Annotated in this window: 44 protein-coding genes and 1 pseudogene; 39 read left to right on the top strand and 6 right to left on the bottom strand. The window is 43.4% G+C overall.

What is annotated here, in order from left to right:
• The first annotated feature begins 505 nt into the window (after nt 1–505).
• From E0E20_RS12600 to E0E20_RS12515, 17 genes are all read left to right on the top strand, one after another.
• On the top strand, nt 506–2,266 hold the full coding sequence (locus E0E20_RS12600) for a helicase (RefSeq protein WP_442911488.1): 1,761 nt from the start codon (nt 506–508) through the stop codon (nt 2,264–2,266).
• A gap of 51 nt (nt 2,267–2,317) precedes the next feature.
• Nucleotides 2,318–3,694: a nucleotidyltransferase gene (locus E0E20_RS12595; RefSeq protein WP_130838542.1), complete on the top strand. Its 1,377-nt coding sequence runs from the start codon at nt 2,318–2,320 to the stop codon at nt 3,692–3,694.
• Nucleotides 3,695–3,844: 150 nt separating this feature from the next.
• Nucleotides 3,845–4,054, top strand: coding sequence for a helix-turn-helix domain-containing protein (locus E0E20_RS12590; RefSeq protein WP_130838541.1), 210 nt, complete (start codon nt 3,845–3,847; stop codon nt 4,052–4,054).
• A gap of 23 nt (nt 4,055–4,077) precedes the next feature.
• Entirely contained in the window at nt 4,078–5,655 is a 1,578-nt protein-coding gene (locus tag E0E20_RS12585) for a site-specific DNA-methyltransferase (RefSeq protein ID WP_130838540.1), read from the top strand.
• Between the two features lie 4 nt (nt 5,656–5,659).
• Nucleotides 5,660–8,317 (top strand): DEAD/DEAH box helicase, encoded by a 2,658-nt coding sequence (locus E0E20_RS12580; RefSeq protein ID WP_130838539.1) that lies wholly within the window; start codon nt 5,660–5,662, stop codon nt 8,315–8,317.
• Between the two features lie 24 nt (nt 8,318–8,341).
• Nucleotides 8,342–10,807 carry a Spaf_1101 family AAA-like ATPase gene (locus E0E20_RS12575; protein WP_242622792.1) on the top strand — a complete coding sequence of 822 codons (2,466 nt, stop codon included), beginning with the start codon at nt 8,342–8,344 and terminating at the stop codon, nt 10,805–10,807.
• 12 nt (nt 10,808–10,819) lie between these two features.
• Nucleotides 10,820–11,791, top strand: a complete 972-nt coding sequence (locus tag E0E20_RS12570) for an HNH endonuclease (protein WP_242622790.1) — start codon at nt 10,820–10,822, stop codon at nt 11,789–11,791.
• A gap of 388 nt (nt 11,792–12,179) precedes the next feature.
• Nucleotides 12,180–12,674, top strand: coding sequence for an AAA family ATPase (locus tag E0E20_RS12560; RefSeq protein ID WP_130838536.1), 495 nt, complete (start codon nt 12,180–12,182; stop codon nt 12,672–12,674).
• Nucleotides 12,675–12,709: 35 nt separating this feature from the next.
• The gene (locus tag E0E20_RS12555; RefSeq protein ID WP_130838535.1) at nt 12,710–13,057 is read left to right on the top strand and encodes an inorganic pyrophosphatase; all 348 of its coding nucleotides are present in this window, start codon (nt 12,710–12,712) and stop codon (nt 13,055–13,057) included.
• 24 nt (nt 13,058–13,081) lie between these two features.
• Entirely contained in the window at nt 13,082–13,609 is a 528-nt protein-coding gene (locus tag E0E20_RS12550; protein WP_130838534.1) for a histidine phosphatase family protein, read from the top strand.
• Between the two features lie 78 nt (nt 13,610–13,687).
• Nucleotides 13,688–14,119, top strand: a complete 432-nt coding sequence (locus E0E20_RS12545) for a GNAT family N-acetyltransferase (protein ID WP_165444104.1) — start codon at nt 13,688–13,690, stop codon at nt 14,117–14,119.
• Nucleotides 14,120–14,148: 29 nt separating this feature from the next.
• Complete coding sequence (locus E0E20_RS12540) at nt 14,149–14,799, top strand: CatA-like O-acetyltransferase, family 3 (RefSeq protein ID WP_130838532.1); 651 nt, start codon at nt 14,149–14,151, stop codon at nt 14,797–14,799.
• Nucleotides 14,800–14,831: 32 nt separating this feature from the next.
• Nucleotides 14,832–15,062 carry a tautomerase PptA gene (gene pptA / locus E0E20_RS12535; protein ID WP_130838531.1) on the top strand — a complete coding sequence of 77 codons (231 nt, stop codon included), beginning with the start codon at nt 14,832–14,834 and terminating at the stop codon, nt 15,060–15,062.
• Nucleotides 15,063–15,072: 10 nt separating this feature from the next.
• Complete coding sequence (locus E0E20_RS12530; protein WP_130838530.1) at nt 15,073–15,507, top strand: cytidine deaminase family protein; 435 nt, start codon at nt 15,073–15,075, stop codon at nt 15,505–15,507.
• 31 nt (nt 15,508–15,538) lie between these two features.
• Complete coding sequence (locus E0E20_RS12525; RefSeq protein WP_130838529.1) at nt 15,539–16,309, top strand: class I SAM-dependent methyltransferase; 771 nt, start codon at nt 15,539–15,541, stop codon at nt 16,307–16,309.
• A 22-nt stretch (nt 16,310–16,331) separates the two neighbouring features.
• On the top strand, nt 16,332–16,877 hold the full coding sequence (locus tag E0E20_RS12520) for a flavodoxin family protein (protein ID WP_130838528.1): 546 nt from the start codon (nt 16,332–16,334) through the stop codon (nt 16,875–16,877).
• A 184-nt stretch (nt 16,878–17,061) separates the two neighbouring features.
• On the top strand, nt 17,062–17,604 hold the full coding sequence (locus E0E20_RS12515; protein WP_130838527.1) for a GNAT family N-acetyltransferase: 543 nt from the start codon (nt 17,062–17,064) through the stop codon (nt 17,602–17,604).
• Nucleotides 17,605–17,673: 69 nt separating this feature from the next.
• Here E0E20_RS12515 and E0E20_RS12510 read toward each other — a convergent pair whose 3' ends face one another.
• The 4 genes from E0E20_RS12510 to E0E20_RS12495 form a co-directional block, all read right to left on the bottom strand.
• Entirely contained in the window at nt 17,674–19,119 is a 1,446-nt protein-coding gene (locus tag E0E20_RS12510; RefSeq protein ID WP_130838526.1) for a relaxase/mobilization nuclease domain-containing protein, read from the bottom strand.
• Nucleotides 19,068–19,412 (bottom strand): plasmid mobilization protein, encoded by a 345-nt coding sequence (locus E0E20_RS12505; protein ID WP_130838525.1) that lies wholly within the window; start codon nt 19,410–19,412, stop codon nt 19,068–19,070. Before E0E20_RS12505 ends, E0E20_RS12510 begins: the two co-directional genes overlap by 52 nt.
• A 437-nt stretch (nt 19,413–19,849) precedes the next feature.
• A complete protein-coding gene (locus E0E20_RS12500) occupies nt 19,850–20,704 on the bottom strand; it encodes a nucleotidyl transferase AbiEii/AbiGii toxin family protein (RefSeq protein ID WP_130838524.1) in 855 nt (284 codons plus the stop codon).
• Between the two features lie 16 nt (nt 20,705–20,720).
• Nucleotides 20,721–21,338, bottom strand: a complete 618-nt coding sequence (locus E0E20_RS12495; RefSeq protein WP_130838523.1) for a type IV toxin-antitoxin system AbiEi family antitoxin domain-containing protein — start codon at nt 21,336–21,338, stop codon at nt 20,721–20,723.
• A 172-nt stretch (nt 21,339–21,510) separates the two neighbouring features.
• Here E0E20_RS12495 and E0E20_RS12490 point away from each other — a divergent pair, with 172 nt between their 5' ends.
• The 11 genes and pseudogenes from E0E20_RS12490 (at nt 21,511) to E0E20_RS12435 (ending at nt 27,673) form a co-directional block, all read left to right on the top strand.
• Nucleotides 21,511–21,948, top strand: a complete 438-nt coding sequence (locus E0E20_RS12490) for a sigma-70 family RNA polymerase sigma factor (protein ID WP_130838522.1) — start codon at nt 21,511–21,513, stop codon at nt 21,946–21,948.
• The gene (locus E0E20_RS12485) at nt 21,929–22,177 is read left to right on the top strand and encodes a hypothetical protein (RefSeq protein ID WP_092874604.1); all 249 of its coding nucleotides are present in this window, start codon (nt 21,929–21,931) and stop codon (nt 22,175–22,177) included. Before E0E20_RS12490 ends, E0E20_RS12485 begins: the two co-directional genes overlap by 20 nt.
• A 563-nt stretch (nt 22,178–22,740) precedes the next feature.
• A complete protein-coding gene (locus E0E20_RS12480; protein WP_242622789.1) occupies nt 22,741–23,019 on the top strand; it encodes a DUF6462 family protein in 279 nt (92 codons plus the stop codon).
• A gap of 99 nt (nt 23,020–23,118) precedes the next feature.
• Nucleotides 23,119–23,283: a CopG family transcriptional regulator gene (locus E0E20_RS12475; protein WP_242622791.1), complete on the top strand. Its 165-nt coding sequence runs from the start codon at nt 23,119–23,121 to the stop codon at nt 23,281–23,283.
• Between the two features lie 39 nt (nt 23,284–23,322).
• Nucleotides 23,323–24,555 carry a site-specific integrase gene (locus tag E0E20_RS12470; protein WP_130838521.1) on the top strand — a complete coding sequence of 411 codons (1,233 nt, stop codon included), beginning with the start codon at nt 23,323–23,325 and terminating at the stop codon, nt 24,553–24,555.
• Nucleotides 24,556–24,730: 175 nt separating this feature from the next.
• Nucleotides 24,731–25,210 (top strand): annotated as a pseudogene (locus tag E0E20_RS12465) (lysine--tRNA ligase); the annotation flags it as partial.
• A 258-nt stretch (nt 25,211–25,468) separates the two neighbouring features.
• Entirely contained in the window at nt 25,469–25,756 is a 288-nt protein-coding gene (locus E0E20_RS12460) for a DUF6462 family protein (protein ID WP_130838520.1), read from the top strand.
• The gene (locus tag E0E20_RS12455; protein ID WP_207302879.1) at nt 25,753–26,043 is read left to right on the top strand and encodes a DUF6462 family protein; all 291 of its coding nucleotides are present in this window, start codon (nt 25,753–25,755) and stop codon (nt 26,041–26,043) included. Before E0E20_RS12460 ends, E0E20_RS12455 begins: the two co-directional genes overlap by 4 nt.
• 35 nt (nt 26,044–26,078) lie before the next feature.
• Nucleotides 26,079–26,981, top strand: a complete 903-nt coding sequence (gene mutM, locus E0E20_RS12445; protein WP_242622787.1) for a bifunctional DNA-formamidopyrimidine glycosylase/DNA-(apurinic or apyrimidinic site) lyase — start codon at nt 26,079–26,081, stop codon at nt 26,979–26,981.
• Nucleotides 26,982–27,150: 169 nt separating this feature from the next.
• A complete protein-coding gene (locus E0E20_RS12440; protein ID WP_130838517.1) occupies nt 27,151–27,483 on the top strand; it encodes a sigma-70 family RNA polymerase sigma factor in 333 nt (110 codons plus the stop codon).
• Nucleotides 27,476–27,673: a helix-turn-helix domain-containing protein gene (locus tag E0E20_RS12435; protein ID WP_130838516.1), complete on the top strand. Its 198-nt coding sequence runs from the start codon at nt 27,476–27,478 to the stop codon at nt 27,671–27,673. Before E0E20_RS12440 ends, E0E20_RS12435 begins: the two co-directional genes overlap by 8 nt.
• Before the next feature lie 346 nt (nt 27,674–28,019).
• Here the strand turns inward: E0E20_RS12435 and E0E20_RS12425 are convergent, their stop codons facing one another.
• Nucleotides 28,020–29,249: an IS110 family transposase gene (locus E0E20_RS12425; RefSeq protein ID WP_130838515.1), complete on the bottom strand. Its 1,230-nt coding sequence runs from the start codon at nt 29,247–29,249 to the stop codon at nt 28,020–28,022.
• Between the two features lie 398 nt (nt 29,250–29,647).
• Between E0E20_RS12425 and E0E20_RS12420 the strand changes: the two genes are divergently transcribed.
• The 11 genes from E0E20_RS12420 to E0E20_RS12370 all read left to right on the top strand — a co-directional run bounded on the left by E0E20_RS12420 (nt 29,648) and on the right by E0E20_RS12370 (nt 40,446).
• Entirely contained in the window at nt 29,648–30,223 is a 576-nt protein-coding gene (locus E0E20_RS12420; protein WP_130838514.1) for a hypothetical protein, read from the top strand.
• Between the two features lie 101 nt (nt 30,224–30,324).
• Nucleotides 30,325–30,630 carry a molecular chaperone gene (locus E0E20_RS12415; protein WP_130838513.1) on the top strand — a complete coding sequence of 102 codons (306 nt, stop codon included), beginning with the start codon at nt 30,325–30,327 and terminating at the stop codon, nt 30,628–30,630.
• A 92-nt stretch (nt 30,631–30,722) separates the two neighbouring features.
• Nucleotides 30,723–30,923 (top strand): hypothetical protein, encoded by a 201-nt coding sequence (locus tag E0E20_RS12410; protein WP_130838512.1) that lies wholly within the window; start codon nt 30,723–30,725, stop codon nt 30,921–30,923.
• A gap of 8 nt (nt 30,924–30,931) precedes the next feature.
• Complete coding sequence (locus E0E20_RS12405; RefSeq protein WP_130838511.1) at nt 30,932–32,545, top strand: N-6 DNA methylase; 1,614 nt, start codon at nt 30,932–30,934, stop codon at nt 32,543–32,545.
• Nucleotides 32,532–33,659, top strand: coding sequence for a restriction endonuclease subunit S (locus E0E20_RS12400; protein ID WP_130838510.1), 1,128 nt, complete (start codon nt 32,532–32,534; stop codon nt 33,657–33,659). Before E0E20_RS12405 ends, E0E20_RS12400 begins: the two co-directional genes overlap by 14 nt.
• Before the next feature lie 3 nt (nt 33,660–33,662).
• Nucleotides 33,663–37,124 carry a type I restriction endonuclease subunit R gene (locus E0E20_RS12395; protein WP_130838509.1) on the top strand — a complete coding sequence of 1,154 codons (3,462 nt, stop codon included), beginning with the start codon at nt 33,663–33,665 and terminating at the stop codon, nt 37,122–37,124.
• 4 nt (nt 37,125–37,128) lie between these two features.
• Nucleotides 37,129–37,806, top strand: coding sequence for a hypothetical protein (locus E0E20_RS12390; RefSeq protein WP_130838508.1), 678 nt, complete (start codon nt 37,129–37,131; stop codon nt 37,804–37,806).
• An 18-nt stretch (nt 37,807–37,824) separates the two neighbouring features.
• Nucleotides 37,825–38,442, top strand: coding sequence for a hypothetical protein (locus E0E20_RS12385; RefSeq protein ID WP_130838507.1), 618 nt, complete (start codon nt 37,825–37,827; stop codon nt 38,440–38,442).
• Nucleotides 38,442–38,837: an HNH endonuclease gene (locus E0E20_RS12380; protein WP_130838506.1), complete on the top strand. Its 396-nt coding sequence runs from the start codon at nt 38,442–38,444 to the stop codon at nt 38,835–38,837. Before E0E20_RS12385 ends, E0E20_RS12380 begins: the two co-directional genes overlap by 1 nt.
• On the top strand, nt 38,764–40,044 hold the full coding sequence (locus E0E20_RS12375) for an HNH endonuclease (protein ID WP_165444103.1): 1,281 nt from the start codon (nt 38,764–38,766) through the stop codon (nt 40,042–40,044). The genes E0E20_RS12380 and E0E20_RS12375 overlap by 74 nt, the downstream gene beginning before the upstream one ends.
• Nucleotides 40,045–40,137: 93 nt before the next feature.
• Entirely contained in the window at nt 40,138–40,446 is a 309-nt protein-coding gene (locus tag E0E20_RS12370; RefSeq protein ID WP_130838504.1) for a DUF3847 domain-containing protein, read from the top strand.
• Nucleotides 40,447–40,832: 386 nt separating this feature from the next.
• Here the strand turns inward: E0E20_RS12370 and E0E20_RS12365 are convergent.
• A partial coding sequence (locus tag E0E20_RS12365; protein WP_130838503.1) for a transposase occupies nt 40,833–41,638 on the bottom strand: 806 nt, incomplete at its 5' end.

Below are 41,638 nucleotides of genomic sequence, written 5' to 3'. Positions count from 1 at the left end.
CCGGGTGCGCTGAAAGGTGCATGCCCGGTGTGAGGCGGGGGAAAATCCGGAGATAACCTCAAAGGATTACCTATCGCTCAGCACCTACCGTGCTGACCGTAGCAGGCGGCACGGATGGTGTTCATTGTTCCTATACACGAAAATGCGGAATGTGGCGGGGATTGCACAGACCGAGGCACAGAAGTCGCAGGATATGTTCAACAAATGTCAGTACCTTGATGAATTGACAGGCGGAAAGGGTGTAACTTTTGCAACCGGAACGCCAATCAGCAACAGCATGACGGAGCTTTACACCAATATGAGATACCTTCAGTATGGTACTCTTCAGAAGCTGGGGCTTGGACAGTTCGATGCATGGGCGGCTAACTTTGGTGATACACAGACGGCAATAGAGCTGGCACCGGAAGGCACAGGGTATCGTGCCAAGACAAGGTTTGCGAAGTTCTTTAATCTGCCGGAGCTTATATCACTCTTTAAGGAGAGTGCCGACATTCAGACACCGGATATGTTAAAGCTCCCTGTGCCGGAGGCGGAGTATGAAAATGTGACCTTAAAGCCGTCCGAAGCGCAGAAGCAGATGGTGGAGTCCCTGGCAGACAGAGCGGAGCGGGTGCGTAACCGCATGGTGGATTCTTCCGTTGACAATATGCTTAAGATTACAAACGATGGGCGTAAGCTGGCACTTGACCAGAGGCTTATGAACGATATGCTACCGGATGATGAAAACAGTAAGTCCAGCGTATGCGTGGAGAAAGCATTTGAGATTTGGGAGGAGACAAAAGATAAGCGGTCAGCCCAGCTCATTTTTTGCGATTTGAGTACACCTAAAGGAGACGGAACCTTCAATGTATATGAGGATATCAGGGACAAGCTGATAGCAAAAGGAGTACCACCGGAAGAGATAGCCTTTATCCATGATGCAAATACCGAAACGAGGAAAGCGGAGCTGTTTGGCAAAGTAAGAAGCGGACAGGTCCGTTTTTTATTGGGATCAACACAGAAGATGGGAGCCGGTACGAACGTGCAGGACAGGCTGATAGCTTTACACCATCTTGATGTGCCATGGAGACCCTCTGACATTGAACAGCAGGAAGGCCGTATCTTACGACAGGGTAATACAAACCCGAAAGTAAAGATCTTCCGTTACGTTACCGAGGGTACGTTTGATGCGTACTCCTGGCAGCTGATCGAGAACAAGCAGAAGTTCATCGGGCAGATCATGACCAGCAAATCTCCGGTCAGAAGCTGTGAGGATATCGACGAGGCGGCTCTTACCTATGCAGAGGTCAAGGCATTGGCAACAGGCAATCCGTACATTAAGGAAAAGATGGATCTGGACATTCAGGTATCGAAGCTGAAGCTGATGAAGGCAAACCATACCAGTCAGAAATACCGACTGGAGGATAATATCGCAAAGAACTATCCTCAACAGATATCAGCGTTAAAAGAACGCATCGCAGGAATGAAGGCAGATATCGCAACCTATAATGCCAACAAGCCAGCGGATAAGGATATCTTTACCATGACGGTAGCCGGTAAGACCTATGATGACAGGAAGGAAGCCGGGACAGCGATTATCGGTATCTGTAAGGAGATGAAGCAGGCTAATGTGGCTGTGCCAATCGGTGAGTACCTGGGTATGAAGATGAATGTAACCTTTGATTCATTTTTCAGAAAGTTTACGCTGAACATGAAGGGAAAACTCAGCCATGAAGTAGAGATTGGCTCAGATCCATCCGGTAATATAACCCGTATTGGTAATGCCATGGAATCCATGTCAAAACAGCTTGAAGATGCGATTGCTAAACTGGCCAATGTGGAACAGCAGCTTGAAACTGCAAAGATTGAGGTGGAAAAGCCATTCCCACAGGAGCAGGAGCTTAACGATAAGCTGACAAGGCTTGCAGAGCTGAACAGCCTGCTCGATATGGATGAAAAGGGTGAGGATGCGGTTGATCTTGATGAAGATGCTCCAAAGCCGGAGCAGGAGAAAGAAACAGCAGAGCAGACCGAGACGGTAGCGCCGGCACAGGAGACTACGACAGAGGCGGGTCACAGATCGGAGGATAAGGCTGAAATAAGCGAAAAAGCAGAGGAGGCTGATATATCAGAAACAGAGGATATGGAGAACCCTACAACAAAACCGGAGACAAAAGAGGAAAGACCGTCCCTAATTGCAAGGCTGAATGAGAAAAAGGCTGTTGTAGCTGCCATGGATCAGAAAGCGCCTGCGGTAGCAAAGAAAAAAGAAGAGGTTATAGCATAAGATTAAAAGGCTTCGGGGAGTATCTCCGGAGCCTTTTGGAAAGGAGCGGAAATGGCAAAAGATGAAACAAAAGACGAAAGCCTTAATGATGCCGCTGTCATAAGCGCATTCAAGGATAAGACCAAAGAGAAGTTCCATGAGCTTGACGGCTTGGATCCTGAAACGATAGAGGCTAATGTTAAAACAATAGTACAGGGCATAGTGAATGATTATGGGATGGATGTAACAATTGAGGATGTCGTTGTATCCGGCAGTCGTTGCAGAGGTATGGAGGAGAAAGGAGCTGACCTTGATGTGGTGCTGTATTACAGCGGCTCGGTGAGAGAGGACGATCTTTTTAATACTCTTCATCAGAGCGATATCATAATGGGTGGCGTAAAGCTCGATATAAACACGATATCACAGGAACAGCACGGGAGTCTTTCCGAGTATCTGACAGGCGTGGAAGCGTACCTTACAGAAAAGCAGGCTCTGATGATGCAGGAAGCACAGCAGCATAACACGGAGATAACCTATACCGTTGCGGAGTGCGGAGAATTTCACAGCATGGGAGCCTATCATGAGGGGATTGCCACGATAGAAGAGGCAAAATCACTGTTTGAAAGCATCCGTGAAAACCATAGTAATATGATTCCTGCTGTCGGTATCAACATACATGAAACCGGGACACTGGAGATAGATGATGTGCAGATGGATGTACTTTATGGAAACAGCATAGACCTTGATAATCTGCGGTATGTTCCTCAGATATGGAATGATCAGGAGGGGCTGTCAAAGGTCGGGCAGATCATAGATGCTTTCCCGGATGCAAAGGTGGTTGGAGAACTGCCGGGATTAACTGTGCAGGATAGAGCGCAACCGGATATGGATGCCGTAAAGCCGGTATATATTGATGAAGCTGCGAAGCTGGCCGCAGAGATAGACCGCTTTTCCAGTGACTTTGATCCCTATGAGTACAAGGATACGGTCGATAACTGGGAACTGCAGGTGCAGAACATAGCCGATGATATAAGAAACGGCAATTCTGCGGATTATAAAAAGTACCTGGGAACTGTGATAGAAGAGAGTGATAATATCGAAGATGTCCGTAAGGCGGCGGAGCTTCTTGTGAAGTTGGCTGAGTACAAGCCACTTGCCAAGGTGGAGGAGCTTGAAGAGGTCAATCTTAACCAGATCGACAATGTACTCAGCAATACGGTTCCAAAATCAGAAGAGAAAAGGGAAGCCCGGCAGGCGGAGCAGGAACGCTTGGAAGAACTGCAGCGCATCGAGGAAGAAGAGCGAAAGCGCAGGGCAAGAGGGGAACGCCCATCACTTCGGGCGAGACTTGCGGCCAAGAAAGCTATAGTAGCTGCGAATAGTGCAGTCCCCCAAAGAAGTAAACAGCGAGAGGCGCAGGAAGCAGTAGCTTCACAGAGAGATATATAATTTATAGGGGTGTGGAGCTATGGCTTCACACCCTTTTTTCGCATATATTTGAAATCAAGAACTTGCGAATTAATCTTGAAATCTTGAAATTGCTTTGTTATAATAAAATCTGTACTATTGTGCATGTTTAAAGGTAATGGAGGCAATTTGATGGCAGTATCTTACGACAGGTTATGGAAATTATTGATTGACAAAAAAATGAGTAAGGTTGAGCTTAGAAAAAAGGCAGACATTGCGCCGAATACGCTTACAAAACTGAATAGGGATGAAGAAGTATCTATGACTATATTGTGTAAGATATGTCATGTGCTGGGAACTGATTTTGGGGATATTGTTGAGTATATAGACGAAGATAAATAAAGCATTGATAAGGAGGCGGGCGTATGCCGTCATTGAATTGGATTGGAAAGGATAAGGTGCTTAATCATCATAATGAAGTGCCTTATCGTGTCTTAAATAAGAAGTATAGCTATGGGGACGATGATGCTGGGAATATGGTTATTCATGGGGATAACCTTGAAGCGTTAAAGTCCCTTTTGCCTAAGTACGAGGGAAAAATACGATGTATTTATATTGATCCTCCTTATAATACCGGCAATGAAGGATGGATATATAACGATAATGTAAATGATCCAAAGATAAAAAAATGGTTGGGAGAGGTTGTTGGCAAAGAAGGAGATGATCTTTCGAGGCATGATAAGTGGCTATGTATGATTTATCCCCGATTACGGCTACTTCAGAAATTAATGCATCGAGATGAGGGTGTGATTTTTATTTCTATTGATGAAAATGAAATAGAAACTTTGAAGATGGTTTGTAACGAGATATTTGGAAAGAGTAAGCATATAGCTACTATTGCATGGCAAAAAAGATATTCTCGTGAAAATAGAGGTGCATTTGGTGATGCACATGAGTATATCCTTGTTTATGCATCTAATGTTGAGAAATTTAAGGAAATACATCATAAAGTAGGATTTGATGAGAAGCAGGAAAAAATATATAAGAATCCCAATAATGATCCAAAGGGAAGATGGCGTGGTGTGCCAATGACAGCTCAGGGATATCGACCCAATCAAATGTATGGTATCGAAACACCAAGCGGAAAAGTTGTGTATCCTCCGAAGGGCAGATGCTGGAGCACAGTAGAGTCAGAGTATAAAAAACTGTTGGCGGCAGGAAGAATATATTTTGGCAAGAATGGAGATGGTCAACCGCAAACAATACGTTATCTTTCAGAAGTAGAGGGAGCCGTTCCGTGGTCATGGTGGCCAAGTGATGAGGTTGGACATACAGATGAGGCAAAAAAGGAAATCATGAGTATTTTCCCGGATCGTGAAAGTATTTTTGATACACCAAAACCTTTAAGATTGATTGAACGTATTTTACAAATAGCAACGGATAAGGATTCAATTATTTTGGATTCATTTGCTGGATCAGGTACTACTGCCCATGCCGTACTTAATATAAACAGAAAGGACGGAGGAGAACGTAAATTTATCATTATTGAAATGGATGAATACGCAGATGAGATAACAGCTGAGAGGGTGAAACGCGTTATTCAAGGATATGGAGAAGGAAACAATAAAAAAGATGGTATTGGTGGTGGCTTTAGCTTTTATGAGCTTGGAGAGCAGTTACTTATTGATAATGAAAACATAAACCCAGATGTTGATAATGAAGTTATTAGAGAATACATCTGGTATATGGAAACAAAAAAGTCATATGAACGGAGTAATGCCAATGATAATCCCTATTATTTAGGGATTCATAACGACACTGCATATTACTTCAATTATGAAAAAGATAGGCAAACTGTTTTAGATAATGAATTTTTAAAATCTATAAAAACCAAGGCAGATGCGTATGTTATTTATTCGGATACCTGCAATTTATCAGATACAAAGATGAATAGATTTAACATTACATTTAAGAAGATTCCAAGAGATATAGCGAGGTTGTAGAAGCATGGAGTTAAAAAACTATCAGAAAGCTGTTATAAAAGACCTTACTCGGTTTTTAAATCTTTTGACTGAAAAGCAGAGTATCAGTAGGGCATATAGTCAGCTTTGGGAAGAAAAAGGGGTATGCTTAGGCCCATTGGGAATGCCTTTTTATAATGCATCATTACAAGGAGTTCCTCATGTCTGTCTTAAGGTGCCTACCGGTGGAGGAAAAACATTTCTTGCAGCCAATGCCATAAAGCCGATATTTGAAGCTATGCCACATATACATCCGAAGGCAGTAGTGTGGTTAGTACCGTCTGATGCAATTATGCAACAGACGATAACCAACCTTACAAATGTGGAACATCCGTATAGACAGAAGATAGATGTGGACTTTGGTGGCAAAGTAGAAGTATATACAAAAGAGCAGCTATTAAATGGTCAGAATTTTAATCCAGTATCGGTTGATGAGAATCTCTCTATCTTTGTTTTAACATATGATTCGTTTAGAACAAACAAAAAAGATGGGAGGAAGGCATATCAGCAGAACGGCAATCTTACGGCATTCAATGGCTTTAAGGGTGATACAGGCATGCTGCTTGAAGATGTGGATGATACAGCACTTATCCAAGTAATACGGCAGTTGAATCCGGTTGCTATTGTGGACGAAAGCCATCATGCTACTTCAAAGCTCAGTATAGAAATGCTTGAGAATTTTAATCCCTGCTTTGTTCTCGATCTTACAGCTACACCGAAAGAGGGAAGCAATATTATTTCCTATGTTGATGCAAGACAGCTTAAAAAAGAGGAAATGGTGAAGCTACCTGTTATCGTTTACAACATGAAGAGCCAGGAGGATGTTTATCTCAGTGCAATAACATTAAGGAAACGCCTAGAGATTAAGGCAAGGAAAAACGAACAGGAAACGGGTAAGTATATTAGACCCATTGTGTTGTTGCAGGCTCAACCACGCACATCGGAAGACAGTGCAACTTATGAAAAGATCAAGACGACTCTCATAGAAATAGGTGTTCCTGAGGAAGAGATAGCAATTAAAACCGGAGATAGGGATGATATTAAGACGGAGAACTTGCTTTCAAGGGACTGCAAAATCCGATACATCATTACGGTAAATGCACTGAAGGAAGGTTGGGACTGTCCTTTCGCATATATTCTAGCGACAGTGGCGAATCGTAATTCAACGGTTGATGTTGAACAGATATTGGGACGAGTGCTTCGATTACCCTATACCAAGATGAGTAAGGAACAGGAACTAAACCTTTCTTATGCAATCACATCATCTGCGGACTTTTACGGCACACTTGATAAAGTAGTAAAAGGTTTGAATAATGCCGGATTCAGCAAGCGTGATTATATGGTCAAAGATTTGGACAATCCTGCAGTGAAAGAAACAGATGAGATAGAACCTGAGCAGATGGAGTTACCGAATCTTCAGCCGTCTCTGGAAACAGATCTATCTGATACTGAGCCAGTAGATGTAAATACTGATGAGTTAAAAAAACAGTTAGAAACGGTCTTAAATGATGAGTATGAAACGGAGGGGACTACAAACCAAGCAAACGAAATCGTTGATACCATGATTGAGACGGCTTTGACTGAAAATACGGTTTATTGGGAGAATATCACAAGTGAAGAAAACGAGCAGTATGATGATATTCCTGATGAAGTGGTGAGCAAAATGAAAATGTATCATGTAAGGAAAGAATTTGAGGACGATCTCAAAGAATTAAGGCTCCCGCAATTTGTTGTTGAAGGAGATGCGAGTCTTTTCTCAGAGCATGAATATGAACTGCTTGATAGAGAAAATCTACGAAAAGGCTTTACCCTTCGTGATAAAGATACGGAGATAGATTTTGATTCAATCGAGGCAGAGATAGCGAAGGTTGATGTTGATGATGCACATGAAGCTCCAAAGGCTTGGAAATTTAAAGGTTTCGAGAGTGAGGCTATTAAAGAATGGTTCGATTCAAGACCTACGGCAACAAAGAGAAATCTCTGCAAAGACCGTATATGCACGCGCCTTTCAAAAAACAACGCTGTTGATGATAGAGAAATTCGGGATTATGTAGGGAAAATCATGGAGCAGATGTCAGAGGCACAGCTCACGGATTTGGAGCAGAATACGGAGCTTTATGCAGAGAAAATCAAAAAGAAGGTAGATGATTTGTTGGCAGAGCATGAGGCAAAGATGTTCCGCAAATGGGTGGAGACAGATATCGTACAGTGTCAGCCCATGTATCAGATGAAGGAGAGTATATCTCCAACAACCTCAATTTCTTCTATTCCAAAATCATTGTATGAGGAGGAGGATGGTGATCTGAATGATTACGAGAAGAAGGTTGTGTATGAGCTTGCCAGTCTTGATAATGTGAAGTGGTGGCACAGGAATATATCTCGAAAGGGATTTGCAATTAATGGTGCTGTAACCGCTTATCCAGATCTTATGGTCATGCTGACAGATGGAAAAATTCTTATGATTGAAACAAAAGGAGATCATTTGGATAATCCGGAGTCTAAGGCAAAGGCAGCTACAGGCTCCGAATGGGCCAGTCAGGCGGGAAGGCTTTATAAATATTATATGGTATTTCAAAGTAAGGATCCAGGATATGCGGGGGCATACTCTTATGACAAGTTTATGGAGATAGTTAAGCAATTGTAAGCGAGGGACATAAGCGTGGAAGATATGAAGGCGATTAAAAAAATATATGAGAGAATGAGTGCCATAAATAAAAAATATGGCTTTTATCATAAGACTTTATTTCACCTTCATACACCAGCCTCGCACGATTATACGCTCCTTTCATCATGGAAACATGATAATTACGTCAAAGCTGATGAAACGCAGATAATGCAATATTGTATGCAGAAGAAAGTTGTTCCGAAAAAGGAGTTTTTAACAAGCGTAACGCTTGTTAATGAGCGAAGTATTTATACTACAAAAGAAGAGTGGCTTTCATATATTCTTCTGGCTAATGAGCTTGTATGTAATGACTATGAAATTGTTGTTGTAACTGATCACAATAGCATTGATGGAATTAGCAAGCTAGAACTTGCTATTAAGGATATCCATAATTTAAAGGGCTCACATGAGTATCCTGAGATTATATGTGGTATTGAAATATCCTGTGCTGACAGGCTTCATGTTGTTGGTATATTTGATAAAAAAGATACAGAAAAAGTTAAGAGTTGGCTTGATGAGTATTTAATCAGTAAAGTTGATGGAACATATAAAACGAGTCTCGAAGTAATAGATTTCTTCAAAAGAGAGCTTAACGGAATCTCTTATATTGCGCATATCAATTCTTCTGATTTGTTTAATGATGAGAAATACTTGAGTGGCGCTTATAAAAAGAAACTTAAGAACGCTGACTGTTTTGAATACATAGGGGTTCATCAACAGTCTCAAATAGAATCGGTAATTAAAATACTGAAAAGTCAGAAAATAACAACCAGAGGATTTGTAATTGATAATGATTCACACTCAATAGAAACGATAGATAAAAACTATTTCTGGATAAAGAGCGGCAAGAGAAGTTTTAAGACATTAAAAGAAGCTTTTGACGATTTTGAAATATCCGTATCATTAACAAACGAGATCAAGGAACGCAAATATATAAAAAGTGTACTTATAGAGAGCGGAGGATTTTTGAAGGGGAAAGATGGAGGCGATTTTTCCCTTGCCTTTTCTGACTCTCTTAACTGTTTTATTGGCGGACGAGGAACAGGTAAAAGTACAATATTGCAAGTGCTGGATTATGCAGTTGGACTAAGGATTTCAGATGAGAGGATTCTGGACTTTATTTGTAAACATGGGGATATATGGGTGCTGTTTGCGGATGGGAATAAGGAATACCTCATACGGATGGCTACTCCAATTAAAGCAGATACAAATGATAATATTTTAAGGTGTTTTGGAGAAAACGAAGCAGACAGATATCGTTACAAGTATTATTTTTCGGAGGACAAGGTAAGAAATTATGCGGTTAAGAACTATTTGACCATATATGAGGTGATAAAAAGTAAAGGGCAGAGTGAGATTGTTATAAAATCAGTAAAAAAGTATGGAACGCTAAGTCAACTCTATGATGTGAGATATTCTGTTAATGAGTTGGTGCAAACAGCCAGCAGTAATCAGATAGACGATTTTATAAGGCAACTTATGTTCCAAAATAAAATTCTTTCATCGCCGGAGAAGACTATCAATTGCAGATCGAAGAATGGCTTGGCAAAAGCCATAAATGATATGCAAGAATTGTTGAAGAAAAGAAAAAAAGAAGTAGAAGAAATTATTGGGCCATTTAACAAAAAAATGGATAAGACTCTTCGAATCATTTACATGCAAAATGAGCCCGTAGATGCACCTGACTTTGAGAACTGGCTTTTTAGTGGAAAACGAGCAAACAAGAGAGATGGATTTCAGGATACTGATGTCTCGGAGGAAAATGCTGTTGATTATCTTCACTATGTATATAGGAATGTCGGGATTGTATCTTTGCTGAAAATGGCATTGAAAGAGGAGGATAGATATCAATTTGATATTGCTGACTTCTTTAATAGAACAAGACCGGATCCCAGTATAGAAGAACAAAAAAATGCTATAGATGAGATATTTGACGCTTTGATTGATAATAACAGATATTTTCAAGCCATAACCTATTTAAGAAGAATGGTTGGAGAGTCGGAAAAACTATCTTTGGAGTTCAATATAAATAGTAAGACCACTACTAAACAAGGAGCAGATTATAAAGATGTAAGAAATCTTTCTCTTGGACAAAAAGTAGTGGCTATGCTCGACTTTATTTTTGGATACGGTGATTTTGTAGATGATCATAGACCTATTTTAATTGATCAGCCAGAAGATAACCTTGACAGTCAATACATATACAAGAATCTTGTTAGGCAATTACGTGATATCAAAAATAAAAGGCAGATTATCATCGCTACTCATAGTGCCACTATAGTTACAAATGCTATGGCAGATCAGGTTTGTGTTATGTGTTCTGATGGAGAGAATGGCTGGATAGAAAGAGCTGGGTATCCTTCTGAAGATACGATTAAAAGAGATATTGTGAACTATATGGAGGGTGGAATAGACTCGTTTGAACATAAGATAAGAGTTTATCAACCTATACTGAAAAATAATTTTTGATGGAAAAAGTATATGAAGATAAGTGAACCAAATCCGAACATTTTACATATTGAAGCATTGAGAAAAAAGTTTGTTTCTGACTTTGATAGGGATATGCTGGAAGGCATAACCTTGGAGCAGTATGCAATGCGTACTGGCGATAAAAAGAACTTTTGTTATCGTCTTGAGCGTGAGCAGATTGGCATGGGAGATATAAGAAATGCTACAGCTCAGAAGTTTGGTATATGGGTTCGCAAATCAACTGGAGAATATGATTTTACAAAGAAATATGGTCAGACTGCGGAGGAAGCTTTTAGCGTAATCAGATCTGAACTGTGTAGGCTTGTGGATGCAGGAAAAGAGGACGATTTTAATGCGATTCGTAAGAATATGTTGGCACCGATAGTACGATATAAAATTCTTGCTATGTATTATCCGGATAAGTTTCTCACAATTCATTCAGAGAGGCATTTGACATATTTTTGTAAGAAAGCTGGTATTCCATATCTTCAAGATGATGATGAACTTGTGCTTCAAAGAAAACTCTTGCAGTGGAAGGAAAATCAGCCAGATATACAAAATCAGAGCTTGTTGGAGTATGTAGCATATCTTTATGAGCATTTTGGAGTGCCACCAACAGTCGATAAAGGACTTGCAAAAAAGAAGACAAGGCTAAAAAAACTTAAGGATGATCTAAAGGCTTTTGATGGTAGGCATGTAAAGACTCATATGACTGAAGTAGAAGTCAAGGAAAGGTCTACGCTTGTGGCTGAAATTGTGAAAGAGAGAGCGGCAGGTGTATGTCAGTTATGCAATAAACCAGCACCTTTTTTCAACAAAAAGGGTGAAGCGTATCTTGAATGCCATCACGTGATATGGATAGCTAGAGGTGGAGCAGATGAAGTGTATAATGCTGTAGCACTCTGCCCGAACTGTCATAGAAAAATGCACATATTGGATGAAAAGAGCGATGTAGATTATCTGATGGAGATAGCAAAGGGGTAATAATATCTAGGTAGGATTATGGGTGTAATAATGCATAACTTCCAGTGAAAATCACCACCAAAATGGTGGGAGTAAAGTTTGAAAAAAGGGAGTAAAATAAAATGTTACAACTAGCGGGATGCTGAAAAAAACTGCGGTTGGCATGTGGGATTTTGCAGCATACGTGCTCAGTGAGGATCAGAATATTGCAAACAATGTGGCACATTCTTATCTTGCCCTGACTCTTGGTGAAGAGTCCTATATGTCGAAGTCCGCAATCAATCTTTGGAGAGGAAATGTTGAGGATGAAAAGAATGCCGCAAAAGTAATAAGTTCATATGTCAGGGAAGGATTGTAGTATGATTATTGGCATATTAAATTGATAAATCGGTATTTGTGAGGAAAAGATATGAAAACAATATATCTGATCGGCGGTACAATGGGCGTCGGTAAAACGACGGTAAGTCAGCAGCTGAAAAAGGAGTTGCCGAACAGTGTTTTTCTTGACGGCGATTGGTGTTGGGATGCCGATCCGTTTCAGGTAACAGAAGAAACAAAAGCCATGGTCATGCGCAACATCTGCTTCTTGCTGAATAGTTTTCTCCACTGTACGGCCTATAAAAATATCATTTTCTGCTGGGTAATGCATGAACAATCAATTATTGACGAAATAATCAATAGTCTGGACACAGGAGATGCGAGAGTCATAAAGATTTCGCTTATGATCGATGAAACCAATTTGCGTAAAAGACTCTCTTCTGACATCTCCAGGGGGATTCGCAGTAACGATGCAATCGACAGAAGTGTTGCAAGAATCAACATGTATCAAATACTTGACACCATAAAAGTGGATACAGTCAATAAGAATGTTTGTGATATCGTGAGTGAAATACTGACTCTTTGATATCAACAAATCGCTTTTTATAAGGAGGCGATAAGATGGATGGCTATAACGAGGATTTTTGGAAAGCGTTAGATGAATTGGTAAGCAATTCAGAAATCGTGATCGACAGGCATAGAGGCTCTGCTCATCCCAGATTTCCAAACTTCATCTATAAGGTTGACTATGGCTATTTGAAAGATACCGCCTCTATGGATGGCGGAGGAATTGATGTATGGGTCGGAAGCGGTGAGAAAAAGATCGATGCCATCATGTGTATCGTTGATTTAAGGAAGAAAGATTCGGAGATCAAAATACTGGTGGGTTGTACGGAAGAAGAAAAACTGGAAGTATACAAAACGCATAACGAAACGCAGTATATGAAAGGCGTTTTGATACGTCGGTAAATCGGATTTGTAAAGGAGAAGTGTATGTTTTATTTTGTGCGGCACGGGGAGACAGATTATACAGAACGTGGAACCAAAATTTATCAAGGACACGGAACGAATTTAGCGCCTCTTTCGGAAACTGGGATCGGCCAGATAAGGAAAGCGGCAAAGGATATTCGACTTCAGGAGGCGAACCTGATTTTGTGTTCTTCTTATACAAGAGCCGTGCAGTCTGCAGCCATTCTTTCTAAGGAATTGGGGCTGGAAATCAGGATTGAGACGGATCTGCACGAATGGGTTGCAAACGACCTTTATATCTATGAGGATGATCATACCGCAGAGAAGGCATACGAAGAATATGTGAAGAACAAAGGAATCCACCCGGATTCCGGCTGCCGATGGGAAGATGCTGCAACCATTAGGCGAAGAGTGCTTCCTGTGCTGCAAAAATATGCAGATGTTCCAAAAGTCATCGTGATTGGACATGGAATGATGATTGAAGCCGTGACCGGAGTACCACATCCAAACTGCGGGGAGATCGTTCCATTTTCCTTAGTAGGAAAGGAATGATTATGAGGAAGGATAAAAAGGATATTGAATTGATCAAAGCATTCTTAAACCGGTAAATTCTAATTTATGAGGATGGTTATGAAAGTCTTGTTATGCGAGGATACAGATTGGCTGTTGTCAGAAGAAGCGTTCTTAATCTATGCTCCCTGTATGTTTCATCCGACATATGAGGAATATAAAACAAAGATGGAAGACTGTTTGACCGATTCTTCGGTAAAAGTATTTGTAATTGAATATCAAGGCAAGAAAACAGGAATGATGGTTTTGAACCTATCAGAAGCTGATGCAGAGATTATCGGAATAGCCGTATCTGCCAATGCTCGCCGTAAGGGAATTGGGAAACAAATGATTCAACGGGTGATGGAATCGGAGAATCTGGAAAGTGTCAAAGCCCAAACAGATGATGATTCGATCGGTTTCTACCGCAAGTGTGGCTTTTCAGAGGAGAAAATCGTCATTGAATACCCCGACGGGTCAGTGGTTCGATATAACTGCATACTGAATAAATAGACAACTTCTCGTTTGTAAGGGTTAAGAAAATGAACTATAAAGTAATTGACAAAGAGACATATTATCGTAAAGGCGTATTTCGCCACTTTACGGAAGATTGTGCGTGTTCGACTTCCATGACGGCGAGGATTGATGTTACAGATCTTGTTCATCATTCCAAAGAGACTGGGACAAAGTTCTACATCAACTTTCTTTATATCCTGTCAAAGGTTCTGAATTCCCGAGAGGATTACAGGATGGGGTATCTTAAAGAAACAAACGAATTGATCTGTTATGACGTGATCAATCCCATACAGTATATCTTTCATGAAGATACAGAAACCTTCACGCTTGTTTATACGGAATACGATGAAGATTATGAGAAATTCTACAAAACGGCTCTGCGGGATGCTGAAGAGGCAAAAAAGACCAGAGAATACGGTTTTGATATTATGAATCATCCCAACTGGTTTGATGCGTCATGTATACCGTGGCTGTCCTATGATTCCATACATCTTGAGCTGCCCGACGTTCATATGTTTTTTGCGCCGGTTATCAATTGGGGAAAATACAAGGAAGAAAACAGCCGACTTGTCATGCCTGTGACCGTTCGCTTGAATCATGCGATCGCTGATGGTTATCTGGTAGCAAACGTATTCCGTCTCCTGGAACAGGAGATTGAGGGATTCGTAGAGCTTTAATCGACAAATTCAAATTTATAGGGGAAAAGAATATGCCACATATTGTAATACAGTGCTTTCCTGGTAGAACAGAGGAGCAGAAAAAACAGTGTGCTGAGAAAATAGCAGATGTAGTTGCTGACACACTTGGGTGTAAGACTTCTAGTGTTTCTGTTGCAATTACAGATGTGCCTGAAGAAGAGTGGAAAGAAAAAGTTTGGGATAAGCAGATTGTCCCAGAATTAACTAATCTTTATAAAAAGCCGGGATATACATGCGAGTAAAGAGGTAAATATGGATATTTGGGAAAAGTTATATGAAAAAGCAAAGGTGGAATATCATCCAGAGGAGGTATCACCTTTTGTATATGCACATCATGTTGTGTGTGCGATTGAAGCCGAGAATGGCGAGATTTACACAGGTTTCTGCATCGAGAGTTGTAGTGGTGTGATGAATCTATGTGCGGAGCGAGTGGCAGTTTTGAATATGTATTTGAGTAGCGGCCAGACTAGAGTGAAGCGATTGATTGCATTTCGCGATGGGGCCCCAAGTGGAGGTGGCAGCGGTATGCCTTGTGGCGCTTGCAGAGAATTTCTGTATCAGCTGAATGAGGCCAACGAGGATATGGAAATCATGGTTGATTATGAAACAAGAGAGACCATCACCTTGAAGGAATTGATGCCGAACTGGTGGGGTAAAGAGCGATACGCAGAAGCACAGAATAATTAAGATTTTATTGGAATCATGGGAGGACTAGATAATGAACGAAATAAAAATTGATTGGAACAGTATGGCCAAGGCTTATGAGGAGTTTAACAATGCAGAAGACTCCTATAGCTTTAACATTGAATGGCCATGTATTAAGGATTTACTTCCTGATTTGAGAGGGAAGACCATTGTAGATTTGGGATGCGGTACAGGTATCTTTACATTTCTTTTGGAGAAGAGTGATCCATCCAAGCTAATTGGAATTGATTTATCCGAAGAAATGTTACAGATTGCCAGAGACAAAGCAAAGGTAAGTAACTCCAAAGCAGAGTTTATTCTGCATGATGCCGCAACCTGCAAAGAAGTGATTGAGGAACCGGTGGATTTCATTTTTTCATCGACGACAAGTCACTATATCGAGAATCTCGGGCATCTATTTGAGAATGTCGCTAAGAGCTTGAAGGATGGTGGAGAGTGTGTCTTCTCTATTATTCATCCAGTATATTCTGCAATGTATCCAGTGGAGCATGCGGATGGTAGTTTTCCGGAGGATGAGGAGTGGAATGTAAGATACTTGGATAAGTCCATGAGATCCTATATTCAGCCGTGGCTTGAGTATAATGATGTGTATGAGAATCATCTCAGCAAGAGTTATCATCATACCATGTCGGATTATATGAATGCGATTATTGCCGCCGGATTATCCATCGAGCAAGTCTGTGAGCCGATGGCTCCGGAAGACTGGAAGGAGACCCAGCCTTATCGTTATGAGGGCTTCTTAGAAACACCGGTCTATATGATTATTAAGATGCGTAAGAATTAATTCAGGTTTATTAGGGGGGAAGATGAAGGCACTTGTTATCAATTGCAGCCCTGTACGTACAGGCGCAACTGCGGAAATAGTTAAGCTGGTATCGGACCAGTTATCAGTAAAGTACAGTGTAAAAAGTATTTGTATCGATGACTATGCGTTTGCTTTTTGCAGAGGCTGTCGTTCGTGTCACGATACGGCAAAGTGTGTCATGAATGATGCGGCAGTCATTGAAGACATCATGCATGAGTATGATGAGGCGGATGTGATTGTCTCTGTGTCACCATCTTATTGGGCGGATGTACCGGGACAGTTCAAGGCATTCATTGACCGATGTACGCCGTGGTGTAATACCCATGAACCGCATGCAACAATTAAGCCTGGAAAGAAGGGCTATGCGATTGCTTTAAGAACCGGACCGAATATGCCGGAGTGTGAGCGAATCATTAGTAGTATCGAGCATTTTTACGGGCATCTAGAAATAGAGTGCGTTGGTCATTTGGGTCTTACATCCATCGAATACAAAGAGGATGTAGAACTGAGGAAGCAGGAGATTATTGATTTTTGTAGCAAGATATAGGTGATAAAACTTGATTAACAAATCGATATTTTTAGAGGCAAATTATATTACAGGATAATCCCCGACAAAACTTCCACAACTATAGCAAATAGACGAGTTATGGAAGAAATGTTCATCATTTATACCGGAAGTTAATCGCACAAATTCAAGTTTGCAGAGATGCCGTTGGTAAGAGAGGTATGCCATGATACTTGAAACGAAAAGATTGATCCTCCGACCGTGGGAAGAAAGCGATGCGGAGAATTTATTTAAATATGCAAGTCATCCTGATGTGGGACCAATCGCAGGATGGGCGGTTCATACAAGTGTAGAGAATAGCCGTGAAATAATCCGGAGGGTTCTTTCAGCGCCGGAGACCTATGCTGTGATATTAAAAGAAGTAGGCCAGCCTGTTGGCAGCATTGGACTTATGCTTGGGAAAGCCAGCAATATTGGCCTTCCTGATTCAGAAGGTGAAATCGGCTACTGGATCGGAGTTCCGTATTGGGGACGAGGGCTGATACCGGAAGCAGTCAGGGAATTGGTGCGCTACGGTTTTGAAAACCTGAAACTTAATAAAATATGGTGTGGTTACTTTGATGGGAACGAAAAGTCAAAGCGTGTTCAGGAGAAGTGCGGTTTTCATTATCATCATACGGCCTATAATGTGCCCTGTGCCATAGAGGGCGTTCTCCGAACGGAACACATAACATGCCTTTCCAAAGAGGAATGGCAGTCTGTCAGATAACTTCAAATTTGCACAAATAACCTCTATCCCAAAATGAGATAGAGGTTTAAATCATTTGGAGATAGGGGATTATTCTTCTCTGGATTGTTTTTGAGAGTTAATGTGTTCTTGTTTTTTTTGAAGGTCATGTCCCAGGTATTGCTCTACATTAGCCATTTTTTGTTGGAGAGCTTTTGCATCGCTTTCTGCTAATTTATATGTTTTCTCAAGTATGGATTTACGAGCCTGCATAGTTTCATAATCAGAGTGTATCTCTGCTGGATTAACAGATTTTGGGTCAAGACCCATCTGCCGGAGCATACGCTCAGCACCGTCATACAGGATAAGTTGTGTTTCATGCATCCGAAGGTATCTGTCCGGATCCTTGGATTTCTTATACTTTTCTTGAAAGGGTTTATTGTCTCTGTACTGGTCCGTATATAGGAGCAGTTCGGAGACTTTTTTCATTTGATGCTCCAGCTCTACAAGCTCGGTACGGGCGGACTTTGCCTCGGTTGTTTTTTTATCAATTTGCTTCTGAAGCTGAGAAAGATTATCTGCGGCGGCATAGCTGGCAGCGGCAGTCTTGAGGTTCTTGACGGATGCCCAGTGTTGTAGACCGGGGCTGTTTTGAAAATTTTTTCCGGAGGTGTCTATGATCGTTCTGCTTGCACTGGTACGGGTGAGGATATCCTTCTTTGGTATCTTGATCCGTGATTTCTGCTTTGGAGCTTCTGTGGTGTTTGGCTCCTGTACAGTTTGTTCTTTATTCTGCCATTTCTCGGGATTTTCAATCCTGTCTTTGATTTCTTCTTTTGTATAACCGGCTCCAAAATTGCGGAAGCTGCCACGCACAGGTCGCTCCTGTCCCGGGGCAGTGAACTTTATGTATTTTGAATGAGGATCACCGATTTTTTCACCGATAACTGTATAGCCTTTTTCTTTGATTAGGCACAAAAAATCCTCGTATGACTTGGCGATTCTAATGCATTCGTCAATATCTTCCTGAAGTCGCTTTTTCCAAGATGTGCCTTCCTGCTCAGCTTTCCACTGAACATATTTTTTGCCTTTTCTGCCACTTGCTTCGATGATGGAAAGACCATGTTCTTTGCATAATTCATCACTAAGCTGCCTGATGTGATAATAGCTTTTCTTGCAGGCATTGTATTTTTTGTGATCTATGTTATCGGCGGCGCAAAATACAATGTGATTATGTGGGTGACCTTTATCTGTATGGGTTGCGACAACATAGGAGTATTTGCCGCCGAGCAGTTTGTCCGCAAGCTCAATCCCGATCCTATGAGCCTCATCATGAGATACCTCGCCTTTTGCGAAAGACTGGATCAGATGATACGCTAAATTTTTGTCGGTAGACTTTGTTTTACAAAGTGCATAGTCAAAGTCATGCCTGGCTGTTTCGGGACTACAGCCAAATGAATCAACGAGCAGTTGCTGCTCGGTCTTATCCGGGTTGCAAATATAAGCTACAGCTTTTGTAACGGTACTTTTGATAGCATGGATTCGTGTGTATGCCATATCTTATCCATCAGCTCCTTTATCTCATTTAGATCTTCTTCGTAAGCGTTCCCTGTTTTCATAATTCGCTCTCTGATCATGTTTATGTTTCTGCCGAGGGCGGCTATTTGGTAGCTGTATTCCTTCAGCCCGTTATAGTCGATGTCATAGACATAACCGTATAGGATCAGGTGACGGATATACTCGGATTTGTTCCTCATGTGAGAGATTTTGACCTTTTCATCAAGCACATATTGCTCATTGTCGCTGAGGAATACTTTTAGCTCATTGGTGCGGTCTCGCTTGCCGCTCATATATACCACTTCCTTTCAAAATTGCCGTTTCCGGCGTGTGTGTTTTTGAAGCAAAACTGTTCATATTGCTGTAGGAGAATTTGAAGCGGTTTTGCATTAATGGGGGTCAGGGGGCGTAGACCCTTGCAAGCTCATTTGCGTCATTTTCCGGCAGGAGAAATGTTCAGCAAATGTGGATGTGTGGGAACACATCCAATGCTTGGTATTCTTCTTGCAAATCGCCTGCGATTTGCGGGTTCAGACTGCCATAGGGCAGGCGGCTTTGAACCCATAACGCCGTATCCGGCGATTGTTCTTATGCTTTTGTACTGTGGGGGAATAAATGGAAAATAAAAAACTGCCACAGTACGGGCGCACGGGTGCACCGGTAATAGTAGCAGTTTAGGTGTCTTATAAAATTTGAACTGAGGTCATGTTAGCAGAGCGGGAGCATGACGTCAATTGTTTTCAGGAATGTTCTCAAGATATTTTCCGACTACAACAGCATTATCGACCACTTCATCAAATGAGAGTCTGGCTGCATATGTCTCATCAGTGATGTAATTGCGCCAGTCATTTGCCAGAGATTCTTCTGCTTTTACTTCAGCGCAGATGGACTCATATTGTTTCAAAAGATCAAAGGATCCTCTTTTCTTGGCAGTATGCTCTACAGCCAATCTGAAATGTGCCGGATTGATGGAATCCCTGTAAAGATGGAAGAGAACATACAGATCATAGAAGTCCCTTGATCTGGTATTTCCGATGCCTCTGCGGATAACTGTTTCATATTTTTCTGCAAGGATCGTTTCCAAAGTATAGGCATATACATCAATGTCCTTTTCATCGAACATGGTATGAAAAGAATATTCAATGGCTGCAGGAGTGATCTCATCCCCGGTGGTGATGTCGATCTTCATTTTGTTCTTTATCTTGCCGTACTCTGCAACAAAGTGAACTCGGAAATTGTTATAATCATCATCTTCACGGATAGGCTCGATCTTCTCAAAACGGAAGATGATTCCGTCTCCGGTATCAATGTCGAAGATCTCTTTTACGATTTTTTCAATGTTTTCTTCGTCCATATCTATTCCACGGACGGTTGTATCCATGTCCATGGTGGTTCTTTCAGAAATGCCGATCATGGAAGAAATCAACAGACCGCCCTTAAGGACAAAGTTCTTTTTATATGGAGAGAGGGATAATCTCTCAAGAATACGCTCGAACATAAAAATCTGTAATACTTCCTGAGCGTGAAGATCTTTCTCTTTGGCTATATTGCGGATCGCGCCTTTTAGCTGCTCCGGTGTTTTCATCTGTGGTGTGCTCCTTTCAGCCTGTCAGTATATCCATGTAATCTCGGACAGGTCTTTCTATATGGAAAATCTTAGCATATCTGATAAGCTGCGCATGGTCGTTAGTTCGGTCATTAAAGTATTCGTGCAGAGCCTGCAGATATAACTGCTTATCTATCTTGTCTTTTTTCTTGATCAGGTCAATTATACATCGTTCCTTATTATACAGACGGACTTTGTTGCCGTCAGGTGTTAAGGTCTCTGTAATGCCAACACTCCATTTATCGGCATTTATATAATGTAATCTGATATTCTTATTGTCCTTTTTTAACCGGGTTGCATTAAATCCCTGCGGTACGGAGACATCCCATAAATGGGGAGTACGGTCGGACATATCCCAAAGGTAAAGGGCAGTGCCGTAGGAATAAACTACTCTTGGGTTGTTCGCCTGTATGATCTGGAGATCATCCGGGAACTCATCTGCATAATAATATATTCCACGAGCTTCTTTTACAAGAATGCCTTCATCAATAAAGGTGGGTATCAGTACACGGCTGATACCTGCTTTTTCTATCTGGAATGTTGTGATCATGCCGCCGGTCTTTTCGGCCATTTCTTTTAGCATTTCAATTCTTTGTTCTCGAAGTTTTGACATTTTGCATCACCTCCTCGAAACTAACGCACTTTAATTATATAATAGTAAAGTCTAAATGTAAAGTTTTGAAAGAAAAAAATATTTTTTCAAGATTTATACCCACATTTGGACCTCGAAAATACTTCTCTGTAATGAAGGACGGAATCAGGAGCCAATCGTAGAAAGGAAAACTATGAGCGGCTATGAATTCGATCCAAAAGATAAAGATGGGAGTTTAAGGGACAGGTTTGACTGTTACTGCAAGGAGGTGATTGGTCGAGCAGCACACAACCTGGTATTCAAACAGGCACAGTACCTGATCCTTCATTTTGGCGGCGGTGAGATTGATCCGTCGATGATGATGCATGAAGATGAGCATGACAACCTGTACGCTATAAAAATGACGGTACGGGGCAAGGATGTCTTCATTGGAGATGAGCGCCTTGCTAAAATGCTCCCCAAATTACAGAAACGAAAGCGTGAGATTTTACTTATGTATTACCTGCTGGATATGACGCTTGAGGAAATCGCTAACGAGCTGGGCATTGAATACGAGACAGTAAAATCTACAAAATCGAAGGCGATTAAAGAATTGAGGAAAGGAGCGGCAAGTGAAAGTGAAGAGGCGTAAATATACTCCGCCGGAGGCTGATCTTATCAGGCCAGCTATTACCGGCAATATTGTTGCGCTGTTTGATGTGAGAGCGCACTATGACAGGCTTATGCGTTATAAGTTGAACAAAGAGATAATGGCCTTGTCAGAGGCTATAGGCTTCAGCCCCGATATGTTTGACTTTGACAATCTCCTCGGGGATGTTGGCGTTATCCTCGATAACGCAGTAATGAACTTTAAGGAATAATCAACTATAACGATAACTCCTGATTCCTATCGCCTTCATTATTTATTATTTGTCATTCTCATAAGGTGCATAAGCCTAAAAGCGGTGTAGCAGCTGCAGGTGTCACTTATGTACCTTTCGGGCTGACAAGTCCGGCGTTAGGAATTACCACCGTAACGGTGGCACTGAACTTTGAAAACTGAATATTGTTGTACTTTGCAGAACAACCGGAGCGTTAAGCCAAACAGTAAGTACGCCATGATGCGGCTCTTATATTTAGGAAGAAAAGCGAATTTCTCTATGAGCTGCGGAGCGTCGTATATGTTGCTGAGAATAGGATTGGGGATCCTATGGCGATGATGCGTTCCTTAGTTAAAGTTACTTCCCCGAAGAATGGGGGCTGAAGAAGCTGGTGGAATTCCAATGTGATCTGTACCCAGGATCACTGCAAAGTATTTTTTTAAGAAAAAGGTTTATCGGTCAATAAAAGCGCATTTGCGAAAGAGAATTTGAGTTTTAGGGGATAAGTGCGCCTTTATTGGCTGATTAGCCATGAAATATTATAGCGAGAGGAGCATAAGCCTATGGCGAAAGAGAAAGATGAAGAGAGCCTCGTTAAGTGCATCTATAACGATATGGTCTTTTATGTGCCGAGTGATGTCTTTTCTATTGTTCTCCTGCGGACGCAAAGATACTCAACAAAGAAATATGTTAGGTATAAAGAAGGCGCAGAACTGTATAGCATGAGCGAGAGGAAGTTTACTGATCTGGCAAACAATTCCGATGCGGTTGTACATGTTGATAAGATAGCGCTTGTGGATCTTGAAAAGGTTGAAGAGTACATAAAACTCAACAATTCATAAGATTCGGTTAGGAGATTTTGCAGGACAAAAACCTTGACATGTTGTAGGACAAAAAGTATAATGAGGATGGTTGAAGGGAGGTACGCTGATTTGGCAAAGATGGGAAGACCGAAGGCAGAAAAGCCTAAGTCGAGTAAAATATCCATCCGCTTTACCGATGAAGAATTTGAGCAGTTAAAGCAGCGTGCAGACCAAAACGACCAGACCATAACAGAAACCATACGTGAAGGTGTCAGGCTACTGTTTGAAACCAAGCACAAGTAATTTTGCAAAATCTCTTTCCTGAATAGAAAGGGATGAACTATGGCAAAAATACGGAAAGACACTAAGGGCAAGGTACTACACAAGGGCGAGGACTACAAGAAGGAGAAGAAGCTTTACCGATACTCCTATACGGATCCCCTTGGAAAAAGGAGATGTATCTACTCCAAGGACTTAGGGGAACTTAGGGAGAAGGAAAAGCAGCTTCAGCGGGATCAGCTTGATGGACTTGATATGTATGTCCAGGGCAAAGCAGATGTGAACTTCGCATTTGACCGCTACATAGCTACTAAGACTGAACTTCGTAGTTCGACACGAACCAATTACCTGTATACCTATGACCGCTACGTAAGAAACGGATTCGGAAAGAAGAAACTTTCAAGTGTCAGGTATTCTGATGTGGTGCTGTTTTACAATGCTTTGCTTGGCAAGGGATTATCCGTAAGCACGGTGGATTCTGTTCATACGGTGCTACGCCCCACCTTCCAGCTCGCAGTCAGGGATAATGTCATTCGTAATAATCCTGCGGATGGAGCAATGGCTGCAGTAAATAAGAAGTGGGACGGCGAGACCGGGGTAAGACATGCACTCACAATAGAGGAAGAAATGGCATTCCTTGATTGTCTTAATCTTCAGAAGAATCTGAAATGGAAGCCACTGTTTACCGTGATGTTCGGTACTGGATGCCGTATAGGAGAGGTTATCGGTCTGCGTTGGGATGATGCCGATATGGATAATGGGATTATAACCATTGATCACGATATTACCTATTATCCGAAATCTGACAAGAACTACAAATGTGAATATGAGCTTGCTCTTCCAAAGACAGAGGCGGGCATCAGAACTATTCCGATGCTCAAGAAGGTCAAGGAAGCTCTGGAGATTGAAAAAGAGAACCAGGAAAAGTACGGCTATCATTGCGTTGTAGAGCTTGGAGGAATGAAGAACTTCATCTTTTGTAATCGTTTTGGCGGGCTGCTCAATCCGGCTGGCGTGAATAAGGTAATAAAGCGCATAGTATCGGATCATAACGCAAAGGAAATAGTGGATGCAAAGAAAGAAGGCAGAGAGCCGGTGATTATACCGGATTTCAGCTGCCACATCACAAGGCATACATTCTGTACGAGGCTTTGTGAGAATGAAACCAATGTTAAGGTAATACAATCCGTTATGGGGCATAAGGATATCCAGACAACCTTGGACATCTACGCCGAAGTATCGGAGAGCAAAAAGAAGGATATATTTGATCAGTTAAATGATCATGATGTCATTTAGGAAGAGTCCTTGATGGACTCCCAAGTACCACAAAAAATGCTGAGTACCACATCTGTGCCACAGATATTCCAATGTATGGTGCAGTACGGTGCAGGATAACGACAAATGTGTTGTTCGATGACTTGTTGGGATTGCATGATAATGCAGGATAGCGACATTATTGTGAGCAGTCGTCCCGACACTCAAGTCACAAAAGGCTGGTAACACAACAGGACATGAGGACGAGAAGAAGGAAGAGGAAAAGACCGGCTTCTTTACCCCGAACGAGAAGATCGATTTCAGTAATGTAAAGATCGAGCCGTTGTTCGAGGAGCAGGTTGATTTTGATACCTTCTCCAAGTCTGATTTCCGGGCCGTGAAGGTCAAGAACTGTGTTGCAATACCGAAGTCCAAGAAGCTTCTTCAGTTTACACTGGATGACGGAACAGGCACAGACCGTACGATTTTAAGCGGTATTCACGCATATTATGAGCCTGAAGAGCTGATTGGAAAGACCTTGATTGCAATCGAAAATCTGCCCCCTCGCAAGATAATGGGCATCGACTCCTGCGGAATGCTTCTCAGCGCAGTAACGGGTTATAAGGATTCAGAGGATGAGGAGCTTCACCTTCTTATGGTGGACAACCACATCCCGGCAGGTGCGAAGTTGTATTGAGATTGACACGAAATCTGACAACAAATTGAGCCGATTTCTGGTGTTGTAGTGGCTGATTTACAACAATCTGACCACAAAAACCCATCGAAACACAGTTTGTGTCAACCCGTGTTATCAAGTTGCAGAATTGAATAGTCATTAGACTTCTCAAGGAGTCGCCTTTCTTAAAAGAAATTTTAAGAGGGGCGGCTCCTTTGTTGTTTCAGCAGATATCACTTTTGATCCGATAACCCGGGCAAAAATCAAGGAGGAAATTCAATGGGAACAGAGAACGATGACTATTACAGCGTAGCAAGACGGAAGCAGGTGCGGGAGGAGTCCCGGAAGCTCAGGAAGAAGTACCTGAGATACAAGGAGGTCGAGATCGTCTACAGCATTCAGCACAAGAAGCTTCTGGAGCTTGCCGATGATGCAGGAGCCCTTTACCGGATCGACGGATACGTGCTCATCAACCGGGACATCTTCGATGAGTACCTGGAGCAGTTCCGCCAGCCGCCCAAGACAAAGGGCAAAGCCGCACCGAAGATCAGCAGGTGGAAGAAATGAGCGGGACAATTTGGATGTATTCGGACCGGATGGATGACTGGGATATTCTCTTTGCCCAGAGATCCTTCATCACTTACGGGGATGGATGTGATTATTACGATCTGACAGAGAAGGTAATGACCAGGCTGGCCCAGGAGGCAGGGGCTGTCTACAAGATTGGGTCCCGATTCGTCAGGATCCGGAGAGATGTATTTGAAGAGTATATAAGGGAAGAGTACAGAAAGGAGCAGACAGATGAAAGCAAGACTGACAGAGTTAAAAGCTTATGCCGTAGCAATTGGTCTTGACTATGTGGCAAACGACGACAGCATGACGCGACCTTTTGACGCACCGCCTGTTGTTGTCAATTATTTTTATCACGAGCAGATTAAAAAATCAGCAAGGAAAGGCGGTGACAGCTATGCCGGAATTGCCCGAAGTAGAAGCTATAAGACGAGTGATTGAGCCACAGATACGGGGACTTGCGATTGAGCAGATTACAGTCAGCCGCCCGGAAGTGGTTGCCCACCCTACCGCCGATGAATTTTGTCGCTGCCTCACGGGACAAGTTTTTGACAGTATGACACGTCGGGGAAAATTCCTTGTTATCTGGCTTAAAAGCGGCGATAAGATTATTATTCATCTGCGAATGACCGGCTGCCTGCTGGTAACACCGGCTGCCTACCCAGAAGAAAAGCATACACATATTATTTTCCGGTTGAACAACGGCAACGAAATGCGCTTTTCGGACACGCGACGTTTCGGACGCTTCTGGCTGATTAGGAAAGGAGAAACGGATGCATACAGCGGAATTAAAAAGTTAAGCAAGGAGCCGTTTGCCCCGGGCTTTACTGCGGAACATCTGTCTGTCAGATTAGGAAAACGGAAAAAAGCTATCAAAGAATGTTTAATGGAGCAAAGCGTGATTGCCGGAATTGGGAATATTTATTCAGACGAAATCCTGTTTACGGCAAGAATATATCCAGCGCGGCCAGCAAACAGTTTGACCGGGGAAGAATGGAAACGACTTGCCGAGGTTATCCCAGAACGGCTGTCGTTCTTTATCCAGAAAAATGAAATCACCCCAGAAGAATATCTGGAAACAAAAGGTCAGGATTACCGCAACACACATTTTTTACAAGCCTACGGCCATGAGGGAGAGCCTTGTCCCGTGTGTGGCAAGTTTCTTTGTCGAACTGTAATCGGAGGAAGAAGCAGCACATTCTGTCCAAATTGTCAAAAATAAGTTTTAAGCGGAATTTATAGCAAAGCCAGCCGAGCCAGTCAACGGTCAAGATGAACGGGGCATACGCGCCGCCGTTGACGGCCCCGCCCGCCTTTGCAAACAGGCAATCAAGGGGGCGACAGCAAGGAGTGCTGCCGCCCTGCACTATTATCAGAGAGGGGGAATTTCCATGACCGAAGATAAAGCCTACAAGGTGCATATCCAGTACACCTTTAACGCCTTTTGCAAGGTTGTCATTCGTCACGCAGCCATAGATATAATTTTGAAGCTGCTCCGGAGGTGGGAACGGGAAGTCTCCCTTGACTATCTGATGAATGAGAAGTTTATCCAGTTTGCCGAGCCGGAGCAGACACAGGTAGAAATTTTCCGTTATTATTTCCTGCGCCAGCCGCAGCGCGTGATCGGCGTACATATTAGCCGGACACGCAGCACAGCGGGGCGGCATATCCAGCTTGCCTTGAAGCGGCTCCGGCGGCTTATGAAGGAAAAACGCTATGAGTAAACTTCTCCCTTATGAAACAGTCGTCAAAGCCCATGAGGGCGGCCCGGACGCAATCGACACTGTTCTTGCCCACTATGCCGGATATATCCGCTACTGTTCCAAAGTACACGGACAAGTCAACGCCGAGGTTGAGGAATATGTGGAACAGAAGTTAATCGCCGCACTGTTCAAGTTTCGCTTTGACCGATAAGCACTAAAACTGAATACCAGCCGCCACCGGCGCGGCCAGTGAAAGCAGTAAGTCTGAAAAAGATTTGCTGCTTTTTTTGTTGTCCAGTCTCCTTTTCCGGCTATTTTGCCCTGTTCAGATTGTAGTAGTAAGTGAGAGGGAAATTTTTCCGCCCCGGCGTTTGGCATTTTTGATTTTTGTCCGTAGTAGAGAGCAAGCTCAGCGGTGATATGTCAAGCTCTAGATGAGAAATAGTTCGCGTTTTTTTACCCGTTTCGGGCAAGGCGCAAAACACTCACCTAAGCCCAGTCGACCTGCTCTTAAAAAACAGAGCTGGGCATAGAACCAACCGAAGGTATGCCAAAGGTCAGCCCTTCGGAGCGATATACAGGCGGTTGTCTTTCAAAAGCCGATAGACTAACCGCACAAGCTTACGGGCAGTTAAGGCAAGTGCACGTTTGTGCTGGTACTTATTCACCTCTTTGTATTTGAGGTGGTAGAAGCGGCTGTACTCTGCGTCGCATCTCACAAGAGACATGGCTGCTTCGCCCAGGTAATACTTTAGAAATCGGTTGCCGGTCCGGATCAGGCGCGTATTCTGTGCCTCAAACTCACCGGACTGGTGCTGCCCCCAGGCAAGGCCGGCATACTTGGCCAGCTTCGCCTGATTCGGGAATCGGTTAATATCACCGATCTCCGTGATAATGCCAGCAGAATAGACGGGGCCGATCCCTTTGATTGAAGTCAGAGTATTCGGAATCAGTTCCATCTGAGCAGCGATGGCCTTATCGAACTCCTTGATCTGTGCCTCCAGAGCTTTCATGGAGGTTATGGATATAGAAAGCACCTGGTTCACGGAATCGTTCACTGTTTTAGGCAGACGATACGACGAACGGGCGGCTTTCTGGATGGCTTTGGCGACCTCCTCGGGATTGGGGAAATGGTTCTTCCCCTTTTCCCGAAGAAAAGCGGTCAGCTCATGTAAGTCCATGTAAGCCAGGATGTCTGCAGAATCGAACTTCTCGTAGACAGCCAGGGCTGTCGTACCGAAGGTGTCGGAAAACACCTTCTCCTGAGCTAAGGAAGAATACTTCTTAAAGAGCACATTCATAAAGCGTTGCTTTTCCCTGGTAAGGTTCTGCACCGCAAGGAAGCGTGCTCTGGTGAGGTTCTGGAGGGCCTTATAGCGGTAATCATCCAGATAGACCTCTTTGTTGATCCTTCCGAAGCGCAGGCAGTCTGCGATAACGAAAGAGTCCACGTCATCGTTCTTAGGCAGATCATTGTAAGATTCTTTGAACTTGTTGACCTGCTTGGGATTCAGGACATGGATCTTCCGGTTGAACGGCACAAGAGAGCCGTTTTCCCTCAGGAAGCAGACGAGATTGTCACCATAAACGGAAGTGGCTTCGAGGCCGATGATGACGTCTGTGAGGGCAAAAGAAGTGAGCGCAGCCAGGATCTCTTTCACAAGCTTCTGGGAACCATCCTTCGAGTTGGGGACAGAGAAGTTTTTGATCTTGGAGCCATCGGGTTTCATAAGGAAGACCACGTTGTTTCTGCCGCTTACATCAATACCGACGTAAAGCGGGTTCATAGGATTCACATCCCTTCGATCTGTATTTGCGGTCAATCGGTTTGGTAAGGCCCACGATACCGGAGCATCAACACCCTCGCGTATCAGAATTCAGCCTGAGAAGGACTGATGCGAACCCCACTGCCAAAGGGCAGTCCCAAAGCTCAGGCAAACAGCCAGCTGGTTTGAAGTTAACTTTCGGTTCAGGGGAACAGGCTTTCTGTGAAGTGCCATTGCTGGCCAACAGGAGAAAAAAGAACTTATACCTGATTGACACTGTGGGCAATTATATCATGGGCTTTACCAAGCCGATTGATCGATTGTCAAGGCGCGGGGGACTCCTCCAAGGGAGCTCCTCTATGAGAGGAATCAAGGCAACTATTAACCTTATAAAACTACTATACGAGGACAAATGAACTATGAACGAAAGAACAATGAAGAACATCTTTGCCAGGACACTCACTGAGACCCAGAAGAATGCGCTCTTTGCCTTCGGAGAAAAGGGCAAAGCTGCGACAGGCTGCAACCTCATGATCGCTGCCAGTATGTGCGAGGGAGAGCTGACCAAAGCCATCCTTTTGCACCTTGCCGACCTGATCGAAACCATCGGGATTACCGAAGAGGAATTCGAGGATCTGCTGTATAAGATCCGGCTGGAGATGCAGGAAAAGATCATGAACATGGAGAGGGAGACCGTGAACCGGACCGGAAATGTGTCCGGAACTTCGGCATGGAGAACCTATGCCAGGAAGAAGTTTCTTGCAATATTCGGCAACGAAAACTGCGGAGCCACTGTCCGCAGGCTTGCCTATGTGGAGCAGGTGACGGTTGATCCTGATCTGAGAGTGATCGTTCATGAGCTGGCGTCAGATGTCGCGCACATGGGGATCTTCAAATCAGAGAAATACCCAGAGCTGCTGGCGGATGCCAGAAAGGTTGACGGACTTTGGAAGATCCGCATTGATGACTTGGGATATTTCACTGGAAAGGGCTGATACCGGAAATCCGGCATGGACGGGGAAAAATATATGGGAGCCGCTGTTCTCTTGTAGAATGGCGGCTCTTGACCTGTGATTTTGAAGGAGGATGAAGCACTATGACCAGACTTACGAAGTATGAGAAGGAAACGATTATCCTGACCAGCGAGGGTGACGACACCTACAATGTCTTCACCTACAATCCCGCACTGAAGAGGCGGCTGGCTGGCTTCGCGAAGAAATATCCGGCGGTCTGCCGCTTGGAAAGCGAGGACCGGAAGTACGGCAGCCAGAGCTATGTGATCGACAAGAGACGGCTTTCAATCCGGCTGACAGCGCCATATAGCGAGGAAAGGCGAAAAGTTGCTAGCAAATGTGCAAAAGACAACATGACAAAAAGTAATAAACAGAAGTCAAAAACGTGAGATATTTTGCGGAAACGTATAGACGATACCTCATAAATATGATATGATTTAACTTGAAGCAGTGTCTCTTAATCCGTATGGAGGTTGAAGATATGCCTAGAGCTAAAAAGGATGCGAAACTTCTGAATATAAAGCTGGCTACTCCAGTATATGACCGTCTTGATGAATTCTGCGAAGAAACCGGTATGTCTAAGACAGTTGCTGCAGAGAAAATCTTTACGCATTTTTTTGATGAGTATTTTAAAAGACCAGAATCTGAAAGATCTATCTTCCAACACAATGCGAAGGAGTGAAAATAACCATGGCTAAGAAAGCAAGCAAGACCAGTGAGAAGGCCATAAATCTTGATAGCATACTCTTTAATTGCCGTGACATCCTTAGAGCTGCACGTAATTCAGGTTCCTTCTTTGAAAAGCGGGACATGATGCTTACGTTAGTATTTCTTCGCTTCATTGGGGAAAAATACGAAGACGGTGTGGAAAAGCTCCGGCAGACACTAATTGATCAGGGTCTTGATCCGGATGATGAGAATATCAGGGCGGCATTCTTTGATGATGCAACTTTTACTGATGGTACCTATAATCTTCCGCCGGAGGCTCGATGGTCTACTATCATCAACACACCTGCACCTAAGCTGAATGTTGCTTTGGATACTGCGTTGCATGGCATCGCAACAAGCTCAAAAGATCTGAAAGGGTGCTTCGTAGAAGGAACCTTTACGACTAGGAACCTTGGTGCAAATGATATTAAGAAATTGGTTGATGAGGTCAATAAAATCAGCCATAAAACCTTGGATAAAGAAATTGATCTGATTGGTCGTGTATATGAATATTTTCTCAAGGAATTTGCAGTCAATGCCACAAAAGAAGAGGGCGAGTTCTACACGCCGCATGATGTGGTGCAGCTGATTGCAACTATGATAGAGCCTTATGATGGCACTCTCTATGACCCTTGCTGTGGATCTGGAGGAATGTTTATTCAGAGTGCAGAACTGGTGAAATTACGTCAGGGTGACTTGAATGGTATCAATGTGTATGGCCAGGAAAAAGATGCTGCCACTTATCGGCTTGCCAAGATGAATCTGGCATTGCGCGGTATCAGCCATAACCTTGGGGAAACAAACGACTCTTCCTTCACGCACGATCTTCATAAAGGTCTGTACTTTAGCTACTGCATGGCAAACCCACCATTCAATCTTAAGGGCTGGTATGATGACAACCTGAAGAATGACCCTCGTTGGGCTGACTATGTGACCCCGCCAGACAGCAACGCTAACTACGCATGGATTCTGCATATCCTGTCTCACCTGAAGCCCCGCGACGGTGTGGCTGGATTCCTGCTGGCAAATGGGGCTTTGAATGACAGTGATACAATTGAAATCCGGCGAAAACTGATTCAGAACGATAAGGTAGAAGCGATAGTCGTTCTTCCGCGAGAGCTGTTCATTACTACTGACATCAGCGTCACTCTGTGGATTTTGAATCAAAATAAGAGGGGTGGCCTGTATCATGGTCGGCAGCTTCGCAACCGTGAGTATGAATTTCTCTTTATGGATCTCCGTACATGGACAGAAAATCCAGTGAAAAACGAGAATAAAAAGAAAGTCCATCTGACTACGGAACAAATTAAAAGTGCTGCGGATATTTACCATTTCTGGCAGGCAGAAGGAACAGACGGAAGCAGATATGAGGTGCCAGAGCTGTATCGTAGCGTCAGCATGGATGAAATCGAAAAGAAGAACTGGGCGTTGACTCCAAGTAAATATATCGAATTCATTGACCATGACCTAGAAATTGACTATCCGGTGGAAATGGCACGAATTCAGAAAGAAATGCAGGAGATAATGGCTGCCGAAAAGCAGTCCCAGAAGATGCTGGAAGAAGCATTCAGGGGGATTGGATATGGCATTGACTAAGTATAAATTGGGCGACCTGATTCAACAAAGTGATGCACGAAACAGTGACGGCAAGTACACTGTTGATGATGTTCGCGGGATTTCAACAGGCAAGGAATTTATCGAAACAAAAGCCAATATGGATGGCGTCAGTTTAATCTCATACAAAGTTGTCTGCAAGAATGAGTTTGCATATGTTGCTGACACGTCAAGGCGTGGAGATAAAATCGCTCTTGCATATAACTCGGGAAAAGAGATTCTGATTTCGTCCATTTATACGGTTTTTAAAGTGTCTCAACCTGATTTGCTGAACTCAAGCTATCTCTTCATGTACTTTAATCGTCCAGAATTTGATAGGTATTCTCGATTCAATTCCTGGGGATCTGCAAGAGAGACGTTTAACTGGGAGGACATGTGTGATATTGATATCGAACTTCCTTCGCTTTCCATCCAGCAGAGATATGTGAATGTCTACAAGGCTATGCTCACCAATCAACAGAGCTATGAGCGTGGATTGGATGATCTGAAGCTGACTTGTGACGCATATATTGAAAACTTAAGCAGAATATCAAACAAAAAAAGAATCGGTCCATATCTCGTGGAAAGTGATAGACGAAACGAATGTAATTTAACCGTGAAAGCTGTACGCGGATTAGCTACAAGCAAAGAAATGATCTCAACCAAAGCAAACATGGACGGAGTAAGCTTGTCTAACTATAAAACAGTATTACCCGAACAAATTGCTTATGTTTCGGACACTTCACGAAGGGGAGATAAAATATCCCTTGGATTTAATGATTCGCACGAAACATATTTAGTTTCATCTATTTCAACCGTATTCGGAACAAAAGAAGAATTGATGCCTCAATATCTTATGCTGTTCCTGACCAGATCTGAATTTGATAGATATGCAAGGTTCTGTTCATGGGGAAGTGCACGTGAGACATTTGATTGGGATGAAATGTGTAATATCGAGATTCCGATCCCAGATATTAATGTGCAGCATGCGATTTCTGATATTTACACGGTATATGTTTCAAGAAAGAAAATAAACGATAGGCTTAGAGATCAAATAAAAGATATTTGCCCTATTCTCATAAAAGGCTCCCTCGAAGAGGCTCTGAAGGAGGCATAAATTATGGCTAAGCTGAAAGAATTTAATGGCCATTATTGCGAATCAGAATATGAGTATGCCTTCGTTGCGTTCCTGGAAGCAGTAGGATGGCAGTATCTGCCTGGAAACAGTATTCCCCGGAAGACCCGACAGGAAGTACTATATAAGGACGACCTGGAAAAATTCCTTTCCAGAACAAATCCCGACCTTCTTTCTGATGAAATTGGGCAGCTTTACGACAACGTGCGACTCGTCGGCGCGGAAAGCGATTTCGCCACGTTGCATAGGGTATACGGCTGGATGGTTGACGGCCTTCAGTTTACGCCACAGAATGGGCAGGCTCGCATGGTTGCCCTGATCGATTATGATCATCCGAACAATAACATTTTCCGTGTGGTGAATCAGTTTGTGGTTGATTATACCAACAATGGAAAGAAAGAGAATCGCAGGCCCGATGTGCTGCTCTTTGTTAACGGAATGCCGCTATGTGTGATCGAGCTGAAGAATCCAGCTGACTCAAATGCCACGATTTATGATGCCTGGGAGCAGATCAACATCCGCTACTGGCGAGATATTCCTCATTTGCTGCACTACTGCCCTTTGGTCTGCATCTCTGATGGCGTAAAGACGAGACTAGGTACGGTCCGTACACCATATGAGCATTTTTATGCCTGGAGACGTGTGAATGACGGAGATCGGGTATCTACACTTCCCTTTGAAGAAACAGAAGCCATGATTAATGGCGTATATGCGCCGGAACGTTTCCTGGAGATCTTCCGTGACTATATCTATTTTCAGGATAGCATCTATGACAGAGATGAAGTAGAAATAGTCTGTCGGTATCCGCAGTTCTTTGCTGCAAGACTTCTGAAGCAAAGCATTGTTAAATCTGTTGTGGAAAAAAGCGGCAAAGGCGGTACATACTTTGGGGCAACCGGATGCGGCAAAACCTATACCATGGCCTTCCTTGCCAGACAACTTGCTCTGCGATGCACAGAAGTCCCGGAAATTGGCTCGCCCACGATTGTTATGATCGTTGATCGTGAGGAATTACAGAAACAAGGTGCGAAGCTGTTCACCAAGAGCAAGGAATTCCTGAATCTGGGCGATGTTTCCGTGGTCAAGAACCGTAATCAGCTTCGCAAAGAATTGGGAGCAAGGCAAAGCGGCGGTTTTTACATCTGCACGATTCAGAAGTTCTGCGACCGTGAGGATGATAAGATCGGGCTGATCAATGACCGCGGGAATATTATCTGCTTCTCCGATGAAGCTCACCGGACGCAGTTGGAGCATTCCAAGAAGATTCAATTCAGCAAGGATGCTGACGCCAATATGAAGGCGATGGTTTCCAAGCCCTATGCGAAAGTGCTGAGGGAAGCATTTCCGAATGCGACTTTTGTGGGGGTTACCGGAACACCTATTGCGGAAACCTATCAGACCTTTGGTGATGAGATCGATCGTTATACCATGGATCAGGCAGTTGCCGATGGACTTACAGTGTCGATAAAGTATCATCCCCGTATTGCCAAAGTGCTGTTGGATCAGGAAAAAGTAAAGCAGATAGAGGATTATTATAAGAAATGCGCTGATGATGGTGCTACTGAAGAGGACATTGAAGCCAGCAAGAAAGCCATGAGTTCTATGGAAGTGATCCTCGGAGAACCTTCCCGTCTGGAGCGGTTAGCGGTTGATATTCACGATCATTATGTCGCTTCTTGTGATGAAGATCCAAGCAGAATACAAAAGGCAATGATTGTCTGCTCAAGCAGACCGATTGCCTATGCGTTGTTGCAGATATTCAAAACCAAGTATCCTGAGTGGTTCGCGGAAAAGAAGTGCGCCGATGATGTGACTGTTACGCAGGAGGAACTGAGGGAACTGAAGCCAATGCCCTTTATGGCGATGGTGGCCAGTGTCGGTAAAAATGATGAAGCAGGCATATATAACTATCTTGGAGGCGCAGCCAACGATAAACGTTCCGAGGATATGGATGCTGCTTTTAAACAGGAGAAATCCAATTTCCGTATTGTCATTGTCGTAGATATGTGGATTACAGGTTTTGACGTGCCTGCACTCACCTATATGTACAACGATAAGCCACTGAAGAAGCATATGCTGATTCAGACGATCAGCCGTGTCAACAGGAAATATCCCGGGAAAGAATACGGCATGATCATAGACTACATCGGTATTCGCGATAATATGCGCGAAGCCATGGTGATATATGGCGAAGATACTTCGGTTGCGCCGACAGCTGACGATGTGGAGCAGGCAACAGAGGTCTTCCGCGAAGAACTGATCGTTCTTGAGCGAATGTTTACCGGTTATGATCTTGCGCCATTCCTAAATCCTGACTGTGACCCGGTAGAGCGTTATAGATTGCTTGCAAAAGCGGCTGAATATGTCTTCGCCTCTACACAAGAGCTAAAGAGTGTCAGCAAGAGTGGTAAGAGTGTTTCTGTTTCCTTTAAAACGTACTTTCTAAAGACAGTGAAGCGTATGAGGGCGGCATTTGATATCTGCCAGCCTTCCGGAGAACTGGGGGAGGAAGAATCTGCCCTGGCACAATGCTTTATGGCTATCGCTGGATTTGTCCGCAAGATGAGCGGAACCAGCGAGGTCGATACCGATACCATGAATCGCTATGTGGCGAAAATGGTAGAGGAAGCCCTCAAGTACAGTGAGGTTGAGAGCGTTTTGGATGATGGAGAACAGGAAGATATCTTCAGTCCTGAATTCTTTGAAAAACTATCTGATGTGAAGATGCCAGCGACCAAGCTGGAACTTTTGGTAAAGATGCTTAAGAAACAGATTCTGGAGTACGGCAGGATCAATCAGGTGGCGGCGAAGAAGTTCCAGGAGATGCTTGAAAAGACAATCGAAGAATATCATGAACGTAGAAAGCACCTGACTGCTGAAGAAGCTGGGGCAACACAGGAGCAGGCTTCTGAGGATATTATCCGCAGCGCAACAGAACAGGCAATGGCTATTTTACGAGAGATGAACGAAAGTAAAGAAAGCTTCCGAAAGATAGGCCTTACCTTTGAAGAAAAAGCATTCTACGATATCTTGCTGGCGCTCCGCGATCAATACAATTTTGAGTATGGTGAAGACAAGGAAATTGATGGTGTAATCATAAATGACAAATGTAAAGTTCTTGCCAAGAAGGTGAAAGAGATCATTGATGAGAAGTCTTCATATGCTGACTGGCTGAACAATCAGAATGTACGGAATCAGTTAAAACTGGACATCAAAATATGCCTCGTTAAGAATGGATATCCGCCGCAGTACAGTCCGGAAGTCTTCAGCAAGGTGATGGAGCAGGTCGAGAACTTTGAGGAAAATAGTGACTTCACTTCTGCCTCTGCTGATGTTGTGCCATTCCGCATTGTGCAAGAGAATCCTGTAACTTACAATTTCCGCCCAGCACCGATGCAGATGGTTGCGGAGACATCGGCAGAATACGGTACAAAGAAGGACAATTGATACCATGGAACCTAACATTGCCATCATTATAGGTATTATCGTCACTGCAGCTATCATTGCAGTAGTGCTTTATAAGAGAAAGTCACCGCCGATTCCTGACAAGAGCAGTAATGGACAAGATAAGACGGATCTTACTATAGCAGGAATAGATGCTGTGGCTCAAAACCGACAGACAGATCTCGCAGTAAGATTTGAAGACCTTCCCGCCTTAACCGAGACTGAAGAAGCTGCTTTGGTTGAGATAAAGGATCAGAAATTACTTGCAAGAATCGATAGTGCGGTACCGGGGACACTGCAGGCCGTGGCAAATGCTGGTGTTATCCATCAATATCAGCAAGTTGTACAAAATGCCGGACAGCTATATCAGGCCATCATTCCTAATGACGCTGTCCTCGCTGATTCAAAAGCTATGCAAGGAGCTGTCAGAGGAATTTACCACGGAGCTGATGGTATTCAAGGACATGCAAATCTTGTGGCCGTCGATGGGAATATGGGCAGCGGACTTGCAGCGATGAATGTGGCGAACGCAGCGATGGGAGCTGCAGCAATGGTTGTTGGTCAGTACTATATGACACAGATTAATGATCAGTTTGATCAGATTAATGGCGAGCTTGATAAGATAGCGACCTTCCAGGACAAGGAATATCAGAGCAAGATATATGCGCTGGTTGCAGAGGTTTAGAAGTGCTCTCAGTTTCAGGTGGAAATTGTTGAAAATGAAGAGTTGCGAAAGCGTGAACTTGACCATTTGAAGAGCCTTGAACATGAATGTGCGCAGCTGCTTGGACAGGCAAACTTGACCATCAAAGAGTATGAAAAGAAAACAGGTCTTGATTATGGCAACTATGAAAAATTAGTTGCAGAAGCTCAGACATGGTATCAGTATCAGCAGGTGCTTTTAGACATCATGCTGAAGATTGAAGAACTGACCTATGCGTTGAGCCTTGGACAGCTTTCTAAAGAGAATTGCTATTCGATGTATCTGCCTTACGCAAAGCAGGCAGACGACGCACTGAAGGCCCTTGAGACATGGCATAAGAATGCAGGTGTCGCTCTTCAAATAGATCTTGAGGCAAACAGAAGGCGCCGACAGGGCATAGAAGGATTCTTCATGAATATACCGGCAGTGTTCAATGACGATCTTCACTATAAGGATATTTCCCAAAGAACCGTGCCTATGATTTCAAGACAGACATCAGGACGGCGAACAGATGAAGCACGGGAAGATCCGGACTTATTCAAGGAAGATGTTCGCCTTATTGCCAAAGAAGGAAAGCTGTACTATTTACCGAAACTGCAGAAGGAAGGGATGATCTGATGGGAAACTCTAAATATCTTGATGGCCTTAACGCCGATGAAAAGACCGCACTCAGCAAAAAGCTCTGGAGCATTCAAAACCACAGGTGTTTTATCTGCGGGGAGGCGATTGATCCGGATATCCAAAAGACGAATATTGATCACATCAGACCGCTTGCGAACGGCGGAAAGGACGATTCCAGCAACTTTGCAATTGCTCATGAGCACTGCAATAAATCAAAACAGGATGCGGATCTTGAAGTGGCGAAGAAGCTTTATCAGCTTTCCAGAATTATATCTGAAGCTGAGACCGCACGTGAGACCCCTTCGTTGAAGCATGTCCTTGCCGCTAATGGTGGCTCAAAATACGCCTTCAAGTACAAAATTGAAGGGGGATCAAATCCTGTATTCATTTGATGAAGACGGAGACACCTCGATTCATAAGTCGGAAATTTTTACTGACAGTCTATCCGGTGAACAAACGGCATTCATCAATGTGCCGCTGGCATATCTTTATCACGATGATGTCATCAATCCAAGAGGAATCAATAAGAGTATCAGTCTTCTGATCAAAGAGTTTCACAAACCGAATCCGCAGCTTCACCTGAGTCTGGCGCGGTTAGATGGCGATAAGATCAGAATCTTTGACGGGCAACATAAGGCTGTTGCTCAGATCATGCTTGGCGTGAAAAGTATTGTTGTCCGACTCTTTATTTCGCCGGATGTTGAACGGCTGATTGAAACAAATACAAACGCAGGCAGCAAGCTGAAGCAAATTGCTTTTGACAAAGCCATTGTGCGTCAGCTCCATGACACGCTTTATTCAGAAAGGCTGAAGAAATATCAGGTTGATCATTATCTGGATGAGGATAATTTCTCCTTCTCCGAACAGAATCTTGTGGACTATTTTAAGGGGGAACGCGGCAACATCCGTCTGTATATCATAAACAGCCAGAAAAATGCTATAACAAGAAGCCCTGAGAATAAACTACAAGCCTATATCAATTTTGAGGGGCGTGGGACGCAGCTGCCGCTTTCTTACAGCACCTTTGAAAAAACCTTCCTGGCCACGTTTGTGAATGCCAAGACGATTCTTACGACTTCGATAAATTTCAGAGTAGAGGAAGGATTAAATCCGCGAATTCTTGAGAAGGAGCAATTGATTAGACTAAGCAATATCCTGGCTGAAGAACTCCTTATTGGAAAGTACGATACAGAAATCGGCACACATCGAATTGAGAACAATATCGCTGAAGGGCGTGGAGATTCTATTCCGGATGCACATCTGATTGCGTACAGATTATTCAAAGAAGAAATCATGTATAACTGGATCCAGTATCTGAGACTTCTGATCAAGAATCATTTTGCTTTTGCCGGTACGATGTATAACGAGGACAATCTGTTCCAGCAAAAGATTCCGGATCAACTTTGGGAGAATATCCAGACATTCGTGATTAATCTTCGGGAACTTCCAATATGGAAGGATAGGTCGATGTCTATGACGATCTTCGGAGGTAAGAATAATTATGATTTCTGGAAAACAGTTTTTCAGACAGCGCGGACGCCCGACGGCACGTTGGTTCTCACTGCGCCGCTCAATGTTGCCGACATGATCATGCGATAATAATTTGAATGACCCAGTAATACATAGCTCTCGACCGTAAAAAGTCGGGAGCATTTCTTTTGTCCCGATACATAGGAAGGAGGTGAGATGCCTATGCCAGAAAAGAATTATGCCGAGTCAAGAGCCAGGCTTGAAGCCGAGATCGAGAAGGCCGAACAGAAGCGCCGGTACTACGAACAGCAGGAAAAGATTCTGTCAAGAAAAGTACTTCCACAGTTGACCAGGAAGGAGCGAACCAATCGTCTCTGCACCCGCGCCGGTATGCTGGAATCATTTCTTGTGCATCCGGAGCTGCTGACCAACGATCAGGTCATGGATCTTCTGCGGATCGCGTTCAGGCAGAAGGAGGTGAAAGAAGCCCTGGACGAAATGCTGAAAGCCATCGATGAAGAGACAAACTGAAAAGACCCTAACTTGTTAGGGCGCAATTATACCCCACTTGCCGTGGGGCATTGCGCTCTTCCGAGGGTTCCTGCCGGAGGCCCGATGACATCGTAACTGTCAGCCCAGGGAGCGCCGCCAGTCCGATTGTCATCCCAAGAGGAACTATCGTTCCCCTTGCGCCGCTTTGCGGCTATCCCTTTTTTCCGGGACAGCATCCCGGATCACAACTTCATATCCATGAACCTGACCGATTGCGAAAACTGCGACTGGTCATTTTTTATGCCCGAGGGCGAAAGCCTACTAATAAAAAGTCAAGCATAGATTTGAAAAAAGCAGGCAGAAATGGAGGCGCCACAAAAAGACCGCCAGTAATGCCGGTCTGAGAAAAAGAAGAAACACATTTGCTATTCAGTGGTAGATGGAGAAGCCAAACACTCCTTTACCCTGCCGTAGTAGATTCTGAGAAATTTATTCGCTCCAGCCGTCATATAGACCTGATACGGCTTCCCCTCTGATTTCTTTTTCATCATGAAGCGGTAAACCGGATCATCTGCAGGCGCCAGCTGGAGCAAAGTAGTCATGATCTGGAAAAGAGTTTTGCGCAGTCTCGGCGCTCCGTGTTTGGAAGCCCGATTACTTTCGTAGTTCATAGTTCCAGATTGATTCACACCCGGATCAACGCCTGCAAAGGCTGTAATCGCAGAACGATGATCAAAACGCGAAATATCGCCTATCTCAGCCATAAGCTGGGGCCCGTAGGAGGGGCCTACGCCATACATGGACATAACGGTCTGATATTCCGGAAGCGTAGAAGCAAGCTCATTCATGGGATAGCGAAAAATCTCGATCTGTTTAGAAACCGTATTCAGCTGTTCAATACTGCTGAGAATCAACTGCTTGTAGACAGGAACTTTCGGAACGACAGTTACAAGGTCTTTCGAGGCTTCAAAAAGCTTTTGGGGCTTATCGGGCTGAAAGTTATATCCATGATGCTTACAGAAGTTCTGGTAGCGTTCTGTGAAAGCTTTCAGACCAATCTTGCGAACACAGTCTGCATGCCAGAAAGAATGAACGTAATCAATCCATTTTTCGCTTCCGTCAGAGCGAACAGGGCTGTCAAACAGGGCGTTTGCGCCTGGATAAGTCAGATCCAGAAGAGAAATAAGATTGTTCTTCAACGAGACTTTTTGCTGCATAAAAAAGTGGAACT

The organism is Lachnoclostridium sp. Marseille-P6806 (genome assembly GCF_900625025.1).
Lineage (GTDB): Bacteria > Bacillota > Clostridia > Lachnospirales > Lachnospiraceae > CAG-791.
This window is presented reverse-complemented; position numbering and strand designations above follow the sequence as displayed.

Excerpts from the sequence above, each read along its gene's own strand:
- E0E20_RS12600 (WP_442911488.1), top strand. The coding sequence starts at position 506 with ATGTTAAAGCTCCCTGTGCCGGAGGCGGAGTATGAAAATGTGACCTTA.
- E0E20_RS12560 (WP_130838536.1), top strand. The coding sequence starts at position 12,180 with ATGAAAACAATATATCTGATCGGCGGTACAATGGGCGTCGGTAAAACG.
- E0E20_RS12510 (WP_130838526.1), bottom strand. The coding sequence starts at position 19,119 with ATGGCATACACACGAATCCATGCTATCAAAAGTACCGTTACAAAAGCT.
- E0E20_RS12550 (WP_130838534.1), top strand. The coding sequence starts at position 13,082 with ATGTTTTATTTTGTGCGGCACGGGGAGACAGATTATACAGAACGTGGA.
- E0E20_RS12520 (WP_130838528.1), top strand. The coding sequence starts at position 16,332 with ATGAAGGCACTTGTTATCAATTGCAGCCCTGTACGTACAGGCGCAACT.
- E0E20_RS12370 (WP_130838504.1), top strand. The coding sequence starts at position 40,138 with ATGCCAGAAAAGAATTATGCCGAGTCAAGAGCCAGGCTTGAAGCCGAG.
- E0E20_RS12530 (WP_130838530.1), top strand. The coding sequence starts at position 15,073 with ATGGATATTTGGGAAAAGTTATATGAAAAAGCAAAGGTGGAATATCAT.
- E0E20_RS12400 (WP_130838510.1), top strand. The coding sequence starts at position 32,532 with ATGGCATTGACTAAGTATAAATTGGGCGACCTGATTCAACAAAGTGAT.
- E0E20_RS12455 (WP_207302879.1), top strand. The coding sequence starts at position 25,753 with ATGAGCGGGACAATTTGGATGTATTCGGACCGGATGGATGACTGGGAT.
- E0E20_RS12395 (WP_130838509.1), top strand. The coding sequence starts at position 33,663 with ATGGCTAAGCTGAAAGAATTTAATGGCCATTATTGCGAATCAGAATAT.
- E0E20_RS12390 (WP_130838508.1), top strand. The coding sequence starts at position 37,129 with ATGGAACCTAACATTGCCATCATTATAGGTATTATCGTCACTGCAGCT.
- E0E20_RS12415 (WP_130838513.1), top strand. The coding sequence starts at position 30,325 with ATGACCAGACTTACGAAGTATGAGAAGGAAACGATTATCCTGACCAGC.
- E0E20_RS12570 (WP_242622790.1), top strand. The coding sequence starts at position 10,820 with ATGAAGATAAGTGAACCAAATCCGAACATTTTACATATTGAAGCATTG.
- E0E20_RS12380 (WP_130838506.1), top strand. The coding sequence starts at position 38,442 with ATGGGAAACTCTAAATATCTTGATGGCCTTAACGCCGATGAAAAGACC.
- E0E20_RS12500 (WP_130838524.1), bottom strand. The coding sequence starts at position 20,704 with ATGAAAACACCGGAGCAGCTAAAAGGCGCGATCCGCAATATAGCCAAA.
- E0E20_RS12490 (WP_130838522.1), top strand. The coding sequence starts at position 21,511 with ATGAGCGGCTATGAATTCGATCCAAAAGATAAAGATGGGAGTTTAAGG.
- E0E20_RS12435 (WP_130838516.1), top strand. The coding sequence starts at position 27,476 with ATGAGTAAACTTCTCCCTTATGAAACAGTCGTCAAAGCCCATGAGGGC.
- E0E20_RS12515 (WP_130838527.1), top strand. The coding sequence starts at position 17,062 with ATGATACTTGAAACGAAAAGATTGATCCTCCGACCGTGGGAAGAAAGC.
- E0E20_RS12475 (WP_242622791.1), top strand. The coding sequence starts at position 23,119 with ATGGGAAGACCGAAGGCAGAAAAGCCTAAGTCGAGTAAAATATCCATC.
- E0E20_RS12495 (WP_130838523.1), bottom strand. The coding sequence starts at position 21,338 with ATGTCAAAACTTCGAGAACAAAGAATTGAAATGCTAAAAGAAATGGCC.
- E0E20_RS12470 (WP_130838521.1), top strand. The coding sequence starts at position 23,323 with ATGGCAAAAATACGGAAAGACACTAAGGGCAAGGTACTACACAAGGGC.
- E0E20_RS12540 (WP_130838532.1), top strand. The coding sequence starts at position 14,149 with ATGAACTATAAAGTAATTGACAAAGAGACATATTATCGTAAAGGCGTA.
- E0E20_RS12555 (WP_130838535.1), top strand. The coding sequence starts at position 12,710 with ATGGATGGCTATAACGAGGATTTTTGGAAAGCGTTAGATGAATTGGTA.
- E0E20_RS12590 (WP_130838541.1), top strand. The coding sequence starts at position 3,845 with ATGGCAGTATCTTACGACAGGTTATGGAAATTATTGATTGACAAAAAA.
- E0E20_RS12595 (WP_130838542.1), top strand. The coding sequence starts at position 2,318 with ATGGCAAAAGATGAAACAAAAGACGAAAGCCTTAATGATGCCGCTGTC.
- E0E20_RS12480 (WP_242622789.1), top strand. The coding sequence starts at position 22,741 with ATGGCGAAAGAGAAAGATGAAGAGAGCCTCGTTAAGTGCATCTATAAC.
- E0E20_RS12545 (WP_165444104.1), top strand. The coding sequence starts at position 13,688 with ATGAAAGTCTTGTTATGCGAGGATACAGATTGGCTGTTGTCAGAAGAA.
- E0E20_RS12575 (WP_242622792.1), top strand. The coding sequence starts at position 8,342 with ATGAAGGCGATTAAAAAAATATATGAGAGAATGAGTGCCATAAATAAA.
- E0E20_RS12420 (WP_130838514.1), top strand. The coding sequence starts at position 29,648 with ATGAACGAAAGAACAATGAAGAACATCTTTGCCAGGACACTCACTGAG.
- E0E20_RS12505 (WP_130838525.1), bottom strand. The coding sequence starts at position 19,412 with ATGAGCGGCAAGCGAGACCGCACCAATGAGCTAAAAGTATTCCTCAGC.
- pptA (WP_130838531.1), top strand. The coding sequence starts at position 14,832 with ATGCCACATATTGTAATACAGTGCTTTCCTGGTAGAACAGAGGAGCAG.
- E0E20_RS12585 (WP_130838540.1), top strand. The coding sequence starts at position 4,078 with ATGCCGTCATTGAATTGGATTGGAAAGGATAAGGTGCTTAATCATCAT.
- E0E20_RS12440 (WP_130838517.1), top strand. The coding sequence starts at position 27,151 with ATGACCGAAGATAAAGCCTACAAGGTGCATATCCAGTACACCTTTAAC.
- E0E20_RS12580 (WP_130838539.1), top strand. The coding sequence starts at position 5,660 with ATGGAGTTAAAAAACTATCAGAAAGCTGTTATAAAAGACCTTACTCGG.
- E0E20_RS12460 (WP_130838520.1), top strand. The coding sequence starts at position 25,469 with ATGGGAACAGAGAACGATGACTATTACAGCGTAGCAAGACGGAAGCAG.
- E0E20_RS12525 (WP_130838529.1), top strand. The coding sequence starts at position 15,539 with ATGAACGAAATAAAAATTGATTGGAACAGTATGGCCAAGGCTTATGAG.
- E0E20_RS12410 (WP_130838512.1), top strand. The coding sequence starts at position 30,723 with ATGCCTAGAGCTAAAAAGGATGCGAAACTTCTGAATATAAAGCTGGCT.
- E0E20_RS12425 (WP_130838515.1), bottom strand. The coding sequence starts at position 29,249 with ATGAACCCGCTTTACGTCGGTATTGATGTAAGCGGCAGAAACAACGTG.
- E0E20_RS12405 (WP_130838511.1), top strand. The coding sequence starts at position 30,932 with ATGGCTAAGAAAGCAAGCAAGACCAGTGAGAAGGCCATAAATCTTGAT.